This window comes from Thalassotalea nanhaiensis, assembly GCF_031583575.1.
Classification (GTDB): Bacteria; Pseudomonadota; Gammaproteobacteria; order Enterobacterales; family Alteromonadaceae; genus Thalassotalea_A; species Thalassotalea_A nanhaiensis.
Genome location: NZ_CP134146.1, coordinates 1,730,143 through 1,787,813 on the forward strand (window position 1 = coordinate 1,730,143; position 57,671 = coordinate 1,787,813).

53 protein-coding genes (2 of these 53 only partly in view) are annotated in these 57,671 nt (G+C 38.8%); 46 read left to right on the forward strand and 7 right to left on the reverse strand.

All coding sequences use genetic code 11. The annotated features are described in order from the left end of the window. The 4 genes from nrdA to RI845_RS07660 all read right to left on the reverse strand — a co-directional run. Positions 1 to 263, reverse strand: the 5' end (the start) of a protein-coding gene (nrdA, locus tag RI845_RS07645) for a class 1a ribonucleoside-diphosphate reductase subunit alpha (RefSeq protein WP_348389142.1). 2,008 nt of this gene lie to the left of the window's left edge; only the first 263 of its 2,271 coding nucleotides appear in the window; its start codon is at positions 261 to 263; its stop codon lies off the left edge, out of view. Positions 264 to 715: 452 nt separating this feature from the next. Further along, positions 716 to 1,375 (reverse strand): HAD family hydrolase, encoded by a 660-nt coding sequence (locus RI845_RS07650; RefSeq protein ID WP_348389143.1) that lies wholly within the window; start codon positions 1,373 to 1,375, stop codon positions 716 to 718. After that, positions 1,375 to 2,091: a bifunctional 2-polyprenyl-6-hydroxyphenol methylase/3-demethylubiquinol 3-O-methyltransferase UbiG gene (ubiG, locus tag RI845_RS07655; RefSeq protein ID WP_348389144.1), complete on the reverse strand. Its 717-nt coding sequence runs from the start codon at positions 2,089 to 2,091 to the stop codon at positions 1,375 to 1,377. Before ubiG ends, RI845_RS07650 begins: the two co-directional genes overlap by 1 nt. A gap of 122 nt (positions 2,092 to 2,213) precedes the next feature. Beyond that, entirely contained in the window at positions 2,214 to 2,417 is a 204-nt protein-coding gene (locus tag RI845_RS07660) for a TIGR02922 family protein (RefSeq protein ID WP_348389145.1), read from the reverse strand. 387 nt (positions 2,418 to 2,804) lie between these two features. Here RI845_RS07660 and gyrA point away from each other — a divergent pair, with 387 nt between their 5' ends. The 13 genes from gyrA (at position 2,805) to RI845_RS07725 (ending at position 17,411) form a co-directional block, all read left to right on the forward strand. Continuing rightward, complete coding sequence (gene gyrA, locus RI845_RS07665; protein WP_348389146.1) at positions 2,805 to 5,525, forward strand: DNA topoisomerase (ATP-hydrolyzing) subunit A; 2,721 nt, start codon at positions 2,805 to 2,807, stop codon at positions 5,523 to 5,525. Positions 5,526 to 5,824: 299 nt separating this feature from the next. Then, the gene (gene serC, locus RI845_RS07670; protein ID WP_348389147.1) at positions 5,825 to 6,910 is read left to right on the forward strand and encodes a 3-phosphoserine/phosphohydroxythreonine transaminase; all 1,086 of its coding nucleotides are present in this window, start codon (positions 5,825 to 5,827) and stop codon (positions 6,908 to 6,910) included. Beyond that, positions 6,911 to 8,194: a 3-phosphoshikimate 1-carboxyvinyltransferase gene (gene aroA, locus RI845_RS07675; RefSeq protein ID WP_348389148.1), complete on the forward strand. Its 1,284-nt coding sequence runs from the start codon at positions 6,911 to 6,913 to the stop codon at positions 8,192 to 8,194. 83 nt (positions 8,195 to 8,277) lie between these two features. Beyond that, positions 8,278 to 8,958, forward strand: a complete 681-nt coding sequence (gene cmk, locus RI845_RS07680; protein WP_348389149.1) for a (d)CMP kinase — start codon at positions 8,278 to 8,280, stop codon at positions 8,956 to 8,958. A 121-nt stretch (positions 8,959 to 9,079) separates the two neighbouring features. Continuing rightward, positions 9,080 to 10,741: a 30S ribosomal protein S1 gene (gene rpsA / locus RI845_RS07685; protein WP_348389150.1), complete on the forward strand. Its 1,662-nt coding sequence runs from the start codon at positions 9,080 to 9,082 to the stop codon at positions 10,739 to 10,741. A gap of 238 nt (positions 10,742 to 10,979) precedes the next feature. After that, positions 10,980 to 11,264, forward strand: coding sequence for an integration host factor subunit beta (gene ihfB, locus RI845_RS07690; RefSeq protein WP_348389151.1), 285 nt, complete (start codon positions 10,980 to 10,982; stop codon positions 11,262 to 11,264). Between the two features lie 112 nt (positions 11,265 to 11,376). After that, positions 11,377 to 11,643: a LapA family protein gene (locus RI845_RS07695; protein ID WP_348389152.1), complete on the forward strand. Its 267-nt coding sequence runs from the start codon at positions 11,377 to 11,379 to the stop codon at positions 11,641 to 11,643. A 3-nt stretch (positions 11,644 to 11,646) separates the two neighbouring features. Next, complete coding sequence (gene lapB, locus RI845_RS07700; protein ID WP_348389153.1) at positions 11,647 to 12,816, forward strand: lipopolysaccharide assembly protein LapB; 1,170 nt, start codon at positions 11,647 to 11,649, stop codon at positions 12,814 to 12,816. A gap of 4 nt (positions 12,817 to 12,820) precedes the next feature. After that, entirely contained in the window at positions 12,821 to 13,519 is a 699-nt protein-coding gene (gene pyrF, locus RI845_RS07705; protein ID WP_348389154.1) for an orotidine-5'-phosphate decarboxylase, read from the forward strand. 26 nt (positions 13,520 to 13,545) lie between these two features. Further along, complete coding sequence (gene efpL / locus RI845_RS07710; RefSeq protein WP_348389155.1) at positions 13,546 to 14,112, forward strand: elongation factor P-like protein EfpL; 567 nt, start codon at positions 13,546 to 13,548, stop codon at positions 14,110 to 14,112. Positions 14,113 to 14,404: 292 nt separating this feature from the next. Further along, a complete protein-coding gene (locus RI845_RS07715) occupies positions 14,405 to 15,001 on the forward strand; it encodes a LemA family protein (protein WP_348389156.1) in 597 nt (198 codons plus the stop codon). Between the two features lie 122 nt (positions 15,002 to 15,123). Further along, positions 15,124 to 16,959: a M48 family metallopeptidase gene (locus RI845_RS07720; protein WP_348389157.1), complete on the forward strand. Its 1,836-nt coding sequence runs from the start codon at positions 15,124 to 15,126 to the stop codon at positions 16,957 to 16,959. A gap of 155 nt (positions 16,960 to 17,114) precedes the next feature. Beyond that, the gene (locus RI845_RS07725; protein WP_348389158.1) at positions 17,115 to 17,411 is read left to right on the forward strand and encodes a ComEA family DNA-binding protein; all 297 of its coding nucleotides are present in this window, start codon (positions 17,115 to 17,117) and stop codon (positions 17,409 to 17,411) included. A 77-nt stretch (positions 17,412 to 17,488) separates the two neighbouring features. Here the strand turns inward: RI845_RS07725 and rne are convergent, their stop codons facing one another. After that, positions 17,489 to 20,497, reverse strand: a complete 3,009-nt coding sequence (gene rne, locus RI845_RS07730; protein ID WP_348389159.1) for a ribonuclease E — start codon at positions 20,495 to 20,497, stop codon at positions 17,489 to 17,491. 707 nt (positions 20,498 to 21,204) lie between these two features. Here rne and rluC point away from each other — a divergent pair. Continuing rightward, entirely contained in the window at positions 21,205 to 22,212 is a 1,008-nt protein-coding gene (gene rluC, locus RI845_RS07735; protein WP_348389160.1) for a 23S rRNA pseudouridine(955/2504/2580) synthase RluC, read from the forward strand. Between the two features lie 111 nt (positions 22,213 to 22,323). Here rluC and RI845_RS07740 read toward each other — a convergent pair whose 3' ends face one another. Continuing rightward, a complete protein-coding gene (locus RI845_RS07740) occupies positions 22,324 to 22,923 on the reverse strand; it encodes a Maf family protein (RefSeq protein WP_348389161.1) in 600 nt (199 codons plus the stop codon). Between the two features lie 235 nt (positions 22,924 to 23,158). Here RI845_RS07740 and yceD point away from each other — a divergent pair, with 235 nt between their 5' ends. From yceD to prpF, 23 genes are all read left to right on the forward strand, one after another. Next, the gene (yceD, locus tag RI845_RS07745; RefSeq protein ID WP_348389162.1) at positions 23,159 to 23,671 is read left to right on the forward strand and encodes a 23S rRNA accumulation protein YceD; all 513 of its coding nucleotides are present in this window, start codon (positions 23,159 to 23,161) and stop codon (positions 23,669 to 23,671) included. A gap of 24 nt (positions 23,672 to 23,695) precedes the next feature. Beyond that, a complete protein-coding gene (gene rpmF, locus RI845_RS07750) occupies positions 23,696 to 23,866 on the forward strand; it encodes a 50S ribosomal protein L32 (protein WP_348389163.1) in 171 nt (56 codons plus the stop codon). A gap of 11 nt (positions 23,867 to 23,877) precedes the next feature. Then, complete coding sequence (gene plsX / locus RI845_RS07755; protein ID WP_348389164.1) at positions 23,878 to 24,906, forward strand: phosphate acyltransferase PlsX; 1,029 nt, start codon at positions 23,878 to 23,880, stop codon at positions 24,904 to 24,906. 7 nt (positions 24,907 to 24,913) lie between these two features. Beyond that, a complete protein-coding gene (locus tag RI845_RS07760) occupies positions 24,914 to 25,873 on the forward strand; it encodes a beta-ketoacyl-ACP synthase III (RefSeq protein ID WP_348389165.1) in 960 nt (319 codons plus the stop codon). A gap of 24 nt (positions 25,874 to 25,897) precedes the next feature. Beyond that, positions 25,898 to 26,827 (forward strand): ACP S-malonyltransferase, encoded by a 930-nt coding sequence (gene fabD, locus RI845_RS07765; protein WP_348389166.1) that lies wholly within the window; start codon positions 25,898 to 25,900, stop codon positions 26,825 to 26,827. Positions 26,828 to 26,834: 7 nt separating this feature from the next. Beyond that, positions 26,835 to 27,578 carry a 3-oxoacyl-ACP reductase FabG gene (gene fabG, locus RI845_RS07770; RefSeq protein WP_348389167.1) on the forward strand — a complete coding sequence of 248 codons (744 nt, stop codon included), beginning with the start codon at positions 26,835 to 26,837 and terminating at the stop codon, positions 27,576 to 27,578. 191 nt (positions 27,579 to 27,769) lie between these two features. Then, a complete protein-coding gene (acpP, locus tag RI845_RS07775) occupies positions 27,770 to 28,003 on the forward strand; it encodes an acyl carrier protein (RefSeq protein WP_033078142.1) in 234 nt (77 codons plus the stop codon). 141 nt (positions 28,004 to 28,144) lie between these two features. Beyond that, a complete protein-coding gene (fabF, locus tag RI845_RS07780; RefSeq protein WP_348389519.1) occupies positions 28,145 to 29,386 on the forward strand; it encodes a beta-ketoacyl-ACP synthase II in 1,242 nt (413 codons plus the stop codon). A 149-nt stretch (positions 29,387 to 29,535) separates the two neighbouring features. Further along, positions 29,536 to 30,324, forward strand: coding sequence for an aminodeoxychorismate lyase (pabC, locus tag RI845_RS07785; protein ID WP_348389168.1), 789 nt, complete (start codon positions 29,536 to 29,538; stop codon positions 30,322 to 30,324). Beyond that, positions 30,324 to 31,319 carry an endolytic transglycosylase MltG gene (mltG, locus tag RI845_RS07790; RefSeq protein ID WP_348389169.1) on the forward strand — a complete coding sequence of 332 codons (996 nt, stop codon included), beginning with the start codon at positions 30,324 to 30,326 and terminating at the stop codon, positions 31,317 to 31,319. The genes pabC and mltG overlap by 1 nt, the downstream gene beginning before the upstream one ends. Before the next feature lie 3 nt (positions 31,320 to 31,322). Then, a complete protein-coding gene (gene tmk, locus RI845_RS07795) occupies positions 31,323 to 31,955 on the forward strand; it encodes a dTMP kinase (RefSeq protein WP_348389170.1) in 633 nt (210 codons plus the stop codon). Beyond that, positions 31,945 to 32,892 (forward strand): hypothetical protein, encoded by a 948-nt coding sequence (locus tag RI845_RS07800; RefSeq protein ID WP_348389171.1) that lies wholly within the window; start codon positions 31,945 to 31,947, stop codon positions 32,890 to 32,892. Before tmk ends, RI845_RS07800 begins: the two co-directional genes overlap by 11 nt. 44 nt (positions 32,893 to 32,936) lie before the next feature. Then, positions 32,937 to 33,263 carry a PilZ domain-containing protein gene (locus tag RI845_RS07805; RefSeq protein ID WP_348389172.1) on the forward strand — a complete coding sequence of 109 codons (327 nt, stop codon included), beginning with the start codon at positions 32,937 to 32,939 and terminating at the stop codon, positions 33,261 to 33,263. 71 nt (positions 33,264 to 33,334) lie between these two features. Further along, positions 33,335 to 34,033 carry a HupE/UreJ family protein gene (locus tag RI845_RS07810; protein ID WP_348389173.1) on the forward strand — a complete coding sequence of 233 codons (699 nt, stop codon included), beginning with the start codon at positions 33,335 to 33,337 and terminating at the stop codon, positions 34,031 to 34,033. 33 nt (positions 34,034 to 34,066) lie between these two features. Beyond that, the gene (locus tag RI845_RS07815) at positions 34,067 to 34,591 is read left to right on the forward strand and encodes a hypothetical protein (protein WP_348389174.1); all 525 of its coding nucleotides are present in this window, start codon (positions 34,067 to 34,069) and stop codon (positions 34,589 to 34,591) included. A 151-nt stretch (positions 34,592 to 34,742) separates the two neighbouring features. Then, positions 34,743 to 35,510, forward strand: coding sequence for a TatD family hydrolase (locus tag RI845_RS07820; RefSeq protein ID WP_348389175.1), 768 nt, complete (start codon positions 34,743 to 34,745; stop codon positions 35,508 to 35,510). A 23-nt stretch (positions 35,511 to 35,533) separates the two neighbouring features. Further along, the gene (locus tag RI845_RS07825; protein WP_348389176.1) at positions 35,534 to 36,184 is read left to right on the forward strand and encodes a glutathione S-transferase family protein; all 651 of its coding nucleotides are present in this window, start codon (positions 35,534 to 35,536) and stop codon (positions 36,182 to 36,184) included. A 526-nt stretch (positions 36,185 to 36,710) separates the two neighbouring features. Then, a complete protein-coding gene (locus RI845_RS07830) occupies positions 36,711 to 37,940 on the forward strand; it encodes a nucleoside recognition domain-containing protein (protein ID WP_348389177.1) in 1,230 nt (409 codons plus the stop codon). A gap of 234 nt (positions 37,941 to 38,174) precedes the next feature. Continuing rightward, positions 38,175 to 38,858: a GntR family transcriptional regulator gene (locus RI845_RS07835; protein WP_348389178.1), complete on the forward strand. Its 684-nt coding sequence runs from the start codon at positions 38,175 to 38,177 to the stop codon at positions 38,856 to 38,858. Position 38,859: 1 nt separating this feature from the next. Beyond that, positions 38,860 to 39,750 (forward strand): methylisocitrate lyase, encoded by an 891-nt coding sequence (gene prpB / locus RI845_RS07840; RefSeq protein ID WP_348389179.1) that lies wholly within the window; start codon positions 38,860 to 38,862, stop codon positions 39,748 to 39,750. Positions 39,751 to 39,812: 62 nt separating this feature from the next. Continuing rightward, on the forward strand, positions 39,813 to 40,937 hold the full coding sequence (gene prpC, locus RI845_RS07845; RefSeq protein WP_348389180.1) for a bifunctional 2-methylcitrate synthase/citrate synthase: 1,125 nt from the start codon (positions 39,813 to 39,815) through the stop codon (positions 40,935 to 40,937). Positions 40,938 to 41,092: 155 nt separating this feature from the next. After that, a complete protein-coding gene (gene acnD / locus RI845_RS07850; protein WP_348389181.1) occupies positions 41,093 to 43,696 on the forward strand; it encodes a Fe/S-dependent 2-methylisocitrate dehydratase AcnD in 2,604 nt (867 codons plus the stop codon). A gap of 176 nt (positions 43,697 to 43,872) precedes the next feature. Next, a complete protein-coding gene (gene prpF / locus RI845_RS07855) occupies positions 43,873 to 45,063 on the forward strand; it encodes a 2-methylaconitate cis-trans isomerase PrpF (RefSeq protein ID WP_348389182.1) in 1,191 nt (396 codons plus the stop codon). A gap of 22 nt (positions 45,064 to 45,085) precedes the next feature. Here the strand turns inward: prpF and RI845_RS07860 are convergent, their stop codons facing one another. Next, positions 45,086 to 46,498, reverse strand: coding sequence for an aminotransferase-like domain-containing protein (locus RI845_RS07860; protein ID WP_348389183.1), 1,413 nt, complete (start codon positions 46,496 to 46,498; stop codon positions 45,086 to 45,088). Between the two features lie 140 nt (positions 46,499 to 46,638). Between RI845_RS07860 and ccoG the strand changes: the two genes are divergently transcribed. The 9 genes from ccoG to pepN all read left to right on the forward strand — a co-directional run. Continuing rightward, positions 46,639 to 48,006 carry a cytochrome c oxidase accessory protein CcoG gene (gene ccoG, locus RI845_RS07865; RefSeq protein ID WP_348389184.1) on the forward strand — a complete coding sequence of 456 codons (1,368 nt, stop codon included), beginning with the start codon at positions 46,639 to 46,641 and terminating at the stop codon, positions 48,004 to 48,006. Positions 48,007 to 48,182: 176 nt separating this feature from the next. Next, positions 48,183 to 48,815 carry a DUF2057 family protein gene (locus RI845_RS07870; protein WP_348389185.1) on the forward strand — a complete coding sequence of 211 codons (633 nt, stop codon included), beginning with the start codon at positions 48,183 to 48,185 and terminating at the stop codon, positions 48,813 to 48,815. Continuing rightward, a complete protein-coding gene (locus RI845_RS07875) occupies positions 48,812 to 49,522 on the forward strand; it encodes an SIMPL domain-containing protein (protein ID WP_348389186.1) in 711 nt (236 codons plus the stop codon). Before RI845_RS07870 ends, RI845_RS07875 begins: the two co-directional genes overlap by 4 nt. Before the next feature lie 105 nt (positions 49,523 to 49,627). Then, positions 49,628 to 50,095: a GAF domain-containing protein gene (locus RI845_RS07880; protein WP_348389520.1), complete on the forward strand. Its 468-nt coding sequence runs from the start codon at positions 49,628 to 49,630 to the stop codon at positions 50,093 to 50,095. 28 nt (positions 50,096 to 50,123) lie between these two features. After that, positions 50,124 to 50,414: a hypothetical protein gene (locus RI845_RS07885; protein ID WP_348389187.1), complete on the forward strand. Its 291-nt coding sequence runs from the start codon at positions 50,124 to 50,126 to the stop codon at positions 50,412 to 50,414. A gap of 70 nt (positions 50,415 to 50,484) precedes the next feature. Then, the gene (gene proQ, locus RI845_RS07890; protein WP_348389521.1) at positions 50,485 to 51,123 is read left to right on the forward strand and encodes an RNA chaperone ProQ; all 639 of its coding nucleotides are present in this window, start codon (positions 50,485 to 50,487) and stop codon (positions 51,121 to 51,123) included. Between the two features lie 16 nt (positions 51,124 to 51,139). Beyond that, positions 51,140 to 53,215 (forward strand): carboxy terminal-processing peptidase, encoded by a 2,076-nt coding sequence (prc, locus tag RI845_RS07895; RefSeq protein ID WP_348389188.1) that lies wholly within the window; start codon positions 51,140 to 51,142, stop codon positions 53,213 to 53,215. 338 nt (positions 53,216 to 53,553) lie between these two features. Beyond that, a complete protein-coding gene (gene nhaC / locus RI845_RS07900) occupies positions 53,554 to 55,011 on the forward strand; it encodes a Na+/H+ antiporter NhaC (RefSeq protein ID WP_348389189.1) in 1,458 nt (485 codons plus the stop codon). 115 nt (positions 55,012 to 55,126) lie between these two features. Then, positions 55,127 to 57,671, forward strand: the 5' portion of a protein-coding gene (pepN, locus tag RI845_RS07905) for an aminopeptidase N (RefSeq protein WP_348389190.1). Its footprint extends 26 nt past the window's final position; only the first 2,545 of its 2,571 coding nucleotides appear in the window; it begins with the start codon at positions 55,127 to 55,129; its stop codon lies off the right edge, out of view.

Genomic DNA, 57,671 nt, shown 5'->3' on the forward strand with positions numbered 1-57,671 from the left:
TGGAATATCGCTAAACGCGCCGCTAAATATTGATAATCCGGTGTTTCTTCCGAGATTAAGTCAGCAGCTGCTTTAATGATGGTTTCATGAATGTCTTCAGTTTTGATACCGTCATAAAACTGAATGTGTGATTTGATTTCTACCTGAGAAACTGAAACGGAATCTAATCCTTCTGCTGCCCAGTCTATTACTTGATGGATTTTATCGAGATCGATAGGTTCTTTTTCACCATTGCGCTTGGTGACAAAAAGGTTGTTATTCATGAATGACCTGTCTTTATAGTATTTATTAGTTTATAGATTTAATTATTTTTATTGTAATTTTACTAAGGCAAAGCGCAGTAATACTATATCTGCTATCCCTGCTTTATTTTTCACCCAACTGCAATATGTGAACTAGTTAAAAAATACACAACATCTTGGGTTTTTCTTTGTGCTTAGTCACAAGGTAATGTGGTTTCGCTTTGAATGCAACCCCTAGATATAGTGTTTTTAAGGAGTGTTTTTAACTTGCTTAATTTAGGTTAGTGGTAACTAACTTACTAAGGTGTATACCTGTGCCAGTTATCGAAAAAGCAAGATTTTTTTTTCGCTAAAAACTTTTTTTAAATCTTTTTTGCAATAAAAACGAAGGCTTTATACGATAAAGCGATAAGGGCTGTAAACCCCTTAATAAACAGTATGTTACGAATGTGATTAAAGTTTATACGACTTGTTTATTTACTAATCCCTACTAAATCTAAGGGTTTGGAAATAATATGATCTGCTTGCCATTTAATGCAGTCATCAAGCGGTTTTATATAGCCCCACTTTACTGCAACAGTTGTCATTAACGCCGCATTGCCAGCCTCAATGTCACGTTTGGCATCACCTAAATACCAAATATGCTCAGCTGCAACACCAATTTCTCTGCTGGCTAACAGCATTGGTGCCGGATGAGGTTTTCGCTCTTTTATTGTGTCGCCACTGATATTTGATTGCGAATTAGTAAACTCATTAAATTTCAATAGTAGAGGGTCGGTTAAGAACGCGGGCTTATTGGTGACTATGCCCCAGGGAATATCAGCGTGTTCAATTAAGTTTAAAAGCTGCTTAATACCGGGGAATAGTGTCGTGTGAACGGCGATGTTTTCTAAATAATAATCGAGAAATTCTTGTCGTAGCACTTCTTTGTCAAACTTAGATAATTGCTCTTTAAAGCCTAAATCGAGTAAAGGATATACACCGTCTGAGGCAACTAGCCGGTATTCATTGCTGGAAACTGCAGGAAAACCATAGGTATGAAGCAAATGGTTTAATGCTGCGCCTAAATCATCAGCGGTATCTAATAGTGTGCCATCTAAATCAAACAGCACACCTTTAGCAGTGTTTAACATTAACCTTTCTCTGGCATTTTAAAAGCTAGAATGTAGTTAACGTCTAATCCATCGGCTAATTTATGATTTTCTGTGATTGGGTTGTAATGAATGCCGCTGGCGTCAAAGCATTTTAATCCGGCATTTTCGGCCCAGGTGATTAACTGCGAAGGCCTGATAAACTTATCCCAGTCATGGGTGCCGTCAGGAACCAGTTTCAACAGTTTCTCTGCGGCTAAAATTGCAAATAAATACGATTTAGTGGTTTTATTTAACGTTGAGAAAAATACATAACCACCAGGTTTTACCATTTTTGCACACGCTCGAATGATGGACTCTGGGTCAGGCACATGCTCTAACATTTCCATACAGGTAACAACATCAAAGCCTTGTTGATTCTCATCCGCTTTTTGTTCAGCTGTGATTTTTTCGTAAGTTACCGGTACACCTGCTTCAAGGGCATGTAATTTAGCCACATTTAAAGGCTCTGTTCCCATGTCTATACCAGTAACATTTGCCCCTAAACGAGCCAGACTTTCTGCTAATATACCGCCACCGCAACCTACATCGATAATGTGCTTTTCAAAAACATCACCGACATGTGAGGTGATAAAATTGCGACGTAACGGGTTTATTTGATGCAACGGTTTAAAATCGCCATGTAAGTCCCACCATTGGCTGGCGACTTTTTCAAATTTGGCTATTTCTTCCGGGTTTACGTTTAATTGTTCAGACATGATATTTATTGTTTACTGTTAAGCTCTGTATCAATTCTATCTTAAAGCGAATGATAAAGACAAAGCCAATTACAGATAATTGACTATATGAAAGGACAAAGAGGGGAAGTTGATATATAAACTTAATCGATGCGATCGCCAATTTTATTTAATACAGTAACTTCGCCATCACATACGGCAATAATCGACTTACCTTTTTTAAATTCCTCTGAAATAATAACTCTGCCTTGATCTTTTTGGGGAAAAGACGCGACCTCATGATTTAATTCTAAAGAGGTAATGTCGTAATAAAGGATGGTAACGAGACGTTGTTTTAGTTTTGCCATTATTTTTCTTATTTAATTACTGCTTTTATCATAACCTTATTGTTATGATTTTGTGAACGAACTATTTATAACGAACTAAATTCATTATGTAAACAAACTTAATAATTTAAGTTAAAAAGGGGTGACAAAAACGGTGGTTTAAGGTTTAATCTTAACTACTGTTTATTTAGGTGTTTAATAGTTACATTTTTTGTGTAATTTATTTAATTCAACATCTAGTAATTTCTAGGTTAAAGACGCACAATATTGTTTGATCAATTAGATTAACCATCTGTCGTCTTTATTCTAAATAAAGAAGTGCAGGGTATCTTATCTTTATGGTAATATTCTGCCTCGATAATAATAATTTTGAGCATTTTTGCTGACATTTAGGGAAAGCATCGTTTTATGACCGATCTGGCTAAAGAAATCGTTCCTGTCAATATAGAAGATGAATTAAAAACCTCTTACCTTGATTACGCCATGAGTGTAATTGTTGGGCGTGCATTGCCTGACGTAAGAGATGGTTTAAAACCAGTTCATCGTCGTGTTCTTTATGCAATGAGTGCATTAGGAAATGACTGGAATAAGGGCTACAAAAAATCTGCCCGTGTTGTTGGTGACGTAATCGGTAAGTATCACCCGCATGGTGACACTGCTGTATATGACACTATCGTTCGTATGGCTCAGCCATTCTCCTTACGCTATATGCTTGTTGACGGCCAAGGTAACTTTGGTTCTGTTGATGGCGATTCTGCTGCGGCAATGCGTTATACCGAAATTCGCATGCAAAAAATTTCGCATGCAATTTTAGCTGACTTAGATAAAGAAACTGTTGATTTTGTTCCTAACTATGATGGTCAGGAATTCATGCCGGCAGTTATGCCTACCCGCGTACCAAACCTTTTAGTTAATGGTTCTTCTGGTATCGCCGTTGGTATGGCAACAAACATTCCTCCGCATAACTTGACTGAAGTCATTAACGGTTGTATCGCGTTAATCGAAAACAAAGACATTACTGTTGACGAGTTATTTGAATTTATCCCAGCACCTGATTTTCCAACTGCGGGTATTATTAGTGGCGTTGCAGGTATTCAAGAAGCGTATCGTACTGGTCGTGGTAAATTAAATATTCGCGCTCGTGCCACCATTGAAGTTCATGAAACAACCGGCAAAGAAACTATTGTTGTTCATGAGTTACCTTACCAGGTAAACAAAGCTCGTCTAATTGAAAAAATGGCCGAGTTGGTTAAAGAAAAACGCCTTGAAGGTATTTCAGCCCTACGTGATGAGTCTGATAAAGACGGTATGCGTATGGTTATTGAGGTTAAACGTGGCGAAGTAGGTGAAGTTATATTAAATAACTTATATAAGCTTACTCAAATGCAAGTTTCTTTTGGTATGAACATGGTTGCTATTGATAATGGCCAGCCTAGGTTATTCAACCTAAAAGAAATGCTTGAAGCATTCGTTTTACACCGTCGTGAAGTGGTTACTCGTCGTACTATCTTCGAATTACGTAAAGCGCGTGAACGTGCACATTTACTTGAAGGGTTAGCCGTTGCATTAAGTAACATCGATCCTATCATAGAGCTGATCAAAAACTCACCAACACCTGCAGAAGCAAAAGAAGGCTTATTAAGCCAAGGTTGGACCCTAGGTACTGTAGCTGAAATGCTAGAGCGAGCAGGCGATGATGCAGCTCGCCCAGAGTGGGTTGAGCCTGAGTTTGGTATTGTTGACGGTAAATACTACTTAACAATGCAACAAGCTCAAGCAATCTTAGATCTACGTTTGCATAAGCTTACCGGCTTAGAACACGAAAAGATTCTAACTGAGTACAAAGAGTTATTAGAAATTATTGCTGAATTATTGCATATTCTAGGCAGCCCTGAGCGTTTAATGGAAGTTATTCGTGAAGAGCTTGAAGTAATACGTGATGAATTTGGTGACGAACGTCGTACTGAAATCTCTCTTGCGTCACATGATTTATCTTTAGAAGATTTAATCAGTGAAGAAGATGTAGTTGTAACCCTTTCTCATGAAGGTTACGTGAAGTACCAACCGTTATCAGAATATGAAGCACAACGTCGTGGTGGTAAAGGTAAAGCCGCAACTAAGATGAAAGAAGAAGATTTCATCGAACGTTTATTGGTTGCCAATACTCATGATACTATTTTATGTTTCAGTGACCGTGGTAAGTTGTACTGGCTGAAGGTGTTCCAGTTACCTCTTGCAACTCGAACTGCACGTGGTCGTCCAATTGTAAATATTTTACCGCTTGAAAGTGATGAACGTATCACAGCTATTTTACCGGTAAGAGAATACGAAGATGACAAGTTCATTGTTATGGCAACAGCTGACGGTACGATTAAGAAAACGCCATTGACGGCATATTCTCGTCCTCGTGCTAATGGTATTATTGCCTTAAACCTTCGTGATGATGACACCCTAATTGGTGTTGATATTACCAATGGTACTGACGACATCATGTTGTTCTCTGATGCAGGTAAAGTTGTTCGTTTCAATGAGAAAAAGCGTGACAGTGAAACAGGTGAAATAAAAACTGATCCTGAAACTGGTGAAGAAATATGGGCGTTAAAACCTATTGGACGTACGGGTACCGGTGTTAGAGGTATTAAGTTGGAAGGTGAGCAAAAAGTTGTTTCACTTATTGTTCCTAAAACCGATGGCGCTATCTTAACCGTAACAGAAAACGGTTATGGTAAGCGTACAGAATTAGAAGAATACCCTGCGAAGAGTCGTGCGACTAAAGGTGTTGTTTCAATTAAAGTGAGCGAACGTAACGGTAACGTTGTTGGCGCTGTACAGGTTGAAGATGCCGATGAAATTATGATCATCACCGATAACGGTACGTTAGTACGTACTCGTGTGAATGAAGTAAGTATCATTGGTCGAAATACCCAAGGTGTACGTTTAATTCGCACAGCAGATGACGAGAACGTTGTAGGCCTGCAGCGTATCGACGAAATCGAAGAGGAAGAAGAGTTACCAACAGAAGAAGGCAGTGATGCACCTACGTCTGAAGGTAGTGAAGAAACCAGTAGTGAAGAGTCAACGGCGGCTAGCGAAGATGCTGCCGATGAAGAGTCTGATACTGAAGAGTAACTTCAACTTCTAATCTAAAAAATGGGCGGTCTTTACCGCTCATTTTTATTTTAAAAGAGAGAAAAGCGAGACTCGAGAATTAAACAGAAACGAGACACGAAAGTCTAAAGCGAAACAAGAAACGAAAAACAGGAATAGCCGATTTATATGACTCAATTCGGTATTTCGAAATAAGTTATTTTCCAAATAAACTGTATATATGCCTGTGCTGTTTGCTCTTCGTTCCTAGACTCTCGAATCTTTGTACTAGTTTTTAACCTCTCGTTTCTAAAAACTTAACGTAGTGAAGTGGAAAAAACATGACTGAAATCTATAACTTTTGCGCCGGCCCTGCAATGTTACCAAAACCGGTAATGCAACGTGCCCAATCTGAATTTCTAAACTGGAACAACACTGGTTGTTCGGTCATGGAGTTAAGTCATCGCGGTAGTGAGTTTATGCAACTTGCAAGCGACGCGGAAGCTGATTTACGCGAACTGTTAAATATACCTGACAATTATAAAGTACTGTTTTGTCATGGTGGCGGACGTGGACAGTTTGCAGCTGTGCCGCTTAACTTGTTAGGTGCAGGTAAAACCGCTGATTATGTGGTTACAGGATCTTGGTCAAAAAGTGCGGTAAGCGAAGCTGAAAAGTTTGGCGATATACGTGTGATTGACGCCGTAGCTGAAAGTAATGGCAGTAAAACAGTTTTACCTAGTGAACACTGGCGCATTAATAAAGATGCCGCATTCGTTCATTACTGCCCAAATGAAACTGTAGATGGCATTGAGATTTTCGAAATTCCAGAAACAGGCAATGTACCGTTAGTTGCAGATATGTCTTCAACGATACTATCTCGCCCTATTGACGTTTCAAAATTCGGATTGATTTATGCCGGTGCTCAAAAAAATATTGGACCATCAGGGCTTACTATAGTGATTGTTCGTGATGATCTGATTGGTCATCAGCAAAAAGCAACGCCAGTTATTCTGGATTACAAGGTAACCAGTGATAATGATTCAATGTTTAATACACCGCCAACTTATGCTTGGTATTTAGCAAGTTTAGTTTTTCAGTGGTTAAAAGATCTAGGTGGTTTAGAGGTAATGGCTAAATTAAACCAAGATAAAGCGCAATGCCTTTATAATTACATTGATAATAGTGATTTTTATTACAACAAAATCGCGTTTAATAATCGTAGCAGCATGAATATTCCATTTTTTCTAAACGATGACAGCCTAAATGCTGAGTTCTTGGACGAAGCTAAAGCGAATGGCTTATTAGCGTTAAAAGGCCATAGAATTGTTGGGGGTATGCGTGCCAGCATATATAACGCCATGCCGTTAGAAGGTGTACAAGCATTAGTAAGCTTTATGCAACAATTTGAAAAGAGGAATAAATAGGTGGAACAGTTAACATTAAACCCAATTGCTAAAATAAACGGCGAAGTTTTTTTACCTGGCTCTAAAAGTTTATCTAATCGCGCATTGTTAATTGCAGCGTTAGCAAACGGTGTGACAAAAATCACCAATTTATTGGTTAGTGACGACATTAACCATATGCTTAATGCGTTAAAAAGCCTAAGTATTGAATACACTTTAAGTGATTGTGGAACAGAATGTACGGTTGTTGGTAACAATGGTTTTTTCAACACAGAACAGCCTTTAGAGCTTTTTCTTGGCAACGCGGGTACAGCAATGCGTCCATTATGTGCAGCACTTGCGGCTAGTGACGGTGAATATGTGTTAACTGGTGAGCCTAGAATGAAAGAACGCCCAATTGGTCATTTAGGTGATGCCTTAGTCCAGCTTGGTGCAGATATAGAATATTTAGAAAATAAAGATTACCCACCGATAAAAATTAAGGGCAAAGCTCTGACTGGAAATTCAGTAACGATTGATGGCTCAATCTCAAGTCAATTTTTAACGGCCATTTTGATGATTGCTCCTTTATTAGAAACTGATACCAAAATACTTATTGAAGGTGACTTGGTATCTAAGCCATATATTGATATTACCTTAGATATTATGCAAAGATTTGGAGTTAGTGTTCAAAATAATGACTATAAATCTTTTACTGTTAAAGGCATGCAATCATACAAAGCATTAGATAAATACATGGTTGAAGGTGATGCATCTTCAGCATCATACTTTTTAGCAGCAGGGGCTATTAAAGGCGGCAAGGTAACTGTGCATGGTGTTGGTACATTAAGTGTTCAAGGCGATAAACATTTTGCGGATGTGCTTGAAAAGATGGGCGCAGAAGTTCATTGGAGCGATGAATCAATCACTGTTATAGGTAAGCCATTGGTAGCTGTTGATATGGATATGAATCATATTCCGGACGCTGCAATGACCATAGCAACTACGGCCCTTTTTGCTAAAGGCACAACAACGATTAGAAATATTTATAATTGGCGGGTAAAAGAGACCGATCGTTTAAATGCTATGGCTACTGAACTTAGAAAAGTTGGAGCTGACGTTATTGAAGGTCATGATTATATTACTATTACGCCACCAAGTTCTCTGAAACACGCTGAAATTGATACCTATGACGATCATAGGGTAGCAATGTGTTTCTCTCTTGTTGCTTTGAGTGAAACCCCCATTACGATTAACGATCCCAAGTGTACGGCAAAAACATTCCCAGATTATTTTGACAAATTAGCTCAAATTTCGTGTTCGTAATGTTACTGAACAATTTTTTACGCGATTTTAAAATACAAATCCCGTATAATTTAGCCGATTTTCTATGTTAGGAGCAAATATGTATGCCGGAAAGCATTCCATTAATTACTATTGATGGCCCAAGTGGCGCCGGAAAGGGAACAGTATCAAGAATAGTTGCCGAACAATTAGGTTGGAACTTACTTGATAGTGGTGCTATTTATCGTGTATTAGCTGTTGCTACTCAACATCATGATATTGATGTTGAACACGAAGAAGCGATAATTCCACTTGCTTCACATTTAGACGTAGAATTTAAAATCGTTGAAAATGCCGAGCCGCGGGTGATGTTAGAAGGGGAAGATGTTACTGACATTATTCGCACTGAAGAAGTTGGTGCTGTAGCATCTAAAGTTGCTGCTTTCCCTCGTGTAAGAGAAGCATTATTACGTCGCCAAAGAGCATTCAAAGAAGCGCCTGGTTTATTAGCCGATGGACGTGATATGGGCACAATTGTTTTTCCAGATGCAAAGGTTAAAGTATTTTTAACAGCAAGCGCTGAAGAAAGAGCAAATAGACGAATGATTCAGTTGCAACAAAAGGGTGTTGATGTTAATATCGGGCGCCTTTTGGACGACATACGTCAACGGGATGAGCGAGACCAAAACAGAAAGGTCGCGCCGTTAGTCCCAGCCGAAGGAGCGTTAATCGTTGATTCTACTGAATTAACCATTGAGCAAGTAGTAGAAAAAATTCTATTGTTTGCCAATGATAAGTTATCTTAACTTATTGATTAACAAGTACTATTAATATATTTAGAGCTTACTGCAAGGATGTACGAAGCTAATTTAACTACCCATGAAACATGAAGTTGATTGGACTAATAACTGAGTTTATATACAAGTTATGATGGAAAATTTTGCACAGCTTTTTGAAGAAAGCTTAAAAGAAGTCGAAACACGCCCTGGTTCTATTATCAAAGGTACTGTTGTTGCTGTTAACAAAGACAACGTAATCGTTGATGCTGGTCTTAAGTCAGAATCTGTAATTTCAATTGATCAATTCAAGAACACTTCTGGTGAAGTTGAAGTTGCTGTTGGCGATCAAATTGACGTTGCTCTAGATGCAACTGATGATGGTTTCGGTGAAACTATTCTTTCTCGTGAAAAAGCGAAGCGTTTTGAAGCTTGGCAATTCCTTGAAAAAGCATACGAAGAAAAAGAAACTGTTATCGGTGTTATCAACGGTAAAGTTAAAGGCGGCTTCACAGTTGAAGTTAGCAATATTCGTGCTTTCTTACCAGGTTCATTAGTAGATGTACGTCCAGTACGTGACACTGCGCACCTTGAAGGTAAGGATTTAGAATTTAAAGTTATTAAGCTTGATCAAAAGCGTAATAACGTTGTTGTATCTCGTCGTGCTGTTATCGAAACTGAAAGCAGTGTTGAACGTGATGCATTACTTGAGTCTTTACAAGAAGGCCAAGAAGTTAAAGGTATCGTTAAGAACCTTACAGACTACGGTGCGTTCGTTGATCTTGGCGGCATCGATGGTTTACTACACATTACTGATATGGCTTGGAAACGCGTTAAGCACCCAAGTGAAATCGTTAACGTTGGTGACGAAATCCCAGTTAAAGTACTTAAGTTCGACCGTGAGCGTACTCGTGTATCTCTAGGTATGAAGCAGTTAGGTGAAGATCCATGGGCAGCTATCGCTAAGCGTTACCCTGAAGGTTCTAAACTTTCTGGTCGTGTAACTAACTTAACTGACTACGGTTGTTTCGTTGAAATCCAAGAAGGCGTTGAAGGTTTAGTTCACGTTTCTGAAATGGATTGGACTAACAAAAACATCCACCCATCTAAAGTTGTTAACTTAGGTGATGAAGTTGAAGTTATGGTTCTTGAAATCGACGAAGAACGTCGTCGTATTTCTCTAGGTCTTAAGCAATGTATCCAAAACCCTTGGGAAGCATTCGCTCAAAACTTCAATAAAGGCGACAAAGTTTCTGGTAAGATCAAGTCAATCACTGACTTCGGTATCTTCATCGGTCTTGACGGTGGCATCGACGGTCTTGTTCACTTATCTGACATTTCTTGGAATGGCGGTGAAGAAGTTGTTCGTGAATACAAGAAAGGTGATGAGATTTCAGCTGTTGTATTACAAGTTGACCCAGAGCGCGAGCGTATCTCTTTAGGTGTTAAACAAACTGAAGACGATCCGTTCAACATGTACTTAAGCGATAACAAGAAAAATGCTATCGTTACTGGTACTGTAAGCGAAGTTGACGCTAAAGGCGCTAAAATCGATTTAGCTGAAGGTGTTGAAGGTTACTTACGTGTAGCTGACATCTCTGCAGATCGTATTGAAGATGCATCTACTGTTCTTAAAGCTGGTGACAGCGTTGAAGCTAAGTTTGTTGGTGTTGATCGTAAGAACCGCACTATCAGCTTATCAATCAAAGCGAAAGACCAAGCAGAAGAGCGTACAGCTATGGATAACTTAAACCAAGTTGAAGATACTGGTTTAAGCGCTATGGCAGAAGCATTCAAAAACGCTAAAAACTAAGAATTATCAATGACTTTTAACTTAATTTAGTTAAAAATCGTTAAAATTTAAGTTTTATTTTAAAAGCCGCTAACACTAGCGGCTTTTTTGTGCTTAAATTATATGTATCGGGAAAAAGTATTTACGATAACTATCTGAAGCGTAAACGATATTTATCGTAAGTAGTATGCAAAAGTCACTACAAAGCTTTAATTGTAAGTGCTATATTTCACCTATTAAAAATGTTAACGGAGTTAAAATGACGAAGTCCGAGCTAATAGAAAAATTAATTGATAAGTTAGATCATTTATCAGCAAAAGATGTTGAAGTAGCGATAAAAGAGATTTTAGAAATGATGGCTGATACCTTGGAAAAAGGTGATCGTATAGAAATTAGAGGGTTTGGCAGTTTTTCACTGCACTACCGTGCACCACGCGTAGGCCGTAACCCTAAAACAGGCGAATCAGTCGAGCTTAACGGTAAATATGTACCACACTTCAAGCCTGGTAAAGAACTTCGTGAACGAGTCAATCTTTCTATCTAATACAGACGAATAATTGCATTAAAGGGGTCAGTGATAATTTTATTGAAAATAAAATTATCACTGACCCCTTTATTTGTTAACATTATAATAAATACCATTCGAGACTATTAACTTGAAACTTTATTTATCAGTTTTAGTGCTTTTTATCTTTTTGGCAATCGCCTTTGTATTTGGTACTCAAAACGAACAAATTATCGAATTAAATTATATTATTGCCCGCAGTAACATCAGTGTTGCAATGGCTGTTAGTATATTTACTTTTATCGGTTTTATTATTGGCATGTTTACTATGTTTACGTTTATGATCAGTCGTCGCATTAAACGCTTTAAACAGAATAAATCTGTCGATAAGTCCGCCACAAATCAAGTTAGTCAATAAATCATGTTTGAATTGCTGTTTCTTCTATTACCAGTAGCCGTCGGATACGGTTGGTTTATGGGGCGTAATAGCATCAAGCAAAAAGATCAAAATGCCAAAGATTCCTTAACGGTAAAATATTCTACCGGGTTGAACTATCTACTTTCTAATCAACAAGATAAAGCAATGGAGTACTTACTTGAAGCGCTTAAAGTTGAGGATGATACGGTAGAAGCACATTTTGCCATGGCGAATTTATTTCGCCGCAGAGGCGAATTGGATAGGGCATTGAAGGTGCATGAGTATCTTGTTCGTCAGCCAATGCTGTCTGACAAAGAAAAGCAGCAAGCGGTATTTGAGCTAGGACGAGATTTTTACAGTGCCGGTTTATATGATCGCGCTGAAAAACTGTTTTTAAAACTATTAAAATCAGACATGTACGGAATAAAATCTTTAACCTATCTGTTGCACATTTTTCAATCGACAAAAGATTGGCATAAGGGCATTGATTTAGAAAAGTCAGTATTAAAGTCAAAAGATAAAAAACTTAAGCACGTATTGGCTAACTTTTATTGCGAACTCGCAAATATTGCGATTCAAGAAGATGAGTACATAAAAGAGTTGGAGCTTTTACAAAAAGCCCTTACTTTAGATCCTAAATCGAGTCGCGCAAATTTTTTAATGGCGCAAGTATTTGAAAATAGTGAGCAGTTTAATAATGCCTGTCGTTGTTACCAGGAAATATTTTATCAAGATCAGGAGTTTTTTCCTGACGTTATTGATAAAATGCAGCAGTGCTATGAGCGAAGTGATAATAATGATGAATTTTATCCTTTCATCAAGCAAGTCTTTGATAAAACCGGCAGTACAACTGCGCTGATCAAATACCTTGAATATGTAGAGTCTACAAGTTCAAAAGAGAAAGCAGAAGAATACATTCTTTCTGCATTGAATCGTCGCCCGACCATACGTGGCTTTAAATATTTTGTTAAAATGCAGCTTAATGAAAGCAATGACGATAAAACCAATAAAAGTTTAGATGTGATCAAAGAATTGGTTGCAGCCTATTTAAAAATAAAACCGCGCTACAGTTGTAAAAATTGCGGTTTTAACAGTACGGTTCATTACTGGTCTTGCCCATCGTGTCATGATTGGGAACAATTAAAACCCGTAAGAGGCCTTGAAGGAGAGTAAAAGTATGTCTGATGCCAAAGTAGTTGTGGCTCTGGATTTCGCAAAACAAAATGAAGCACTATCATTTATTGATAAAATTCAACCAAGCGATGCTAAATTAAAAGTGGGTAAAGAAATGTTCACCCATTTTGGTCCTCAATTTGTGACCAATTTAGTTGATCGAGGTTTTGATGTGTTTTTAGATTTAAAATTTCACGATATTCCAAATACGGTTGCCAAAGCTGTATCTGCAGCAGCAGATTTGGGGGTATGGATGGTTAATGTTCATGCGAGTGGTGGTTCTAAAATGATGAGTCAAGCTAAGCTTGCTCTAGACAGCTACGGTAAAGATGCACCATTACTTATTGCCGTTACCGTACTAACCAGTATGTCGAGTGATGATTTACTTGAACTGGGTATAAACGCAACACCAGAGCAACATGTAATGAACTTAGCTCGATTAACACAACAAGCTGGTCTTGATGGTGTAGTATGCTCTGCACAAGAAGCAAAAATGCTAAAAACCAACTTAGGGAGTGACTTTAAATTAGTTACTCCAGGCATTCGTCCTGTTGGCGCTGCTGTTGATGATCAAAAACGCATTATGACACCACCACAAGCCATTGACCTTGGTGTCGATTACTTAGTGATTGGTCGACCAATTACTAAAGCAAACGATCCTCATCAAGTGTTGCAAGACATTAATAAATCAATTTTAGTTTAATCAATAATATAGTTAGGAAAACAGTCATGCCAAAGGCGAGTGATATTAAAAAAAATGCAGCGATTGAGCACAACGGTAAAGTGTTTATCGTACGTGGAATTACCCGCTCAGTGCCACAAGGTCGAGCAGGGGGAAGTTTATACCGCATGCGTCTTTACGATGTAGTAACTGGGGTAAAAGCGGATGAAACTTTTAAAGATTCAGATATGCTGAATATTGCAGATTTGACTCGTCGTCAAGTAAGCTTTTCTTATCTTGATGGTGATGAATATGTGTTTATGGATAATGAAGATTACACGCCTTATAACTTAAACAGTGAAAGCGTAAGTGATGAAATTCCATTCATTACTGAAGACACTGAAGGCATGGTCGTGATCATTATCGACGAGTCACCTGTAGCTGTTGAATTACCAGGTTCAGTTGATTTAGTGGTAACTGAAACGGACCCATCAATTAAAGGTGCGTCAGCGAGTGCCCGTACTAAGCCTGCGACATTATCTACAGGTTTAGTGATTCAAGTACCAGAGCATATTTCAACTGGTGATAAAGTGAAAGTTAACACAGAAGAACGTAAGTTCATGAGTCGTGCTTAATTACTAACAAACACCTGATAGAATTAAAGCCCTTCTTTTAGAAGGGCTTTTTTTTGGCCTATATGACAAAAATGCACTAATACAAGGATGTATGTAGATAGAATAACGCAGGAGCAGTTATCGAGGAGCAATTTTTTGTTTAGTGTCCGAATAAATTTGGACCAACCATAGTATGAGATCTGTTTGGCGCGACTTTATTCGCGTGTTATTTTTGAATAAATATTTTACTTGCCGCATCTCTATCCACACGTTAAATTAAAGTTAATAAAAACAAATATTAAATGGAAGTATTATGAGCATATCTACAATCATCTTTTGGGTTATCGTTGCAGTAGGAATCTTTTTCGTAGTTGGCATATTCAATCAACTGGTTGCCTTAAAGAACCGTTATAAAAATGGTTTTGCCCAAATCGAAGTACAACTTAAGCGTCGATATGACTTGATACCTAATTTAGTTGAAACTGCAAAAGCCTACATGAAGCATGAAAGCGAAACTCTTGAAGCGGTTATTTCTGCTCGTAATAGTGCGGCAAAAGGGTTAGCAGCCGCAGCGGCACAACCTGGCAATGCTACCGCTATGAACTCATTAATGGGCGCTGAAGGTGCATTAATGGGGGCGTTAGATAAACTGAATGTCGTAATGGAAGCGTATCCAGATTTAAAAGCCAACGAAAACATGATGCAAGTTAATGAAGAGCTGATCACTACCGAAAATAAAGTAGGTTTTGCACGCCAAGCGTTTAACGATCAAGTTATGGCCTACAACACCTACAAGCAAAGCTTTCCACAAAACTTTTTTGCAGGTCCATTTGGCCACCGCGAAGACGCTAGTCTATTAGAGTTTGCTGATAGTGCTGAAATTCAAGCCGCACCAAAAGTCGCCTTTTAATTATCATTTAATCACTGAATTAGTTTTTATCGATGGATTTTTTTCAAGCCCAACAGTCGGCGCGCAAAAGCACCTCTCGTTTAGTCCTGCTATTTTCTCTGGCGGTACTTAGCTTGGTTATAATGACTAACATTCTAGTCATGTTACTTTTTGGTTTCCTGGCCGCAGAAGACGGTATGCCGCTTTCTTTAGAATTAGTAAAGACTCAATTTGATTGGCAAATATTCTTTTTTATAGGTGTTACGGTTTGTGCGGTCATTTTTGCTGGCAGTGCTTATAAAAGTATGTCTTTAGGACATGGCGGAAAAGCTATTGCTGAAATGCTAGGTGGGCGACTAGTAAGTCATAGCACTAGTGATATAAATGAAAAAAAGCTGCTTAACGTTGTTGAAGAGATGGCCATTGCTTCTGGCACGCCGGTTCCTGCTGTATTTTTGCTAGAGCATGAGTACGGTATTAATGCTTTTGCTGCAGGATTTAAGAATTCAGATGCGGTAATTGGTGTAACACGTGGTTGTATTGATGATCTAACCAGAGATGAGCTACAAGGTGTTGTTGCCCACGAATTCAGCCATATACTTAATGGTGACATGAGATTGAACATGCGCTTAATAGGCGTTTTACATGGCATTTTATTAATGGGTTACATTGGCTATTATATTTTACGATCGGTTAGAGGCTCTAGGAAAAATACGTTACCAATAATTGGCCTGGGGGCGGGGCTGGTCGTTATTGGCTTTGGGGGTAATTTTTTTGGTAATTTGATCAAAGCATCCGTTAGTAGGCAACGAGAATATTTAGCTGATGCATCTGCTGTGCAGTTTACTCGAAGCAAAGACGGTATCGCCAATGCGCTTAATAAAATTTCGAGTGTTGGCTCGGTACTGGACAGCCCACAAGCGCCGCAAATGAGTCATGCATATTTCAGTACCGGGGTTAGCTCGTTTGTTGAGTCAATGTTCGCTACCCATCCTCCAATTGATAAACGTATAAAACGCATATCACCTTACTTTTTTATTAATAAGAAAGTAAAAAAACAAGAAAAGAAAGAACAACAACAGACACAAAAACAGCCAGCTTCATCTTCAGCTGAAACTAAAGCAAAGGAAGTCATGTCAGCCGTGGTTGGCAGTGCAGTTGTTGCTGAGCGTATGCTAAATAGTATTGGCAATGTAAATGATGAACAAATTACTCATGCAACTACTTTTATAAGTGAAATACCTGATTCTATACATCAAGCTGTACATGATATAGACCAAGCCAGAGCATTTATTTATTGTTTGCTGTTAAGTCCCGATGAAACAGTATTAAACAAACAGTTAATGCGCATTAAAGAGTCCGGAGACAAAGATGTTATTGACCATGTTCTAGTTTTAAGGGAGCAAGTAGGGCAGTTACATACTCGCTATCGGTTACCTCTAATTGATATGGCCATCCCAACGCTTAAGCAATTAACCCAAGGCCGTTATGAGTTATTCAAAGCAAACTTTTCATTCTTGGTGTTAGCCGATGATCATATTGATTTATTTGAGTGGGCATTGCAAAAAATATTATTTCGACATTTAAATAGTCAATATAGCAAGCATAATAACAAGCGTAATAAATACGCATCGTTAACTGAGAAAAAATTAGAAATTAATATCTTATTAAGTATGTTGCTAAATCTTTATATCAAGGATGAAAATGATATTCCTAAGATTATTACTTTAATTGAGAAAGACGTTGGTATCTTGAACGTAAAATTGTTCAATCAAGAAAGTATAGAAATAGCCAAACTTAACAAGGCTATGGATTCACTTGTGAATTTAGAGCCAACGCATAAACAAACACTATTACGTGCATGTTTATTAATAATTACCCAGGACAAATTGTTTTCTATTAAAGAGATGGAATTGCTTAGGGCTGTTTCTGCACTTTTAGATTGTCCAATGCCCCCTCATTTTCAACAAACAGCTTGAGCTTCGTTGGTGCTTGATTGCCTTTAGGAGTCTTGCTTTGGCCCCTTTTAAATATTTTGACATTGCACATTTCTCACCTAAACTTCTTATAACCACAGGGTGTGGTTATACCTATTCGGTATTACAATTTAATTAAATACGTAAAGGAATTACATATGAAAACGTTAACTACCTCATTATTAGCTGCTGCCTTAATTCTAACCCCTGCTTTTGCCACCTTTGCAAACAATGCATCACTGGTCACAGAGCAAGAAGTTTCGACGACCATTAATGTCAACACCGCATCTGTTGAAGAATTATCTGAGTTAAAAGGCCTTGGACTTAAAAAAGCACAGTCTATTATTGATTACAGAAAAGCGAATGGACCATTTACTAACATCGCTGATCTAATGAATGTAAAAGGTATTGGGGTGAAGTTTATTGAAAAGAATAGTAAGTATTTAGCTATTTAACTGGTTTCAATCATTAAAAATTTAGCAAAAAAAAAGCCAGTCAATTTTGACTGGCTTGTTATTTCATCAGCTAACCGTTACTGAGCGCTAGGCTTAGTTGGTCCTGCTGAACTTTTGCTAGTAGCAAATGCCGAGGTTGCTGATCTATTCGAGCGAGCCACTTGAGCTCTCTCGGCAACGGTTAATGAAGCTGTCGGAATAGTTTGTTCCCCAACTTCAACTGCCGCAGGTTTCGTCATTGGCGCATGCGCTTTGCCTTTAGCAATAATCGCAGGCTTTGCTTTTGCTGTTTTAGCCTTTGCAGGTTTTGCCTTCGCAGCTTTAGCTTTTGCAGGTTTAGCAATCACTTCTTCAGTAACGACTTCTTCAGCAACCACTTCATCAGCAGTCACTTCTTCAGCAACCACTTCTTCAGCAACCACTTCTTCAGCAACCACTTCTTCAGCAACCACTTCTTCAGCAACCACTTCTTCAGTAACTACTTCTTCAGTAACCACTTCTTCAGTAACCACTTGTTCAGTAACCACTTCTTCAGTAACCACTTCTTCAGTAACCACTTCTTCAGTAACCACTTCTTCAGTAACTACTTCTTCAGCTAGAGGCAAGTCCTGTTGCTGTTCATTGACTTTATCTTCCTCGTCAACAGTAACATCTTCTTCTTTTGTTACGACTGCAGGTTCAACAAAATCAGCTGGAGTTTCAAGGTCCAAAGTCGTTTGTACTTCTTCAGTAACGCTAGGGTAGCGAGCAACCACTGGATCTTCAGTTGTTCTTTCATCAACAATTGTATTTTCAATTTCTGCTTCAGTTGTATCCAACTTCTCTTTACGTCGACGTTGGCCGTGTGAGCGCAAGTGTCTTGGCGAGCGACGGTTTCTTACGCGCTGTTCCTTATCCTTGCTTTCACCGCCAGTCGCTTCAGTCTGTACATCGTTAGTCACAACATTTTGTGTAGCAGGCTCAGCCTTAACTGCAGCTTTATTTACTGCTTCAGCAGGTGCTGTAGTTTGCTTATTTGTAACTTGCTCGTTTTGATCTTGCACTCGTACTTTCTTACGAGTGTTACGACGTTGACGACGCTCTGCCACTTTAGCTTCTTTAGGCTTCGCTGCTTGTTTGTCTTGTTGACGATCTTGCTGCTTTTTAGGCTGTTGCTTTTTAGGCTGGCCAGCTTTCTGATCTTTGTCTTTTACGTTGCGGTTATCTTTCTGGTTGCGATTATCTTTTTGATCGCGCTCACGGTCTTGACCTTGGCCTTTACCACGACGTTGTTGATTACGTGGCTTACGATTGCGACGGTCACGGTTATCATGAGGCTTTCTCTTACCGTGTGTCGGCTTTTTCTCAGGTGCTTTTTCTTCGGTAGTAAATAAAGACTTAAAGAATCCAAGAACGGAAGCGATCAAGCCCGTAGACTCTTTATTGTCTACTTTCTTATGAGGCTGTTTAGCTTTTTGTTTAACAGGCGCATTAGAAGTTGGCTTTGTTGGTGCCGACATGCCTTGTAAAACAGGTTCATCACGCTTAACTGTTTCTTTTTGGAACTTAGGCATTACAGCTTCTTCAGGCGCTGTAGTGTTAAGTTTCATTTCATAACTTGCTTCAGCCATAGTTTCATCATCACGCACACGCACAACCTCGTACTGTGGCGTGTCCATGTCACTATTTGCTAAAATTAATACTTTAACATCGTGGCTCTTTTCAATATGGCCAACAGCGTTACGTTTTTCATTTAGCAAGTAAGTTGCTACCGGTACAGGTACTTGAGCATGAACTTGTGAAGTTTTGTCTTTAATGGCTTCTTCTTCCATTAAACGCAAAATTGATAATGCTAACGATTCAACACCGCGTACATTACCAGTACCACTACAACGTGGACAAACACCTTGGCTTGTTTCACCAATTGAAGGACGTAAACGTTGGCGTGACATTTCTAATAAACCAAATTTAGAAATTCGGCTTAGCTGAATTCGAGCTCTATCTGGGCGAACTGCGTCACGCATGCGATTTTCAACTTCACGCTGATGACGAACAGGCGTCATATCGATGAAATCAATTACTACTAAACCACCTAAATCTCGAAGACGTAATTGACGAGCAATTTCTTCTGCAGCTTCAAGGTTAGTATTAAAGGCTGTTTCTTCAATATCACTGCCTTTTGTTGCACGGGCAGAGTTGATATCAATTGATGTTAATGCTTCTGTTGGGTCAATTACAATAGAGCCACCAGACGGTAAACGCACTTCACGTTGGAATGCAGATTCAATTTGTGATTCTATTTGGTAATGAGTAAATAAAGGCACATCACCTTTATATAGTTTTACTTTACTTAAAAAGTCAGGGCGCACTAATTGGATATGTTGCTTAACACTGTCGAAAATTTTCGGGCGGTCAATAACAATCTCACCTATATCACGACGTAAATAGTCGCGAATGGCACGTAAAATAACGTTAGATTCTTGGTGAATTAAAAATGGTGCCGGACGAGAAGCCGCTGCTTCTGAAATTGCAGACCAATGTTGAAGTAGAACATTTAAATCCCACTCAAGTTCATCATAGGCTTTACCTACACCGGCAGTACGTACAATTAAGCCCATGCCTTTTGGTAAGTCTAATTTACTTAATGAGTCTTTTAGCTCTGTTCGTTCATCACCTTCGATGCGACGAGATATGCCACCTGCGCGAGGATTATTAGGCATTAACACTAAGTAGCTACCTGCTAAAGAGATAAATGTAGTAAGTGCTGCGCCTTTTTGGCCGCGTTCTTCTTTATCAATTTGAACAATTACTTCTTGGCCTTCACGCAAAACATCTTTTATGTTTGGGCGACCTTGGAAACTGTAACCTTGCGGAAAGTAACTACGAGCAATCTCTTTCATTGGTAAGAAACCATGGCGATCTGCGCCATAGTCAACAAAAGCTGCTTCTAAAGATGGTTCAACTCGAGTGATTGTACCTTTGTAGATGTTCGATTTTTTTTGTTCATGACCAGGGCTTTCGATATCTAAATCGTAAAGGTTCTGGCCGTCAACTAGTGCTACGCGGAATTCTTCCGATTGTGTAGCATTGATTAACATGCGTTTCATATTTTTGTGACTCTGTGTATTAATAAGTCACAACATTGGGTTGAGCGGTAAAGCTAGCAATCAACACTTTATAGATGTTGTATAGCAAGGTAAACAGAGGGTTGGCAGCCTCACGGATGTCAACTCCCTAAAACTCGGGACTGTTATCTTTTAATTTAATTCTTTAAATGGTTACGAAACTACACAACAAACTTATTTATCTGAAATAAGCTTGCAGTTTCATAACACTGCTTAACTTTTACATACTCAGCAAAAATGCTGTGCTTACTATTTAATAGTTTATAACTCTTTATTTGCTGGATTTATTGTTTATGCTTCAAACACGGGCAAGTTACGTACGCCGGTGTAAGCAATAGGCAATGCGGTCAATATATCGGGTGATTGGTTATTAATGTTGCTGGATTGTCAGTCCATAGTTAGCAGAGATTAATACACCAAACACTGAAAAATATCGTATATTGATGTTGCCGCAACAAACCTCTTACGATTCACTTAAGAGTTTCGTTATTACTTTTTTTTAATCCCTGTATAGCAATGAAAATTGTGTCATTGTTGATAATAAGATTTAAGTAATATTTGGCACCAAAATTTAAATTTCAGTAACTCTGGCATTATCCCACTAATTAATACGATAAGGCAATAAATTTACTGAGTTATTATGGCTAAATACGCGCAAAATATAAAAAAACTGTGCTAAACTCGCCGTCATGAAACAACAAACACCTAATTCACCGCTATCAGCTAAAAAAAATACCGCTGATAACGAAGACAGACCTAAGGTAAGGTTTGTAACGATTGATGAAGAATCAGACGGTCAACGCATTGACAACTTTTTGCTGAAAACGCTAAAAGGCGTACCCAAAAGCATGATTTATCGCTTATTAAGAAAAGGCGAGATCAGAGTTAACAAAAAGCGCACCAAACCTGAATACAAGCTGCAAATAGACGATATCATTCGCATTGCGCCTATTCGAGTTTCTGAAGAATCAAATCCAGTATCGACACAATTGAAAAAAGTATCATCACTTGAAAATCATATTTTATTTGAAGACGATTGTTTAATTGTAATAAATAAGCCTACCGGCATGGCCGTTCATGGTGGCAGTGGTCTAAGTTTTGGTTTAATTGAAGCATTAAGAGCGCTAAGACCTAATGCGAAAATGCTAGAACTCGTGCATCGTTTAGATAGAGACACTTCTGGGTGTTTAATGATCGCTAAAAAACGTTCTACGTTAAGAGCATTGCATGAACAACTACGAGAAAAGAGTGTTCAGAAATTCTATCATGCCTTGGTAAAAGGGCATTGGTCGACAAAACTTACTCGCGCTACCCAAGGGTTAAGGAAAAACGATCTTAAATCGGGTGAGCGTGTTGTTGTCGTTGATAATATTAATGGCAAGGAATCTGAAACTCGGTTCCGAGTGTTAAAGCACTATGAAGGAGCAACATTAGTGAGAGCATTTCCGGTAACCGGAAGAACTCATCAAATTCGAGTGCATTGTAAAGTTAATGGGCATCCAATTGCGTGTGATGATAAATATGGTTCAGAAGGTTTCACTGCACAAATGAACAAGCAAGGGTTAAAGCGTTTATTCTTACATGCAGCAAGTTTAGAATTCACTCATCCTAAATCGGGTGAGCGAGTTAAGTTTGAAGCACCTTATGATAACGCCCTAACTGCAATACTTAAAAAACAAACGTATAAGACGTACTAAGAGCAGAAACTAGATACGAGAAACTAGAAACGAAGAGCCACTGTTTCTAGACTCTCGTTAAATTCAATCGTGAAGAAGGGCACCAGTTCCTTTGCTCTTCGTCTCTCGTCTCTATTTTCTCGTTTCTTGCTCTGCCAACACATCAAAGCCTTCATTTTTAAGGAGTTGGTGTAAACGAATTAATGGTAATCCAATCAGCGTATTAGGATCGTCACCGGTTAATCGTTCAAATAAGCAAATACCCAAACCTTCACTTTTAAAACTACCAGCACAGTTATACGGTTGTTCAGCGTGTAGGTAACTGCTGATTTCTGTCATAGTCAACTCTCTAAAGCTGACATAAAAGGGTTCTACGATTACTTGGGTATTACCTGTACTTGCATTATATAAACACAGGCCGGTCAAAAACGTGACTGTTTTACCGCTGAATGAAGTAAGTTGCTTAACGCCATTTTCAAACGTATGCGGCTTACCCAGAATATTGCCATCACATATTGCTACCTGATCAGAGCCAATTATCAACCCTTGTGGATACTCTTTACTGACTTCTTGTGCTTTTTCTTGTGCTAATCTAGCGACTAGATTTTCAGGTGTTTCATTTTCTAACGCAGTTTCATTAATATTTGGTTTAGCGCAATCGAAAGATAGATTAAATTTTTCTAACAATGCTTTGCGAAAAATAGAGGTGGAGCCAAGTACGAGTTGGGTCATAGTTTTACTCATGTTTAATATTAGTTAGCACAGCAAGTTTAACTAATTCTGTTCAATAAAGTAATATGAGCCAAAAGCTAAACTTGATGTAAATGTTATTTTTAAATTAAATTGCTGTAAAATTGTTCACAATTGATGTGGTTATGTTAAAATTTGTCATTAAATAGGCAATTGCATTGAAATTGGTGAATTTTCTTTTGACAGGAGGCACTTCACCCTTTAAGATGCGCGCCATATGAAGAATCTTAAGCTTCCAATAACAATTGATCCGTTTAAAAGTTCTCAGCGTAGGCTTGAGTGCAACGGCTATTTTGAATTATTAGGATTAGAAAGATTGCTCGCAGTGTCTGAGAAGGCTTGTGAGCAAGTGAATGTTAAAGTAAACTTTGACGTTGATGAGCAAGGCTTAACATTGTTAAGCGGCGAGGCATCAACTCAGGTGAATTTAATATGCCAGCGTTGTAATGAACCATTTGTACAAGACTTAAGTGTTAATTTCACTTATAGTCCTGTTAAAAACGAAGAGGGAGCTGAGCTCTTACCTTCACATTATGATGTTGTAGTAGTAGATGAAAATGGTGAAGTAAATTTACGCGAATTAGTGGAAGATGAATTAATCATTAATATTCCATTAGTACCGAAACATGACCTTAAGGATTGTGATGCAAAAGCAAACACTTCTTGGGGTAGGTTACCGGATACGCTTGAGAAACCGAATCCATTTGATGTTTTAAAAAACCTCAAGTAACTTTTTGATTTTAGGAGTAGGGTAATGGCCGTACAAAAGAGTAAAAAATCTCGTTCAAGACGTGGCATGCGCCGTTCACACGATGCAATCACACCAGAAAACTTATCAGTTGATCCAGTTTCTGGCGAAACACATCGTCGTCACCACGTAACTGCCGATGGCTTTTACAAAGGTGTCAAAGTTATCGCTAAATAAGCGACTTAACTTTGGTTAATCTAACGGTTGCGTTAGATGTTATGGGGGGCGATTCAGGCCCCCTTATAACAATTCCCTCTGCAAAAATGGCAATTGAACATGTGCCATCTCTTAAGCTCATCCTCTGTGGTGACGAAAGCGTTATTCACGCGCACTTAAAAAAACACAATTTCCTTGACCATCCTCGTATCTCAATAGTCCATGCTAGTGAGCAAATTGCTATGGATGAAAAACCAAGTGTGGCGCTAAGAACTAAAAAAGACTCTTCAATGCGTCGTGCATTAGACTTAGTTCACACAGGCGATGCCGATGCTTGTGTAAGTGCAGGCAATACAGGCGCATTACTTGCGATTGCCCATTACGTATTAAAAATGCTACCTGGAGTTGAGCGTCCAGCGCTTGTTTCCCATTTACCTATTACTGATTCAGCCTCCCATGCCTTTATGCTTGATTTAGGCGCTAATGTGTTTTGCGATTCTGATACTTTGTATCAGTTTGCCATGATGGGATCTGTAATGGCGGAAGAAGTTGATTCAATAGATTCACCGAGGGTTGCTTTGCTGAATATGGGGGAAGAAGTTATAAAAGGTAGTGATCATATAAAGCAAACTGCAGCTTTATTGCGCGAGAATCCTGAAATTAATTATGTAGGGTTTATTGAAGGTAACGACATATTTACCGGTAAAGCCGATGTTATTGTGTGTGATGGCTTTGTTGGCAACGTTGCATTAAAAACGTGTGAGGGAGTAGGAAAGCTGGTAATGGCTAAGGTGATGAAAATCATAAATGAAAGCCAATTTACCCGATTCTTAGGGTTTTTACTTAACCCAACACTAAAAAAGATAGTAAAACGACTGAACCCCGACCAGTATAACGGGGCAAGTCTGATAGGATTACGCGGTATTGTGGTGAAAAGTCACGGCAATGCCACCAGCTCAGCTTTTTTTAACGCTATACTAGAGGCAGTTAAAGAAGTTGAAAGACAAGTTCCTGAAAAAATTAAAAATAAACTAGAACTCAGTTTACTTAAAAGGTCTTAAAAAGATAATGTATTCACGAATTACAGGTACGGGAAGTTATTTCCCTGAACAAGTCAGAACTAATGCTGATTTAGAAAAAATGGTAGATACAACTGACCAATGGATCCTAGATCGTACCGGCATTAAAGAGCGTCGCATATCAGCTGAGCATGAAAATGTTGCTTATATGGGCGCAAAAGCAGCTGAAAAAGCTGCCGAAATGGCCGGTATAAAACTTGACGATATCGATATGATTGTAATGGGAACAACAAGTTCTCATGTTGATTTACCCAGTGCAGCTTGTCATGTGCAAATGTACTTGAACATTCCTAACGTGCCGGCTTTTGATGTTGCAGCAGCGTGTTCTGGCTTTATATATAGCTTGAGTGTTGCCGATCAATTCATTAAATCTGGCATGGCAAAGCGTGTGTTAGTGATTGGTGCCGATACCCTTTCTCATTTATGTGACCCAACCGATCGTTCAACCATTATATTATTTGGTGATGCGGCTGGCGCAGTTATTCTTGAAGCAAGTGAAGAGCCAGGGCTTATATCTACGCATTTACATGCTGATGGTAACTACGGTGCTCTATTGGGCGCAGGTTCACCTAAACGTGGTGACTTAATTACCGAAGAGAGTGCTTATATTTACATGAAAGGTAATGAAGTATTTAAATTCGCCGTAACTCGTTTAAGCGAAATTGTTACTGAAACACTTGAACATAATAATATGGATAAGTCAGAGATTGATTGGTTGGTACCACACCAAGCAAATCTGCGCATTATTGCTGCCGCGGCGAAAAAACTAAGTTTACCAATGGATCAAGTTGTAGTAACGCTTGATAAACATGGTAATACTTCAGCTGCCACTATCCCTACTGCTTTAGATGAAGCGGTTCGTGATGGCCGCATTAAGCGTGGTCAAACAGTTTTAATGGAAGCCTTTGGTAGTGGCTTCACTTGGGGCAGTGCCCTAATGAAATTTTAAATAGTACAAAAGTAAGGTAAAACAATGAATAATAATTTAGCCTTTGTATTTCCTGGTCAAGGTTCACAAGCTGTAGGCATGTTAGCTGATCTGGGCGATAATGAAGTAGTTAAATCTACGTTTGCATCTGCATCTCAAGCACTAGGTTACGACTTATGGGACCTAATTCAAAACGATAGCGAAGGTAAACTAAATCAAACTGATTACACACAACCTGCATTATTAACAGCCAGTGTTGCTATGTTTCGTGCTTGGTTAGAAAAGGGTGGTGAAATGCCATCTGTGCTAGCTGGACATTCATTAGGTGAATACTCTGCACTGGTATGTGCCGGTGTTATCACTCTTGAAGATGCGGTTAAACTTGTTGAAAAACGTGGTCAGTACATGCAACAAGCAGTACCTGCTGGTGTAGGTGCAATGTACGCAATTATCGGTTTAGCTGATGATGCGATTCTTGCTGCTTGTGAGCAAGGTGCAGGTGATGAAGTTGTATCTGCTGTTAACTTTAATTCGCCTGGTCAAGTGGTTATCGCTGGTAATAAAGCTGCTGTTGAACGCGCAGGTGCGCTTTGTAAAGAAGCGGGCGCTAAACGCGCATTACCACTTCCTGTAAGCGTGCCATCGCACTGTGCATTAATGCAACCAGCGGCAGACAAACTAGCTGCTGACTTAGCAAATATTGAATTTAACAGTCCGAAAGTTCCGGTAATTAATAACGTAGATGTTGAATTAGTTACTGATGGTGCGGCAATTAAAGATGCATTAATTCGCCAATTATACAGCCCAGTACGCTGGACTGAATCTGTTGAGAAAATGGCCTCTATGGGCGTAGAACAACTTGTAGAAGCAGGTCCTGGTAAAGTATTAGCTGGTCTTGTAAAACGTATAAATAAACAACTTACATGTGTATCAGTTAATACAACTGACACACTTAACTCAGCTTTAGAAGGTTAGAATAAACATGTCTTTATTTTCATTAGAAGGTAAAACCGCACTGGTTACAGGTGCAAGCCGTGGTATTGGTAAAGCGATCGCTGAGCAATTAGTTGCTCTAGGCGCTAAGGTAATTGGTACAGCAACATCACAAGGCGGTGCTGACAATATTAGTGCTTACTTAGGTAATAACGGTAAAGGTTACGAGTTAAATGTAACAGATACTGATTCAATCGCAGCATTATTTGATGCAATCAAAGCAGACTTCGGTCAAATTGATATTTTAGTTAACAACGCTGGTATTACGCGTGACAACTTAATGATGCGAATGAAAGATAGTGAGTGGGACGATATCATCACGACTAACTTAAATTCTTTATTTAAAATCAGTAAAGCTGTAATGCGTCCAATGATGAAACAACGTAATGGCCGTATTATTAATATCGGTTCTGTTGTTGGTTCAATGGGTAACGCTGGTCAAGTTAACTACGCTACATCTAAAGCGGGCTTGTTAGGCTTCACCAAATCACTAGCAAAAGAAGTAGCCTCTCGTGGCATAACTGTAAATGCTATTGCACCAGGTTTTATTGATACAGATATGACTAAAGCATTAAACGAAGAGCAACGTGAAGCCATTTCATCACAAGTACCTGCTAATCGTTTAGGTCAGCCAGAAGAAATTGCTGCAACTGTTGCATTTTTAGCCTCTGATGCAGCTGCTTATATTAATGGTGAAACTATTCACGTTAATGGCGGTATGTACATGGTTTAAAAAGATTAAGGCAAAAAAGCCCTTAATCACGCTGTTTTCTTGCAAAATAGCGACTTTTGAACCATAAATAAATGATTAGTCATCAGGTTAGACCAGAGTAAAAATATAATTTTATGCTTGCATGGTGACTTGATGACGAATAAACTACACGCAATTTTGTAAGAATTGCTAAATATAGTAAAGGAAATATAATGAGTACTATCGAAGAACGCGTAAGAAAAATCATTGTTGAACAATTAGGTGTTAAAGAAGAAGAAGCAAAAAACGAAGCATCTTTTGTTGATGACTTAGGTGCAGATTCTCTAGACACAGTAGAATTAGTTATGGCTCTTGAAGAAGAATTTGATACTGAAATTCCAGACGAAGAAGCTGAAAAAATTACTACAGTTCAATCAGCTATCGATTACGTGACTGCTCACGGTTAATCACTAGTTTGTTGAAGAAGGCGGTTTAATTACCGCCTTTTTTGTTTTTGTTTTTTGAAAATGAACAAAATCATACAAATATCATTGTTTATTGGTATAACTAAATAAACAATGATATTTGTATAATTTGCGGAGACATTGATTGTTATGCGACGAGTGGTAGTCACCGGCTTAGGGATGCTAAGCCCGCTAGGAAATAATTCACATTCAACTTGGGACGCGCTACTTGCAGGAAAAAGTGGTATTGGCCTAATCGATCATCTTGATCTTACTCACTTCACGACTAAATTTGCCGGACTGGTAAAAGACTTTAATCCAGAAGAGTTTGGTATTGCCAAAAAAGAAACCCGAAAAATGGATTTATTCATCCAATACGGGGTAGCTGCTGGTAATCAAGCGATAGAAGATTCAGGTCTAGAAGTTACTGAACAAAACTCAAGTCGCATTGGTGTTGCTATTGGCTCTGGAATTGGAGGCTTATCTTTAATTGAAGAAGGCCATGCAAAAACCATCAGTCATAATGTAAGAAAATTATCTCCTTTTTTCTGTCCATCAACAATTTTAAATATGATCTCTGGTCATTTATCTATTATGCATGGCTTAAAAGGGCCAAATATAGCGATTGTAACCGCATGTACTACCGGTGTGCATAATATCGGTCATGCTGCCCGTATGATTGCTTATGGTGATGCTGATGCAATGGTTGCTGGCGGCGCCGAAAAAGCCTCTACGGTATTAGGTATGGGCGGTTTTATGTCAGCTCGTGCACTTTCTACTCGTAATGATGCTCCTGAGCAAGCTTCTCGTCCTTGGGATAAAGACCGTGACGGCTTTGTATTAAGTGATGGTGCTGGTGTTGTTGTACTTGAAGAGTACGAACACGCTAAAGCACGTGGTGCAAAAATTTATGCCGAGCTTTGTGGTTTTGGTATGAGTGGCGATGCACATCACATTACGTCGCCACCTGCTAATGGTGAGGGCGGAGCAGCAGCAATGACTAACGCAATCCGTGATGCTGGTATTGATGCCAACCAAGTTGGTTATATCAATGCCCATGGTACATCAACACCTGCAGGTGATATTGCAGAAACCAATGGCGCTAAATCTGTATTTGGCGATCATGCCTATAACCTGATGATGGGGTCAACTAAATCAATGACCGGTCATATGTTAGGTGCCGCTGGTTCAGCTGAGGCTATCTTTACTATTCTTGCCTTACAAAACCAAGAAGTACCACCAACAATCAATTTAGATAACCCTGATGAAGGTTGTGATTTAGATTATATTAGAGGCGAAGCCCGCCAAGCCAAACTTGATTATGCATTATGTAATTCATTTGGATTCGGTGGCACCAACGGTTCGTTATTATTTAAGAAAATTTAGTTCTACTTTTTAATAACAAAGTCTTGCCAATAAAACTAAAAGCTTGAATACTATATGGTATTCAAGCTTTGTTGTTTTTGAAACAAGCCGGCACAATAGTGACGTTCTGAATTCGATTCAGGATCAAACAAAATAATAAATAAGCCCTTATGCTATACAGTTCAGTTAACTATACACAAACAGATCTCATCGATATTTCTGATCGAGGCTTAGCTTTTGGTGATGGAATATTTACTACAGGTAAAGTTGTAGAAGGTAAGCTCGAACATTATCAAGCACATATTGAACGATTGAAACACGGTTGTTCAATGTTGCAACTGCCTACACCAGACTGGCAAGCGTTAGAAAATGAGGTTTCTAACGCTATAAACGGTCGAACTCTAGCTACAATTAAAGTGACTATCACCGCAGGTGTAAGTAGCCGGGGATATTCGAGACGCGGCAGTTTAACGCCAACAATTATTATCACTGTGAGCGAATTTCCCAGTCATTACCCTTTGTGGCAAAACCAAGGTGTGAATTTAGGCATAAGCACAGTTAAACTCGGTTTAAATCCAAGCACTGCTGGTATTAAACATTTAAATCGTTTAGAACAGGTATTGATACGAAATGAACTGGATACCTTAGATGTTGATGAAGCCGTTGTTTGTGATATTAACAACAACATAGTTGAGTGTAATACCGCTAACATCTTTTGGGTTAAAAACAACACGTTATTTACCCCTTGTTTAAAGTTATCGGGAGTAACGGGCATTGTCAGAGAAGAACTGATTAAATCAACGGAGAATGTTCAAATCGTCAATGCAAGTATTGAAGCGTTAGACAGCGCTGACGCAATCTTTATCTCTAATTCATTATTAGGTGTTATTCCAGTGGTTAAATTTATGGAAAGAACGTTTAATATTGAAACTGTTTTAGCTTTACTAGGGAAGTGTTAATGAAACGCATTGCTTTTATCTTGTTATTTATCATTCTAGCAGCAGGAGTTACTGTATATACAGTAACTGTGCGTCATGTTGACAACGATTTACCGATTAAAGAGTCGCAGTTTTATACCGTTTCAAAAGGCAGTTCGTTTAATTCTGTAGTGGCTGATTTAATCAAACAACAGTGGCTTGAAACATCTCTTTGGTTAAAACTGTATAGTAAGTTACACCCAGAAATAACTAACATTAAAGCCGGGACATATAAGTTGCCAGAGCAGCTTACAATAAAGCAGTTATTTGCGATCCTTGTTGCCGGTGAAGAACATCAATTTAAAATTACCTTTGTTGAAGGTTCAACCTTCAAAGAGTGGCTTATCCAATTGGCAGAAACAGAGCACATTCAATCCACCTTGGCAGACAAAACCAATCAACAAATTCTGAATAGCTTAGAGAGTGAGCACAAGCACCCTGAAGGATTATTTTTTCCAGATACTTATCAGTTCATCTCAGGCACTAAAGATATTGATATTTTGAAGCAGGCTTATCAACGCATGACTGCTGAGTTAGATGAAAGTTGGCAGGGCAGAGCAAACAATTTACCTTACAAAAACGCCTATGAAGTATTAATTATGGCGTCTATGATTGAGAAAGAAACAGCTAAACTCAGTGAGCAGCCATTAATTTCTGCAGTCTTTATTACGCGATTGGCTAAAAATATGCGCTTGCAAACGGACCCAACCATTATTTATGGCTTAGGCGAGCGTTACACTGGTGATATTACTTATGCTAACTTAAGAGAAAAAACGGCGTATAATACTTACCGTATTAATGGTATGCCACCAACACCTATTGCCATGCCTGGTAAATCGGCTATAGAAGCAAGTTTACATCCGGCCAATTCACCATTTTTATACTTTGTAAGTAAAGGCAACGGTGAGCATCATTTTTCAACCACATTAGCCGAACACAATAATGCGGTTAACAAATACATCAGAGGAAAGAAGTAAGTTATGTCAGGTCAATCTCAGGGAAAGTTCATTGTTGTCGAAGGCATCGAAGGCGCTGGTAAATCATCAGCCATTGAAGTTATTGAAAACTTCTTAACAGCACAACAAATTAGCTATGAGAAAACACGAGAGCCTGGTGGCACGCCATTGGCTGAAAAATTAAGAACATTAGTTAAAGAGCCGAGTAATGAACAAGTTACTCCTGAATGTGAATTATTATTAATGTATGCGAGTCGCTCACAACTTGTTGCCAATAAAATATTACCAGCACTTGCACAAGGAAAATGGGTAATAGGTGATCGTCATGATTTATCCTCTCGGGCCTATCAAGGTGGTGGTCGTGAATTTAGCGACTCGGTAATTGATACAATCGCGAATATTACCTTAAATGGCTTCAAACCTGACTTTACCCTTTACTTAGATATTGAACCTGAATTAGGCTTATCTCGCGCTCAAGCTCGTGGAGAGTTAGATAGAATTGAGCAGGAAAAGATAGATTTTTTCCATCGCGTGCGCAACAAGTACCTGCAACTAGCCACGGCAGATGATAGTATTTTTATTGTTGATGCTAGTCAGACTATGGAAAAGGTTCATAGCGATATTACTGAATTATTGAGTCATCATTTTGGTAGCTAAGTTACAAGATAAAAGCTGGCTAGTTAACAATAAACTAGAGATCACCAGCAAAATAGAACAAGGTCTATTGCCCCATGCAATGCTGTTGTTAGGTAGTCATTTAGCCGGCCAGGAAGAGCTGGGTAATTGGTTATCTGGATTATTGTTATGCGAACACTCTAAGACGTTAACTGAGCCTTGTGGGCAGTGTAAGTCTTGCTCATTAGTTAAAGCACAAACTCACCCCGATTTAGTGACAATCGACAATAGCGAAAAAACGATTGGTGTAGAGTCAGTGAGAAGCGCAGGGGCGTTTTTACAAAAAACCGCACAACTTGCTAAAAATAAAGCCGTAGTCATATTCTCTGCTGAAAATATGACTGAATCTGCCGCCAATGCATTGTTAAAAACATTGGAAGAGCCAACATCAAATAGCTATTTAATTTTAGTGTGTAACGACATTGAAATGTTATTGCCTACAATTGTAAGCCGCTGCAGCGTAGTAAAAATTAACCCGCCAACGGGGGAAGAGCTCGCCAACATGGTTAGCGACAAAGGGTTAATAAATGACTTTAGCAATTTAAATGAACTTGCTGAGCTTACTGACCCTAAATGCCAGGAGCAACGTGCAGAGGTTATCGAGCAGTTAACCGTCTTTTTAGAGCAGTTTGTTAATGGCAACGAATTAGTAAATTTACTTGCAAATAATATTCACGGAATGCGCTGGCTAACGAATTCATTCAATCAATTGATTCGAATTCAATCAGGTTGGCAAGACTCATTAATCAACCACGAAATGAATCAATTGTCAGGTCGTTACTCTACCGAACAACTTTGGCAATGCATAAACTTATTAAACCAAGCGACAAAACAAATAAAACTGTTAACGCAAGCAAATAAAACCTTTACTATTGAAGCATTATTGGTTGATATTGAACATATACTAACGACTGATTAACTTCAGGGTTAGAACATAATAATAAAAAACAGTCTGGAATTAAAATGAGCAACTTTGTATTAGAATTTAAAAATGAACGCGAACTGTATATGGCTTATATGCCATTTTTAAAACAGGGTGGGTTATTCATTAAAACCGCCGAGCAGTTTGAACTTGGTGACAAAATTAGTTTAGAGGTAACTCTACCGGGCCAATTAGAATCGGTAAATCTGGAAACATCAGTTTGCTGGATCACACCTCACGGCGCACAAAACGGTACTGAACCCGGCGTAGGAGTGGCATTTTTAAATGACGAACACAACGTACGTAATCAAATTGAATCTAATTTAGGTCGCATGCTTAATTCCAAAGAAGCAACATACACAATGTAGATTAAATGGTTCGATTGTTTATTTTATATTTTACTTCAAATTGAACCGGAATTTAATCTACGATACAAATCATGATAAATAACCAAATCCGCAAACCGTTGCTCGTTTTAGGGCTCTTTTTGATCAGCTTTCTATCATTCGAGTTAATGGCGCATGGAGTTGATGAAAGTACCCGAGTATTCCTGCAAAGCAATACCGGTGTACAGTTTATTCCGTTTATGTACATTGGCGCCAAACACATGATCACAGGCTATGATCATTTGCTGTTTTTGGTCGGCGTGATCTTCTTCTTATACAAAAGCAGAGACATCTTGTTGTATGTGAGCATGTTTACCTTAGGTCACAGTTTAACGCTGCTGTTAGGCGTGATGTTTGATCTACAAGTTAATGCATATCTTATCGATGCCATAATAGGTTTATCTGTCGTATACAAAGGTTTTGATAATCTAGGTGGGTTTAAACGCACCTTAGGTTATAGCCCAAACGCAAAAGCCGCCGTATTAATATTCGGCTTATTCCATGGTTTTGGTTTAGCCACTAAACTGCAAGAATTTCAATTACCAGAAGATGGTCTGTTTACCAACTTAATCGCGTTTAACCTTGGTGTCGAAATAGGGCAGTTTGCAGCATTAATGTTTATTTTGCTCGCCATTAGTTTTTGGCGACGACATCATACATTTAAGCAATTTTCTACCGCGACTAATACATTATTGGTCAGTGCGGGCTTCATGCTTATTGGCTTTCAACTTACCGGTTACTTTGTAAATTAAGCTGAGTTTGTTTAACTATTTTAAGAGATAAAAATGCAAAATACATTATCAACACCAGCACTGATTAAATCGACAGTCATTGCATTAGCTATTGCCGCAATTGCATTAGTGAGTTTTATTTTGCCTGCTGAATATAATATTGATCCGACTGGGATTGGAGAAAAGTTGGGCCTAACAGCACTGGCGAATACCACTGTAACAATAGAGCAGCAAGAACAGAACACTGACACGCTTGAATTATCAGACAGTTTTGACATTACCGTACCCGCTGGGCGTGGTATTGAATTTAAGTTTGATATGCGACAGTTTAAAAAAATGAAATATGAATGGTCAACAGAAGGTAGTGCCTTGTATTTTGATTTACACGGCGAACCAGAGGGTGACACCACGGGTTATTATGAAAGCTATGCGATTGCCACATTAGCTGAAATGGAAGGCAGTTTTACCGCTCCGTTTAATGGGGTTCACGGCTGGTACTGGAAAAATAAAACTGATCAAGCTATAAACGTTAAACTAAAGGTTAACGGCGAATATACCCTTATAGGCTTAAAAAAATAGTTCGTTAAATACATTAATATTCAGACAAAAACAGTCTAGCTTCTGCAGTGCGAAACCATCTTTTAGCTCAGATCAGCTCTGACTTCAAGCTTGACTCTGCCTCTCGTTTAGATACAATTTCCGCCATTAACCTAATTATCAGGAGCACTCCTTGTTCATAGACTCTCACTGTCATTTAGACCGCCTCGATTTATCAGATTTTAACAACGACCTAGACAGTGTTGTTAACGCTGCTACAGCCGCTAATGTCAGTAATATGCTGTGTGTATCGGTTACACTCAAAGAATTCCCTAGTATGGCTGCTAAAACTGCAAAATATGACAATGTGCAATTGTCTTGCGGCGTACATCCATTAAATCAAGAAGACATGGTTGATGAAGCAGAACTCTTAACCCTCGCTGATAATGATCGAGTAGTCGCGGTTGGTGAAACTGGTCTGGATTACTTTTACGCACCTGAAACCCAAGAAGTACAACGAGATGCATTTCGTAAACACATTCGCGTGGCAAGAAAATTAAACAAACCTATTATTATTCATACCCGTGATGCGCAAGAAGATACGTTATCGATTATGCGTGAAGAAGGGGCTGAGCAGGTTGGCGGTGTGTTGCATTGTTTTACCGAAAGCTGGGAAATGGCTGAACAAGCAATAGCTATGGGATTTTATATATCGTTCTCCGGTATCGTTACGTTTAAAAACGCCTCCGCATTACGCCATGTTGCCCATCAGGTCCCTGATGACAAGTTCTTGATTGAAACTGATTCTCCTTATTTAGCACCGGTACCGCATAGAGGTAAGCAAAACCAGCCTGCTTATGTAGTAGAGGTTGCTAAAATGCTTGCTGATGTACGTGGGCAAACAGTCGAACAAATTGCAACACTATCTACTGAAAATTATAAACGCTTATTTAAGGTTTAATTTCTGTTTAAAAGTGAATTAATATGACAATGAAATTATGGCACTGTTATGACAGCCGATCTCTGCGTGCGCTATGGGCACTGGAAGAAATGGGGCTTAAATATGAGGTTGAAGTTTTACCTTTTCCGCCGAGGTTTCTCAAAAAAGACTACTTAGAAACCAATCCATTGGGAACCGTGCCGTTTTTTATAGATGGGGACACCTGTTTAACAGAGTCTACCGCGATATGTCACTACTTGGTTGAAAAATATCAACAGCAGCAACTCTCTATTGAGGTCACACATCCTGAGTACGGACAGTTCCTTAATTATCTATATCAAAGTGATACTACCTATACGTTTCCATTAGCGTTAATACTTCGCTATAAACATTTAGAGCAGGGTGAGCGTTTAAATCCTCAAATTGTAGAAGACTACAGTCAATGGTTATTCTCAAGAATGCGCGGCTTAGTTCAACATTTTCAAACGAATGAATACCTTTGCGGTAATAAGTTTACCATTGCTGATATTGCCATAGGTATGGCGCTACATTTTGGTGAGAGAATTGGTTTAGCAGACAATTATAAACCTGAAATTAAGGATTATTTAGCTAGATTACAAGCAAGGCCGGCGTTTAAAAGAGCAAGACAGATAGGTGTTGAGCTGGATCCTTTTGCTAACTTGTCTACGCCATAACGCGCGAACAAGTTCACGCCAACCATAATAACAAACTATGGTTGGTCCGATTTTAATCGGACGTTAAAGCAAAAAAAAAGGCCTGAAGCAATCGCTTCAGGCTCAGGGGAATGGCTCAATAGGTTGAGCCTGCGCTAATTTGTTTAAGTAGTGAGTCTCTGAAAACTCCTAAATAAAAACTCGATTTATTTGCTACTTGGACTTTTAATTGTAGTGTAAATGTGATTAAAATCTAGTCGATTTTGAAAATAATTTGATTTATTTTTTAATGCCGTAAAATCAATGGGTTACAGGCGTTAGTTGTCGGCTTTTAACTTGCTACTGCACAGCTTGTCTATAGGTTTTGTACATCTTTGACACAACTTATCCACACCTTGTTTTGTCTGATATTATTTGTAGTTAATCTACGGTTAACCGCACAGTTTCTATATGGTATGGTAATACTAATTGCTACAAATATTTTCTTCTGAATTTAAAAGTAGTAATTAAATCAGTAACTAAAATAATAAAAATTAATGGCGTCTTCATGTTAAATATCATCTGGTTGTTTTTCTTCATCTTTGCCTTTGTTGTTTCGCTGTATCAATGGCTCGTTCTTGGCAATGCTGCAATTTTTGAAGATCTACTCAGTAGTATTATTTCTATGTCGAAAGTCACGGTTGAAATCGCCATTGGTTTAATTGGGATATTAAGCTTTTGGCTTGGCATGATGAAAATTGCTGAAAGTGGCGGTATTGTGAATAAAATAGCGCAGGCCATTTCACCATTATTTTCTCGATTAATGCCTGAAGTCCCAAAAAATCATCCTGCTTTTGGCTCTATAACCATGAACTTATCGGCAAATTTTTTAGGCTTAGATAACGCAGCAACCCCTTTAGGCTTAAAGGCGATGAGCGATCTGCAAGAGATTAACCCTAAGAAAGACACCGCAAGTAATGCACAAATACTGTTTTTAGTTCTTAATACCTCCTCCGTTACTCTGTTTCCAATAAGCGTGTTTGTTTATCGGGCACAGCAAGGAGCAGCGGTTGCAACCGATGTATTTATTCCCATCTTGCTTGCTACGTTTGCCTCTACCTTAGCAGGGCTTGTTTCAGTTGCACTGTTTCAACGAATAAAACTGTATAAAGGTGTGATTCTACTGTATCTCAGTGCAGCAATGGCATTAGTTGCCGCGTTAGTGATTTATTTGGCGCAGCTAACGGCAGAGCAGCTGGCTCAACAATCTTCATTAATGGGCAACTTTTTGATCATCTCCGTATTAATTAGTTTTCTTGGTATAGCGCATTTAAAAAAAGTGAATGTGTATGATCAATTTATTATTGGCGCAAAAGAGGGCTTTGAAGTCAGCGTTAAACTTATCCCTTACTTGTTAGCCATGCTTTGTGCGATTGGCGTGTTTCGGGCAAGTGGTGCATTAGACTTAATTGTCGACAGTATACGTAATTTAGTTATTTACATGGGCGGCGACACTCGTTTTGTTGACGCTTTGCCTACCGCGTTTATGAAACCATTAAGCGGCTCCGGCTCTCGAGCTATGATGATCGAAACGATGAATGCTCATGGCGCCGACTCATTTGCAGGACGGTTAGCATCTATCATGCAAGGCTCAACCGAAACTACGTTTTATGTATTAGCGGTTTATTTTGGCAGTGTTGGCATTCGCTATTCACGCCACGCCATAACCTGTGGCTTAATTGCTGATGTCAGTGGTATTTGCGCCGGTATTGGTGTTTGCTACTGGTTCTTTGGCTAACACTTATCTACTAGTCCGATATTCAAACGCTTGTATGTCGGACAATAATTCACTTAAATATAACATTGTTGCTTCATTTAACTAGTTTTTTGCCTTTATTGTCGACAATCTCTGTTTTTTAGTCTTGACTTAACGTTTAATCGGCGTATTATCTTGGTGTAAATACCAAGTGTCGACAATTTGTTTTATACAAGTCGACAGACGTATCGCTGAAAAATAACTAAATAGAGTCCGATGAACTATAAAAACCCAGCAAGACAAGCCGTGGTTACTACCGCAGATAAAATATTTGAAACCATGCAACATGAGATTGTTGAAGGTGAGATATTAGCGGGTAGTAAAATCAGTGAACCTGAACTTGCTAAAAAATATCAAGTCAGTCGTTCAACTCTTCGTGAAGCGTTAAATCGTCTTGAAAAATGCCACTTAATTGAGCGTAAAGCGAATGTTGGCTCACGTGTGGTTGAGTGTACTACTAAGGGCTTGCTTGAAATATATATAGTTCGTGAAGCACTCGAAGGTATGGCCTGTCGTTTGGCGGCCAGTCAAATGAAAGATGACGAAATTAAAGAGTTGCAAACCATACTTGCCGTTCATGGCCAAGAAAAGCAACTACAAGATGGGATCGCCTATTACCAGGAAGAAGGTGATTTAGATTTTCATTACCGAGTGATCCAAGGCAGTAACAATCAACAACTAATCAATATTCTTTGTGGTGAGCTGTATCACCTTGTGCGTATGTATCGTTGCCAGTTTGGCATGAACAGTCCGCGTGCAAGTCGTGCCTATGGTGAGCACAAAGCAATTTTACATGCGATAGCTGACAGAGATGGTGAATTAGCAGAAATGCTGATGCGTCGTCACATCGCGGCATCGCGCAAAAATATCGAAAGAAAACTAGAACAGGAAAGTGAATAACATGACAACTCAATTATCTCCAGGTGCAAAATTTCGTTTAGCACTACAAAACAACAAGCCACTACAAGTAGTAGGTACTATTAATGCGTATTGCGCAATGATGGCTGAGCAATTAGGTCACCAAGCTATATACCTTTCTGGTGGTGGTGTTGCCAATGCATCTTACGGTTTACCTGATTTAGGTATGACATCTTTAAACGATGTTGTTGCTGACGTTCAACGTATAACTGCAGCGTCTAGCTTACCGTTATTAGTAGATATCGACACAGGTTGGGGCGGAGCTTTCAATATCGCCAAAACTATTCGTGATATGGAAAAAGCTGGCGCAGCAGCTGTTCACATTGAAGATCAGGTTGCACAAAAACGTTGTGGTCACCGTCCAAACAAAGAAATCGTATCAACTGCAGAAATGGTTGATCGTATTAAAGCAGCAGTTGACGCACGTACAGATAAAGACTTCTTTATCATGGCTCGTACTGACGCATTCGCTCAAGAAGGTCTAGAAGCGGCACTTGAACGTGCAAAAGCATACGTTGCAGCAGGTGCTGACGGTATTTTTGCTGAAGCTGTTAAAACAGAAGAGCATTACCGTGCATTTACCGAAGCACTAGATGTACCTGTATTAGCAAACATCACTGAATTTGGTCAAACAGAGCTTTGGAACAAAGAGCAACTAGGCGAGTGGGGCTGTGCAATGGTGCTTTACCCATTATCAGCATTCCGTGCTATGAACAAAGCTGCTGAACTTGTTTACAAAACATTATTAGCCGATGGCGATCAAAAAGCAGTTATTGATAACATGCAAACTCGTATGGATTTATATGATTACCTTGGTTACCACGATTACGAGCAAAAGCTAGATGCGCTTTTCTCTGAAGGTAAAAACAAGTAAAGCTGTAACAACAAAGTATAAATTTAAATAAAATACAGAACTATATTATTAGGAAAGAAATTATGTCTGAGAAAAAAATTGGTGGTGCAGGTCTACGTGGTCAAAGTGCCGGTGAAACAAAATTATGTACAGTAGGTCAATCTGGTTCAGGTTTAACTTATTGTGGTTACGATGTTGCAGACCTTGCTGAAAATTCAACATTTGAAGAAGTAGCATACCTTTTATTTAACGGTGAGTTACCAAATCAAGCACAATTAGATGCATATAAAGCTGAACTTCATGCAATGCGTGATTTACCACAAGCACTTAAAGAAGTGTTAGAGCGCATTCCAGCAGATGCTCATCCGATGGATGTTATGCGTACCGGTGCATCATTTTTAGGTAATGTAGAACCAGAAAATGATTTTTCAGAGCAACGTACAGCTGCTAACCGTTTACTTGCAGCTTTCCCTGCAATTATGACGTATTGGTACCGTTACAGCCATGACGGTGTAAAAATTGACTGTGTTACTGAAGAAGAGTCTTTAGGTGGTCATTTCTTACGTCTTCTTAACGGTGAAGAGCCTTCAGCACAACATAAACGTGTTATGGATGTTTCATTAATTCTTTATGCAGAGCATGAGTTTAATGCATCTACATTTACAGCTCGTGTTTGTGCATCTACCTTATCAGATATGTTCTCATGTATTACCGGTGCTATCGGTACATTACGTGGTCCATTACACGGTGGTGCAAACGAAGCTGCAATGGATATGATCTTAAAGTTCAACTCGCCAGAAGATGCAAAAGAGAAAATGGCTGGTATGTTAGAGCGTAAAGAAAAAATCATGGGCTTCGGTCACGCGATTTACCGCACATCAGATCCTCGTAACGTAGTTATCAAAGCTTGGTCTGAGAAATTAGCGCAAGAAAATGGTGATACGTCACTTTACGATATCTCTGTAGCTTGTGAAGAGTTCATGTGGGATACCAAGAAATTATTCTGTAATGCTGATTTCTTCCACGCATCAACCTACAACTATATGGGAATTCCAACTAAACTATTTACACCTATTTTTGTGTGTTCACGTTTAACTGGTTGGGCTGCTCATGTTATGGAGCAGCGCGATAACAACCGTATTATCCGCCCAAGTGCAGATTATACAGGTGTTGAACCTCGCACTGTTGGTCCTATCTCAGAAAGATAAAGACCAGGCAAAAGAAGAGTCTTTTGCCTTGTATAGATAATAGAATGGGGAATGGCGTTTAATTTAACTCAAATTAATGCCTTCCCCATTTCCGAATAAATAAATTGCAAAAGTGCATTAGCATGTATTTTTGTTTAAACATAGTGGATTTCCTTATGAACTATGAATACCGCAAGCCTCTACCAGGTGCCAATATAGATTTCTTCGATACGCGTGCCGCGGTTGAAGCAATTACCCCAGGTAGCTATGCAAAATTACCTTACACTTCACGTGTATTAGCTGAACAGTTAGTACGTCGTTGTGAGCCAGAAGCGTTAACCGACTCGCTTAAGCAAATCATTGAAGGCAAGCAAGACCTTGATTTTCCTTGGTATCCTGCTCGTGTTGTTTGTCATGACATTTTAGGTCAAACAGCCTTAGTTGATTTAGCGGGTCTTCGTGACGCAATCGCTGATCAAGGTGGAGATCCTGCAAAAGTTAACCCTGTTGTACCAACACAACTTATCGTAGATCACTCTCTAGCAGTAGAAGCTCCGGGTTTTGACAGCGAAGCGTTTGATAAAAACCGCGCCATTGAAGACCGTCGCAATGAGCATCGTTTTCACTTTATTGAGTGGACTAAAACTGCGTTTAAAAACGTTGATGTTATCCCCGCCGGTAACGGTATCATGCACCAAATTAACTTGGAAAAAATGTCTCCAGTTATTCAATCGCGTGATGGTGTAGCGTTCCCTGATACTTGTGTAGGTACTGATAGCCACACGCCACATATTGATGCCTTAGGTGTTATCGCTATTGGTGTTGGTGGTTTAGAAGCTGAAACAGTAATGCTTGGTCGCCCATCGATGATGCGCTTACCGAACATTATTGGTGTTAAGTTAACTGGTAAACGCAAACCAGGTATTACTGCAACCGATATGGTATTAGCAATTACTGAGTTCTTACGTAATGAAAAAGTAGTATCTAGCTACTTAGAGTTCTTCGGTGAAGGTACGAAAGACTTAACTATTGGTGACCGTGCAACTATCTCAAATATGACCCCAGAATATGGTGCGTCAGCAGGTATGTTCTACATTGATGAACAAACCATTGATTACTTGAAAATTACTGGTCGTGAGCCTGAGCAAGTTTCTTTAGTAGAAACGTATGCTAAGCACACTGGTTTATGGGCTGATGACTTGGTTGAAGCACAATACCCACGTGTTATTGAGTTTGATTTATCAACGGTTACTCGAAACTTAGCTGGTCCATCTAACCCGCATCGCCGTTTAGCGACTAGCGACTTAGCATCAAAAGACATCGCTAAAGATTTAGACGCGTGTAAAGCTGAAGAAGAGCAAGGCTTAATGCCTGATGGTGCAGTAATTATCGCTGCTATCACTTCATGTACTAATACTTCAAACCCTCGTAATGTTGTTGCTGCAGGCCTTATTGCCAAACGTGCAAATGAGCTAGGTCTTGTACGTAAACCTTGGGTTAAATCTTCATTTGCACCAGGTTCTAAAGTTGCAAAACTTTACTTGGAAGAGTCTGGTTTATTACCTGAAATGGAAAAACTTGGTTTTGGTATTGTCGGTTACGCTTGTACTACCTGTAACGGTATGTCTGGTGCTCTTGATCCAAAAATCCAACAAGAAATTATTGACCGCGATTTATACTCTACTGCAGTATTATCTGGTAACCGTAACTTTGATGGTCGTATTCACCCTCATGCCAAACAAGCTTTTTTAGCGTCACCGCCACTTGTTGTTGCTTATGCAATTGCTGGTACTATGCGTTTCGATATTGAAAAAGATGTATTAGGTCAAGATCAAAACGGCAATGACATTACGTTGAAAGATATCTGGCCAAGTGATGAAGAAATTGATGCAATCGTTGAAGCAAGTGTTAAACCAGAGCAGTTCAAGAAAATTTATACACCAATGTTTGATTTAGGTGCGTTTGAACCAGCTGAAAGTCCATTATACGCTTGGGATGAAACCAGTACTTATATTCGTCGTCCTCCTTATTGGGAAGGTGCATTAGCGGGTGAGCGTACTATGAAAGGTATGCGTCCGTTGGCAGTATTAGGCGATAACATCACAACTGATCACTTATCACCGTCAAATGCAATTCAACTAAACAGTGCTGCGGGTGCTTACCTAGATAAAATGGGCTTACCTGAAGCTGATTTTAACTCATACGCAACTCACCGTGGTGATCACTTAACTGCGCAACGTGCAACATTTGCTAACCCTAAATTATTCAACGAAATGTGTCGTGACGATAATGGCGAGGTGAAACAAGGATCTCTAGCTCGAATCGAGCCTGAAGGAACAGAGTCACGCATGTGGGAAGCGATTGAAACGTATATGGAACGCAAGCAACCGCTAATCATTATTGCTGGCGCTGACTACGGTCAGGGGTCATCACGTGACTGGGCTGCAAAAGGTGTTCGTTTAGCGGGTGTTGAAGTCATTGTTTCTGAAGGTTTTGAACGCATTCACCGTACAAACTTAGTTGGTATGGGCGTATTGCCGTTAGAGTTCACTAACAATGAAACTCGTCATACGTACAACATTGATGGTACTGAAACCTACGATGTTACCGGTACAACAGCGCCAGGTGCGGCTATGACTGTGGTAATGACTCGATCAAATGGTGAAGTAGTAGAAATTCCAGTGAAGTGTCGTCTTGATACTGCTGAAGAAGTTTCTGTTTACGCCGCGGGCGGAGTATTACAAAAATTCGCCAACGACTTCCTTGAATCTAATGCTTAAATGGTCTTTAGCTCGATTTCTGCGTTGGTAGTGCTCACCTAGTAAACTAGGCTCCGCGCTACCGCCTTGAACTAGGGCTAAAATACTGCTTAAAGCAAATAGATTGAGTTTATTTATTTTAATGAAAAAAGGCACATTTCATGTGCCTTTTTTATAAAATCTAAAAGGAAAAACCTATGAGTTTTGTTCCTCAAGTAAAAATTCCAGCTACGTATATTCGTGGTGGTACATCTAAAGGTGTATTTTTTAATTTAACTGATTTGCCTGAGCGCTGTCAGGTTCCTGGTGAGCCACGCGATAACATGTTGCTGCGCGTTATTGGTTCACCAGATCCATACGGTAAACAAACTGATGGTATGGGTGGTGCTACATCAAGTACCAGTAAAACTGTTATCTTAGCGAAAAGCGAAGAAGTTGATCATGATGTAGATTATTTATTTGGCCAAGTTGCTATCGATAAAGCGTTCGTTGATTGGTCTGGTAACTGCGGTAACTTAACGGCTGCAGTTGGCTCTTTTGCCATCAGCTCTGGTTTGGTTGATAGTGCACGTATTCCAGAAAATGGTATTTGTACCGTGCGCATCTGGCAGAAAAATATTTCAAAAACAATTGTTGCTCATGTTCCGATCACTAATGGTGAAGTACAAGAAACTGGTGATTTTGAGTTAGATGGCGTTACATTCCCTGCTGCCGAAGTGCAAGTTGATTTTGTTGCGCCGGTAGACCCGAGTGAGGCAATGTTCCCAACAGGTAACTTAGTTGACGATTTAGAAGTACCAGGTATTGGCAACTTTAAGGCAACCATGATCACTGCAGGTATCCCAACCATCTTCTTAAATGCAGATGAAATTGGTTACCAAGGTACTGAGTTACAAGATGCGATTAATAATGATGAAGCAGCATTAACTCGCTTTGAAACTATTCGTGCTTACGGCGCAGTTAAAATGGGCTTAATTAAAGATATTTCTGAAGCTGCTGGACGTCAACATACGCCTAAAGTTGCGTTTGTATCTCCAGCTCAAGATTACGTATCTTCAAGTGGTAAGAGTATTACTGCAGGCGAAATCGATTTACACGTACGTGCATTATCTATGGGCAAATTACACCATGCGATGATGGGCACGGCAGCAGTTGCTATCGGTACGGCATCCGCGATTCCTGGCACATTAGTTTCTCTTGCTGCTGGTGTTGACGTTGATGGCGATGCTCCGGCTGCTGTTACTTTTGGTCATCCATCGGGTACGCTAAAAGTTGGCGCCGAAGCTGAAGTGGTTAATGCTGCGTGGACTGTTAAAAAAGTAAGCATGAGCCGTAGTGCTCGCGTATTAATGGAAGGTTGGGTAAGAATACCTGGCGATTGCTTTTAATAATAAGCTAGTTAAGTAAACATTATAAGCCCTGGCAATTGTCGGGGTTTATTATTTGTTTTAGAGCATTTAAGCGTTGTCCTGTATATGGATGGTTAAAGCTTATTCGCATACTGTTGCTAAAATGTCCTGCGCTGGAAAATAACTGTCCTGGTGTTAAGACAATATTTTTTTTAAGTGCTGTTGAATATAATTTAGTGGTATTAATCTCTTGAGAAAATTCTACCCAAAGCGCTAAGCCTCCCTGAGGAAGGGAGTATTTAATTGCACTGGGACCATATTGCAATAACGCGCTGAGTAGTTGGTTTCGATGTAATAAAAGACTACTTTTGAAACTGTGTAAATGGCGTTTAAAATGTCCATTAGCCATAAATTCAGCAACGGCTAGTTGTTGTAATTGTCCACTGGCCAATTGACTGGTTAACTTTAAGCGAATTATTTTTTCATGCCAGCGACCACCATTTACCCAACCAATTCGTAAATCTCTAGAAAGACTTTTTGAAAATGAGCTGCATAAAATAACTCTCTGTTCACTATCAAACGTTTTAACTGGTGGTAGGTTGCTGTCAAAGCCCAACTCGCCATAGATATCATCTTCAATAACCGCAAAATCATGCGTGTTGGCTATTGTTACAATACGCTGTCGATTCTTAATTGGCATTAATGCACCTGTTGGTGTAGAAAATGACGGTGTTACAACTACAGCCGCTATGTCCCATTTACTTGCGGCTTGCTCTAGGGCATCTAAATCTAATCCTGTAGTACTTGCTACTGGAATTTCGATTATATTCAATTGTAATTGCTCTAATAATTGAATTATCCCATAAAACCCCGGGCTCTCTACTGCCACAGTATCACCGGGTTTACACACTGAAAATAGAGACAAAAATAAGCTGTGCTGACAACCAGAAGTGATACAAACCTCGCTTTCATCCATTAGAAAATCTCGATTACGGTAACGGGTACATATTTGCTTTCTTAAACTTAATAGACCAATAGGGGAGTCATAATAAGAAGCTTTAATAAAAGGACTGACTTTTGTTGCTTTGCTAATGTCTTTTTGTAGTTGTAATAAATATTTTGATTGATATTGCTCATTGCAACTTGGTGATATATCAAACGCTGCACTGCGCTGCATTATATCGTAAAAAATTTGTGGAATTGTCACTTCAACAGGTTGTATTTCAGCGTTTAACGTTACCGGCGTATTGTTTTCTATATGTTTAAATTTTACAAAATAACCAAGCCTTATTCTCGCTTCTATGTAGTCATATTTTTCAAGCTCTGCAAGCGCTTTTATTACTGTATTTTTAGATACATCATGGCTCAGCATTAAAGCCCTTATAGAGGGGAGCTTTTCTCCAAAGCGTAAATGCCCCGCGGCTATCTTGGAAATAATGGTATTAGCAAGTGCTTGATATTTGTGGGCTGTCATAAAATTTTACCAGTTATGGCTTAACTAATAAGTTAAGTTTAATGCTCTGTACCCATTGTATATTAAAAAACTGTGCCTGTACCTGTGTGAGAAGAGATTTAAAATAGCGAAATTATTTATTCTATCTGCGGAACACTGTTATGGGCGTTGATAAAACAATTGACAAAAATCAGCTTATATTTCAAACCAAACATATTGATGAAAAAATCTATGTTAAAGAGCAAAAAGGTTTCTTTCAAAAAATTAGACGATATTTAGGCGTGCTATTAATGCTAATGTTTATTGGTATACCATTTATACAGTATCAAGGAGAGCAGGCTGTTTTGTTCGACGTAGCTGCCCAGCACTTAAAAGTGTTCAGTTATTATTTTTATCCGCAAGATCTACTTATTTTTACGCTTATTTTTATTATCGCGGCATTCTCCTTGTTTTTTGTGTCAAGTAAGTATGGTCGGATTTGGTGTGGATTTACCTGCCCGCAAACAATATGGACCTTTTTATTTTTATGGATAGAACACCGCATTGAGGGTAATCGTCAGCAGCGTATTAAACTTGATAAACAGCCGTTGAACTTTAATAAAGCTTTAAAAAAAGTCACTAAACATTTTACTTGGCTGCTAATTTCATTGTTTACCGGGCTTGTTTTTATGTCGTATTTTGTCCCTGCAACTGAAATTTACCCTAGGTTTTTCACGTTAACCAGTTCTTCACTTATTATTGCCTGGGTTTTATTTTTTGCATTATGCACATATGTAAATGCCAGTTGGGTACGAGAAAAAATGTGTCAACATATGTGCCCATACGCTCGTTTTCAGTCAGTAATGTTCAATGCAAACACTAAGGTTGTTACGTACGATAAAGCACGCGGTGAACAACGTGGTCCGCGCAAGCTTAATCAGCCGAAATCTGAAAGTTTAGGCGACTGCGTTGACTGTAATTTATGTGTAGTTGTTTGTCCTGTTGGTATCGATATTCGTGAAGGCTTACAATATGATTGCATTAATTGTGGTTTGTGTATCGATGCGTGCGATGAAACCATGGCAAAATTCTCTTATGCGAAAGGGTTAATTGGTTATACCGGTGAAACGACTTCTCGTACCAATAAAAAGGCGGATTTTGGTTACCTCACAATAATCTTACTTAGTGTCGTCTTTTTATTAGTTTGGCTTGCGAATCGCAGCCAATTTGAAGTGACGGTATTAAAAGATAGACATGCTCTATATCGTATAAACAATGCTGGCGATGTTGAAAACTCTTATCAAATTAAAATTCTAAATAAAACCAATACAGCGACTGAGTTTGAACTCGGCAATTATGGTTTAGATAACTTTATCATTGAGACTAGCCAACAAGTTATGGCACACGCGCAAACCACAACTACCTTTACAGTTACTTTAATTGCTCCTGAACAATATCAACAAAAGTTTAAACTGTTCGAGTTTGTATTAATAGATAAAACTGGCAAGCATAAGCCGTTAAAAATTGGCACTACTTTTCATTATTTTTAATCCATCGAACGGCTTATTGAGCATGTATTAAGTTGTTATTTTATAAAGACATCAATAATTTTATATTATTGATGTCTTTATATTTTATAGAAGAAAAAATAGATTATACTGATATCTAACAATAACGTTAAATTCTGTCGATACTGAATTTGTTTAATACACCAAAAAGATACCTTATGACTTTAAAAATCGTTAAGCATTGTATTACATCCGTTGTGATATTCACTGTAGGCCTCGTTAGTCCTGTAATGGCAGCCGAGTTAATCGTTCCAGATACTTTTGTGGTTGAGCGATTAAATGGTGAAGAGTTCTCCGGAAATTTTTTTACGAGTGAAACCAAGCTAACACTGCAGAGCGGACAAAATGTGTTAGTGCTAAAGTACTCAGAGTTATTTGACGACGAAACCGAAGATCACCATATAACGGTGACTTCTAAACCCTTCATACTATTATTTTCGGTAGGCAAAGAAAACACAATTAAGTTTAGTTATCCAAAGCAAAATAACGGGGAATCGGCAAAGCTCTTCGCCAAAGCGCCAATAGTGAACTTGATAAAGCCAAATGGCAGTGCCGTACCTGTAATTACTCAGTCGCTAGCGACTTATAATGATACTGTTATGAAAGAAACATTGAGTCGCCGGCAAGAAATTGTAAAACAAAGTTTAAATGAAAATGACAAAGGCCAGTTTACTCAAACGGGGCCACAAAGTTTACCTATGTTAAAGTACTGGTGGCAGCAAGCCAGCGACCAAGAAAAGAAAGAATTCTTAACTTTCGTAAAAGATAATCAAAAGGTAATTGCAAAATGATCAACAGCAGAATTTTCGCCTTCACTATTATACTCTTTTCATTTACAAATCTTGCGGTTTGCGCAGAAGAAATAAAACCTCCCGGAGTCGAAGTGACGGGTAAAGGCGCTATATTGATTGACCCTGACATTTTTACGTTTTCCATCACTCTAGCTGATAGGGCTATGACAGCTGAACAAGCCAAAAAAGTTGTGGATGAGAAAACTAATGAATTACTCTCGTCAGCAAAAGAAATGGGGGTTGAAGAAAGTGCAATTGAAACAACCCAAATGAATATTCGACCTATTTTCGATAACAAATCTAAAAGTGCTCAAGACTTATATCAGCCTTCTCTTATCGAAGTGTCGCGACAACTTACCTTTATTTTATCTGACTTTGAACATTACGACCCGCTTTTAGACCAAGCGATACGGTTGGGGGTTAAACACATTTCACAATTACAATATGAAACCAGTAAAGCCGATGAATATTATCGCCAAGCATTGAATGTAGCAATTAAAGACGCTGAAGCTAAAGCAAAACAAATCGCCAGCAGATTAAATTTTTCGCTTGGCGCGGTAACCCACATGAGTGAATTTCCTCATGGAGCGCCACGGGTATTGATGGCAGATTCAAGCGAAAATGCAAAATCTATTTCGTTCCGTTCAAATCCTGGAAAAAGAGAAATAAGCGCACAAATAACCCTAATTTATTCAATAAATCATTAATCGTAAAATTAATCTGCATTTATTTCTAAAAAACAACGAGTAAAGCTTTAATTTAAACAGCCGACAGGGTATGTTAAGCGCTTTTGTAAAATGGTTTATACAAACGTGGATAAAACTGATTTTTATCAAAGCATGCTTGGGCAAGTAGAAGCGATTATTGCTGGTGAAAATGATACTATTGCTAACATGGCAAATATTAGTGCCATACTGTTTAATGCTTTTGATGGTGTTAACTGGGCTGGTTTTTATCGAATGGTAAATAATGAATTGGTTTTAGGGCCATTTCAAGGCCAAGTCGCTTGCATAAGGATCCCTGTCGGTCGCGGTGTTTGCGGTACGGCTGTAAGCGAAAAACGTATTCAGTTAATTGCCGATGTGCATCAGTTTGAAGGGCATATTGCCTGTGATGCAGCGAGTAATTCTGAAATAGTTATTCCGGTTTATCATCAAAACAAAGTTATTGCTGTGTTAGATATAGACAGTGTATCTGTTGGTTATTTTGATCAAGAAGATGCAAAAGGTTTGCAAGCAATAGTTCATGCGTTTGAACAGCAAATAACAGTATCGAGCTAGCCTCGTAATCAACTTGGTATTAAACTGAATGAAAGAATTTGTCGTAATACATGATTTTTTAGTATCAGACGCCGTAGTAGGCGACTGGGATGGTGAAGAAGAATGTGTTGCAGAAAAAGTAAATGAATTTTATCACACCATTTATCAAATGGCTGAAGATGACATCGACCCAGAGGAATTAACCAATTTGCTTAATTTAGTCTGGGATGCTTGGATAGGCGAAGATAGCCTTCCTGAATTAGAATATGATGATATTTATGATTGGTGCAGGCACTTGCTTGAAAACCGTGAACAGTATTTAGAACAAAACAACCTCTAATTCCAGCTGAACCCTCCGTATAGAGGCGACTTGGATCTAGAACAACAAAATTAATTAATTGAAGTAAAATATTATGGAAACAAAACGTATTACCAGTAAAGAAATCATTAGCCATTTAGTGGAAAAATTCCCGGCATGTTTTTCTATCGAAGGCAAAGTAAAACCTTTAAAAATTGGTATCTTTCAAGAGCTGGCAACAGAGCTTGAAAACGACGAAAAAGTTAGTAAAACTCAATTGCGTCAAGCACTTCGTCACTACACGTCTAGTTGGCGTTACCTTAAGTCGATTAAAGTTGGCAATCATCGTGTAAACCTTGCTGGTGAAGATGCTGAGCTTATCGATCAAGAGCAAGCAGACTTTGCTGCTAAAACGCTTAAAGAAAGCCAAGACAAATTTGCTAACAAAAAAACACAAGACAAAAAAGAAAATAAGTCTTATAAAGGAACTAAAGCAGGTGATAAAGGCTCTACAGTAACAAGTAAAGCTAAACCTAAGGTTGGCAAAGCTAAAAAAATGCCCGCCAAACCTAAAGTAAAGTTAACCAAAGTTGAAGCCAATTCATTAACTAAAGGTATGAATGTTATGGTTCAGGTTGGGAATTCACCATTAGATGCTACTATTACAGAAGTAGCCGGTAAAGATGTAAGTGTACAGTTAACCTCAGGTATGGTGGTTAAAACACAAGCGGATAAAATCTTTACCAAATAAACACTGGAGTTGTTATATGCAGAATATTTGTCGATTAGCCCTTGCCGTTTCTCTTTCTTTTTCATCTTTGTCGGTAGTTGCTGAACAAACGAAAGTTGCTGAGCAAACGAAAGTTGTAGAACAAGTTAAAATAGTAGAGCAGGACCTGCCGCAGTTAATGCAGGAAATGCAACATAAAAAAGCTAGTCAGCGAATATCTGCAACATTTTCAAGACAACACTATAAAAAGTTTATGATGGATGATGAACTGTCATCATTAATTTATGACTTTTATTTGAAGCAACTTGATTATTCTCGACAGGTTTTTCTAGCATCAGACATTGCCAGCTTTGAACAATATCGTAAAAGTTTTGACGATATGGTTGCCAGCGGCAAGCTAGCACCGGCTTATGATATATATAACTTAAACGTTAAGCGTCGTTTTCAACGTTATAAATATGCGTTAAGTTTATTAGAAACAGAGTTCGACTTTTCTATAAAAGAGCAATATGTGTTCGATAGAGAAGATGCTCCGTATGCAACTACTGAAGCTGAACTTGATGAATTATGGCGTCAGCGTGTTAAATCGGATGCGTTAAATTTAAAATTAGCCGGTAAAAATTGGGCTGAAATTAAAAAAGTATTAAGTAAGCGTTATAATTATGCATTAAAACGACTTAGCCAAGGTGAAAGTGAAGACGTTTTTCAAATTGTAATGAATGCCTTCTCTCGCACTGTTGAACCACATACTTCTTATTTATCTCCTCGTAACGCTGAGCGTTTCCAAATGGAAATGAACCTATCACTTGAAGGTATAGGTGCAGTGCTTCGCGCTGAAGATGACTTTACCGTGATTCAAAGCGTTGTCACCGGCGGCCCAGCAGATAAATCTAAAAAGATTAAGCCTAAAGATAAAATCATAGGTGTTGCTCAAGGCGATAAAGAGTTTGTTGATGTAGTTGGCTGGCGTTTAGACGACGTAGTTGACTTAATTAAAGGCCCTAAAGGCACAACGGTGCGTTTACAAGTTGAAAAAGGCGAAGATGACCCGACAATCGAGGTTATCTCAATTGTTCGTGACACCATCAAATTAGAAGACCGCGCCGCTAAATCTGAAGTTTACAGCGAAAAACAAGCCGAAGGCGAAGATCCTGCAAATGCTAAAAAGTTAGGCGTTATTACCATTCCTAGTTTTTACAATAAGTTATCTCGTGACGTTGCCAAAGAAATTGCCAAGTTAAAAGAAGATAACGTACAGGGCATAATTGTTGATTTACGTGGTAATGGTGGTGGTTCACTGGTTGAAGCCACTTTATTAACCGGTTTATTTATTGATAAAGGCCCGGTAGTACAAGTTAGAGATGGTGCTAATAGAGTCGAAATCAATAAAGATACAGATGGCTTAAGCTACTACGATGGTCCTTTAACGGTAATGGTAGACAGATACAGCGCATCTGCATCGGAAATATTTGCAGCTGCATTACAAGATTATGGCCGCGCAATTATCGTAGGTGAAAATACTTTCGGTAAAGGCACTGTGCAGCAGCATCGCGGTTTAGGTCGAGTGTATGATTTGTATGAAAACCCGTTAGGCAGTATCCAATTTACAATTGCCAAATTCTATCGTATTAATGGCGGTAGTACTCAGCATAAAGGGGTAACACCTGATATTTTATATCCTTCAGCTATTGAACCCGGTGAGTGGGGTGAAAGCCGCGAAGAACGCGCATTGGAATGGGATAAAATTAATAAAGCGTCATACCGTACAATCAATGATTTTACTCAAGATATTGCTTACTTAGATTCTTTGCATAAAGAACGTATAAAAACTAATGATGAGTTTGCATATTTAAATGAAGACATAAATTATTATCGAGCAAACAAAGATAAAAAGTCTGCATCTTTAAATTATGAAGAACGTAAAGCAGAGCGCGAAGAAAATAAACTTAAACGATTAACTCGAGCGAATATGCGCCTGAAAGCTATGGGTGATGAACAAGTAGAATCTGTTGATGATATCCCAGACTCGCTGGCCGATTTAGACCCGTTCTTAGATGAAACAGCATTCATCACGTTCGACTTGGTTGAAGTAGGAAAAATTGCTAAAAAGTAATTTTTGCATGAGTTCTGCATATAAACCAACCTAATTATCCGTAATGGCAGGTTGGTTTTTCGACAATCTTAATAAAAAAAACCGATGGAAGAGTAAAGTTATTAAAAATAATTTTACTCTTCCATCGGTTTTTTTATGCATGAATATTGATCTTTATTGTAACCTAAGCGCATATCTATTCGTAATTACTGCATGAAGTCATTTATACTCTAGGCCATACAAAAATAGCTTAGGCGTTTCTTAAAAGTAATTGCATACATTTATGCAGAACCATAATAAGATTATTAACAAGCTATAAACAAAATTTAGAAAACAATTGAAGTAGGTTTATCAATAATATGTCAAAGAAAGAAACAATGAGATCTCCAAGTCTGATGGATGCATTATTGCCATTAGTTATTATGGTAACAATGCTGACAGCTGCGGTGATGTATTTTGCTGATAATTCATCTTATGGCCCGAACCAAATTGCATTATTACTCGCAACGGGTGTTGCGATAATTATAGGGTTAAAAAATGGCCACAATTGGGTAAGCATTGAAAAAGCGATTATCAACGGTATTTCAATTTCATTAGGTGCAGTGTTAATACTGTTAGCCGTTGGGTCATTAATTGGTACTTGGTTATTATCAGGTACAGTACCAACCTTAATTTATTACGGTTTAAACATATTAAACCCACAATGGTTTTATGTTGCAGCGTGTTTAATATGTGGCTTGGTATCTATGTCTATTGGTAGTTCTTGGACCACAGCCGCCACTATAGGTGTGGCGTTACTTGCCGTAGCCAATGGCTTGGGCTTAGATCCGGCAATTACCGCAGGTGCAATTATCTCCGGTGCATATTTTGGTGATAAAATTTCGCCATTATCTGAAACTACCAACTTAGCTCCTGCTGTTGTTGGAACAGAGTTGTTTAAACACATTCGCTATATGCTTTGGACCACTATACCTTCAATTGCTACAGCATTAGTTTTATTTCTATTTTTGGGCTTCAGTGAAGATGTAAAAGATTCTAGTGAAAGCGCATTAATGCTGAATGACTTAATGGACAAGCATTTTGACATCAATATCTTTAACTTAATACCACTAGTGGTGTTACTTGTATTAGCGATAAAGAAAGTACCTGCATTTTTAGCGGTATCAATTGGCGCGATAACAGGCGCAGTATGGGCGGTATTATTCCAACAAGACTTTATCATGAGTTTAGCTGGTGAAGGCGTTGATGCGGTAACGGCTAATATTAAAGTAGTGTGGACAGCATTTTTTGATGGTGTAGCGGTTAATACAGGTAATGAAAACTTAGACAGCCTATTAAGCCGTGGTGGTATGTCAGGTATGTTAAATACTGTGTGGTTGATCATCTGCGCGTTAACCTTCGGTGCGGTTTTAGAGCACTTAGGTATGCTACGTAAATTAATGGATGCGATTTTAAAAGGTGTACATACAACAGGTGGTTTAATTACAAGTACAGTTACTACATGTATTGGTACAAACCTTGTTACCGCCGATCAATATATGGCTATTGTAATGCCTGGTCGTATGTACAAAGAAGAATATGAAAGCAGAGGGTTAGATCCAGTGGTTCTAAGCCGTACTTTAGAAGACTCTGGTACATTAACCTCTCCACTTATTCCATGGAATACCTGTGGTGCATACATGTACGGTGTACTAGCCGTTAATCCGTTAGATTATGTATTCTACTGTTTCTTTAACTTAATTAACCCAGTGTTAGCGGTTGTTTATGGCTATGTTGGCCTAAATATCAAAAAGCTGGGTAAAGCAGTAACAGCTTAATCAGCGTTAGTTAAATTTAATATTAAGGGCTTGGTAAATATTTATTTTTACCAAGCCCTTTTTTTTGTACACTAGCTAATTAATTACTTCGAACAACACTAACTATGAGCGTCTCATGACTGAATTTTCCCCAAGATATTTAAAAGATTATCAAGTTCCAGATTACAAAATAACTACCGTAAATTTAACCATAGAATTAGATGACACTAAAACCGTAGTTACTAATGTGATGGAAGTTTCGAAAGTAGGCGTGCATCAACGGGCATTAACCCTTGATGGTGAACATATGCAATTAATGTCTGTGATGGTTAATAAAGACAAACTAACGGCTTCTCAATACCAACTCAATGAATCTACGTTAACAATTGCTGATTTACCTGAGCAATTTACCCTAACTATCACCACACAAATAAACCCTGTTGCTAATACTGCGTTAGAAGGCTTGTATAAATCTGCCGATGTTTATTGTACGCAGTGTGAAGCCGAAGGGTTCAGACGTATCACTTACTTTTTAGATCGTCCTGATGTGATGGCTGTTTATACCACTAAAATCATAGCTGATAAAACCAGCTTTCCATTTTTATTAGCAAACGGTAATAAAGTTGAGCAAGGCGATTTGTCAAACAATATGCATTTCGTAACCTGGCATGATCCGTTTCCAAAACCTTGTTATTTATTTGCATTAGTTGCCGGTGATTTTGATTTATTAGAAGATAGTTTCACAACTAAATCGGGACGGGTAGTTAAACTTGAACTATTTGTTGATAAGGGGAACTTAAGCCGTAGCGAGCATGCGATGGTGTCTCTAAAAAAATCCATGCTGTGGGATGAACAGCAATTTAACCTGGAGTACGATCTTGATATCTACATGATTGTTGCCGTTGATTTCTTCAATATGGGAGCAATGGAGAACAAGGGATTAAACGTTTTTAATTCAAAGTTTGTATTAGCCGATGATTTATCAGCGACAGATGACGACTTCTTTAATGTTGAAGCCGTAATTGCCCATGAATATTTTCATAATTGGACCGGTAACAGAGTTACTTGTCGTGATTGGTTTCAATTGAGCTTAAAAGAAGGCTTAACCGTATTTAGAGATCAGCAATTTAGCGCCGACATGCACTCGAGCACAGTAACCCGAATAAAGAACGTTAAAATAGTTCGTGCCCAACAGTTTGCCGAAGATGCCGGGCCTATGGCGCATCCAATTCGCCCTGAAAAAGTAATGGAGATGAATAACTTTTATACCTTAACCGTATATGAAAAGGGCTCAGAAGTTATTCGTATGATGCACACTATTTTAGGTGATGATGCCTTTAAAGCAGGTATTAAATTGTATTTTGAACGCCATGATGGTCAAGCGGTCACCTGTGATGATTTTGTTGCTGCTATGAGCGATGCCAGCAATACTGATTTGAGTCAGTTTAAGTATTGGTACAGCCAGTCAGGTACGCCTGAGTTAAGTGTAAGTGATGAATATGATGCCAAGAGTAATACGTATCAGTTAACCATTGAGCAAAACCATCCTGAAACTCATGACAAGCAGGAAAAACATAACCTGCATATACCAATAAATGTTGAGCTGATAACCAGTGATAACAACCTAAACCAAGGTGGCTTGCTGCACAGTAAGCAAAAGACACAAACGTGGACCTTTGAGAATGTGTTCACAAAACCTGTACCTGCATTACTCGGTAATTTTTCTGCGCCAGTAAAATTAAACTACCAATATAACGATCAAGACTTGAATGTATTAATGGTTAACGCCTCGGATGAGTTTAATCGATGGGACGCCGGTCAAAAGCTGTTTGCGGGTTATATTAAGCAACTGGTAAACAACGCCGAGCTGGAATTACCAATGCAAATAGCAGAGGCATTAGCGCAAGTGTTAAACAGTGATGCTGATAATGCCTTTAAAGCAGAGCAGTTAGTGTTGCCAAGTTTTGATGAAATGGCTGCCGCTATTGATGAGGTCAACCCTGGTGCGCTGGTACGAGCTATCTCAATATTGAAACGTTTTATTGCTGAGCAGTTGCAATCTAAGTTTATTGCAACGTATCAATCGTTATGTACGAATGAATTTGCCAAAGATGGGGCCGCGATAGGGAATAGGGCACTGAAAAATGTTTGTTTAGATTACTTGGCATTGTTAGACGGCGCGAATGAGCTCGTCTTAAATCAGTTTAATCAAGCCAATAATATGACCGATCAATTAGCTGCAATAAAAACTGCCGCGCTTAATGACTTAATCTGCTTTGAAGATGTGATGGTTGAATTCGCTCGACAATGGCAAGGTAATACCCTGGTTATGGATAAATGGTTCAGCATTAATGCTATGCATAATAACGAAAATGTTGTGCAACGTATTACTGGTTTATTAACGCATCCTGAATTTAGTATTGATAATCCAAATAGGGCAAGGGCACTGATTGGTGCATTTGCTTTTTACAACAGTCATTACTTTCATAACAAAGATGCCAGTGGCTATAAGTTTTTATTCGAGCAATTGACTAAGTTGAACGCCATTAACCCACAAGTTGCTTCTCGTTTAATAACGCCACTTATTCAATTTAAGTCGTTTGATAATAACCACCAACAATTAATGAAAGTTGAACTTGAAAAATTAAGTCAACTTGACAATTTATCTCGTGATTTACTTG

Bases quoted from the DNA above. Each gene is read 5' to 3' on its own strand.
- RI845_RS07650 (WP_348389143.1), bottom strand. From the start codon at position 1,375: ATGTTAAACACTGCTAAAGGTGTGCTGTTTGATTTAGATGGCACACTA.
- ubiG (WP_348389144.1), bottom strand. From the start codon at position 2,091: ATGTCTGAACAATTAAACGTAAACCCGGAAGAAATAGCCAAATTTGAA.
- RI845_RS07660 (WP_348389145.1), bottom strand. From the start codon at position 2,417: ATGGCAAAACTAAAACAACGTCTCGTTACCATCCTTTATTACGACATT.
- gyrA (WP_348389146.1), top strand. From the start codon at position 2,805: ATGACCGATCTGGCTAAAGAAATCGTTCCTGTCAATATAGAAGATGAA.
- serC (WP_348389147.1), top strand. From the start codon at position 5,825: ATGACTGAAATCTATAACTTTTGCGCCGGCCCTGCAATGTTACCAAAA.
- cmk (WP_348389149.1), top strand. From the start codon at position 8,278: ATGCCGGAAAGCATTCCATTAATTACTATTGATGGCCCAAGTGGCGCC.
- rpsA (WP_348389150.1), top strand. From the start codon at position 9,080: ATGATGGAAAATTTTGCACAGCTTTTTGAAGAAAGCTTAAAAGAAGTC.
- ihfB (WP_348389151.1), top strand. From the start codon at position 10,980: ATGACGAAGTCCGAGCTAATAGAAAAATTAATTGATAAGTTAGATCAT.
- lapB (WP_348389153.1), top strand. From the start codon at position 11,647: ATGTTTGAATTGCTGTTTCTTCTATTACCAGTAGCCGTCGGATACGGT.
- pyrF (WP_348389154.1), top strand. From the start codon at position 12,821: ATGTCTGATGCCAAAGTAGTTGTGGCTCTGGATTTCGCAAAACAAAAT.
- efpL (WP_348389155.1), top strand. From the start codon at position 13,546: ATGCCAAAGGCGAGTGATATTAAAAAAAATGCAGCGATTGAGCACAAC.
- RI845_RS07715 (WP_348389156.1), top strand. From the start codon at position 14,405: ATGAGCATATCTACAATCATCTTTTGGGTTATCGTTGCAGTAGGAATC.
- RI845_RS07720 (WP_348389157.1), top strand. From the start codon at position 15,124: ATGACTAACATTCTAGTCATGTTACTTTTTGGTTTCCTGGCCGCAGAA.
- RI845_RS07725 (WP_348389158.1), top strand. From the start codon at position 17,115: ATGAAAACGTTAACTACCTCATTATTAGCTGCTGCCTTAATTCTAACC.
- rne (WP_348389159.1), bottom strand. From the start codon at position 20,497: ATGAAACGCATGTTAATCAATGCTACACAATCGGAAGAATTCCGCGTA.
- rluC (WP_348389160.1), top strand. From the start codon at position 21,205: ATGAAACAACAAACACCTAATTCACCGCTATCAGCTAAAAAAAATACC.
- RI845_RS07740 (WP_348389161.1), bottom strand. From the start codon at position 22,923: ATGACCCAACTCGTACTTGGCTCCACCTCTATTTTTCGCAAAGCATTG.
- yceD (WP_348389162.1), top strand. From the start codon at position 23,159: ATGAAGAATCTTAAGCTTCCAATAACAATTGATCCGTTTAAAAGTTCT.
- rpmF (WP_348389163.1), top strand. From the start codon at position 23,696: ATGGCCGTACAAAAGAGTAAAAAATCTCGTTCAAGACGTGGCATGCGC.
- RI845_RS07760 (WP_348389165.1), top strand. From the start codon at position 24,914: ATGTATTCACGAATTACAGGTACGGGAAGTTATTTCCCTGAACAAGTC.
- fabD (WP_348389166.1), top strand. From the start codon at position 25,898: ATGAATAATAATTTAGCCTTTGTATTTCCTGGTCAAGGTTCACAAGCT.
- fabG (WP_348389167.1), top strand. From the start codon at position 26,835: ATGTCTTTATTTTCATTAGAAGGTAAAACCGCACTGGTTACAGGTGCA.
- acpP (WP_033078142.1), top strand. From the start codon at position 27,770: ATGAGTACTATCGAAGAACGCGTAAGAAAAATCATTGTTGAACAATTA.
- pabC (WP_348389168.1), top strand. From the start codon at position 29,536: ATGCTATACAGTTCAGTTAACTATACACAAACAGATCTCATCGATATT.
- mltG (WP_348389169.1), top strand. From the start codon at position 30,324: ATGAAACGCATTGCTTTTATCTTGTTATTTATCATTCTAGCAGCAGGA.
- tmk (WP_348389170.1), top strand. From the start codon at position 31,323: ATGTCAGGTCAATCTCAGGGAAAGTTCATTGTTGTCGAAGGCATCGAA.
- RI845_RS07805 (WP_348389172.1), top strand. From the start codon at position 32,937: ATGAGCAACTTTGTATTAGAATTTAAAAATGAACGCGAACTGTATATG.
- RI845_RS07810 (WP_348389173.1), top strand. From the start codon at position 33,335: ATGATAAATAACCAAATCCGCAAACCGTTGCTCGTTTTAGGGCTCTTT.
- RI845_RS07815 (WP_348389174.1), top strand. From the start codon at position 34,067: ATGCAAAATACATTATCAACACCAGCACTGATTAAATCGACAGTCATT.
- RI845_RS07825 (WP_348389176.1), top strand. From the start codon at position 35,534: ATGACAATGAAATTATGGCACTGTTATGACAGCCGATCTCTGCGTGCG.
- RI845_RS07830 (WP_348389177.1), top strand. From the start codon at position 36,711: ATGTTAAATATCATCTGGTTGTTTTTCTTCATCTTTGCCTTTGTTGTT.
- RI845_RS07835 (WP_348389178.1), top strand. From the start codon at position 38,175: ATGAACTATAAAAACCCAGCAAGACAAGCCGTGGTTACTACCGCAGAT.
- prpB (WP_348389179.1), top strand. From the start codon at position 38,860: ATGACAACTCAATTATCTCCAGGTGCAAAATTTCGTTTAGCACTACAA.
- prpC (WP_348389180.1), top strand. From the start codon at position 39,813: ATGTCTGAGAAAAAAATTGGTGGTGCAGGTCTACGTGGTCAAAGTGCC.
- acnD (WP_348389181.1), top strand. From the start codon at position 41,093: ATGAACTATGAATACCGCAAGCCTCTACCAGGTGCCAATATAGATTTC.
- prpF (WP_348389182.1), top strand. From the start codon at position 43,873: ATGAGTTTTGTTCCTCAAGTAAAAATTCCAGCTACGTATATTCGTGGT.
- RI845_RS07860 (WP_348389183.1), bottom strand. From the start codon at position 46,498: ATGACAGCCCACAAATATCAAGCACTTGCTAATACCATTATTTCCAAG.
- ccoG (WP_348389184.1), top strand. From the start codon at position 46,639: ATGGGCGTTGATAAAACAATTGACAAAAATCAGCTTATATTTCAAACC.
- RI845_RS07870 (WP_348389185.1), top strand. From the start codon at position 48,183: ATGACTTTAAAAATCGTTAAGCATTGTATTACATCCGTTGTGATATTC.
- RI845_RS07875 (WP_348389186.1), top strand. From the start codon at position 48,812: ATGATCAACAGCAGAATTTTCGCCTTCACTATTATACTCTTTTCATTT.
- RI845_RS07885 (WP_348389187.1), top strand. From the start codon at position 50,124: ATGAAAGAATTTGTCGTAATACATGATTTTTTAGTATCAGACGCCGTA.
- prc (WP_348389188.1), top strand. From the start codon at position 51,140: ATGCAGAATATTTGTCGATTAGCCCTTGCCGTTTCTCTTTCTTTTTCA.
- nhaC (WP_348389189.1), top strand. From the start codon at position 53,554: ATGTCAAAGAAAGAAACAATGAGATCTCCAAGTCTGATGGATGCATTA.